This window comes from Haloglomus irregulare (assembly GCF_007421925.1).
GTDB classification, from domain to species: domain Archaea; phylum Halobacteriota; class Halobacteria; order Halobacteriales; family Haloarculaceae; genus Haloglomus; species Haloglomus irregulare.
Map to the genome: position 1 here is coordinate 39,473 of NZ_QMDX01000007.1, position 57,671 is coordinate 97,143.

Here is a 57,671-nt window from a genome sequence, read left to right on the forward strand (position 1 = left end):
GGTGCGACTCGTGGACTGCTCGTAGTCGATCTTGCTGGCGTCGTTGACGGTGACCTGGCCGTTGCTGTCGATGGCGTAGGCACTGTCGCCGTTACCGCTGGTGAACTGGTAGCTGACACCCTCGTCGGTACTGCCACCGACGTTGGCGTTCACGTCGTGGACATTTGTCCCACCGGTGTCGCTCTCGGCGACGCTGGCCGGTCCCGAGTTAGTGAACGACGGCGTCTCGTCGACATCCGTGACGGAAATCGAGACGATCTGGGTGTTGCTCTGGCCGCCCTCGCTGGCTTCGACGGTCAACGAGAAACTGCTGGTGCCCTCGTGGTCGAACTGGCTGTGGTCAGCCACGTCGATTTGGCCTGTGCTGCTGTCGATACTGAACGCGCCAGCGCTGTTACCCGACGTAATCGCGTAGCTGACGCCGCCGTCACTGCTCCCGCCGACGTTGGCGTCGGCGTCGTGAACGGGGTCATCGTTGGCGGCGTCCTCAGCAATGGTGTCGGACGTGCCCGTACTGAACGTCGGGCTCTCGTCGGCGTCGTCGACGTTGATCGTGACGTCCTGTGTGGCGCTCTGGCCGCCCTCGCTGGCCTCGACAGTAAGGGTGCGACTCGTGGACTGCTCGTAGTCGATCTTGCTGGCGTCGTTGACAGTGATCTGGCCGTTACTGTCGATGGCGTAGGCGCTGTCGCTGTTACCGCCGGTGAACTGATAGCTAACGCTCTGGTCGGCACTCCCGCCGACGTTGGCGTTCACGTCGTGGACGTTCGTCCCATCGGTGTCGCTCTCGGCGACGCTGGCCGGTCCCGAGTTAGTAAACGACGGCGTCTCGTCGCTGTCAGTGATGGTGATGGTGAAGTCTTTGGTCGGCGAGGACAGCGAGCCGTCGCTGCCTTCGACTGTGATGGTGTGGCTCGTACTGCTCTCGTGGTCGAGTTTGCTCGCGTCCGCGACGGTGACCTCACCGGTCGGGGAGTCTATTTGGAATCGACCGCTGGCGTCGTCCGTCAACGTGTAGGTCAGCGAGCGATCGTCATCGTCAACGTCTGTCGAACTCGCAGTCACTCCGACGGAGTCGCCCTTGCTGGCACCTTCTGGCACCTCGTTGTTCGCGCCGTCGCTGTCGCTTGGCTGTAAGGGGGCGTCGTTGACGCTCGTAATCGACACGCTCCCGGACTTCGAGAACGTGGTCGTATCGACGCCACCGTTGGAGGTCCCGCCGTCGTCGACGAGTTTCGTGAGCGTAACCGTCCGGTCGCCCGCAGTACTTGGGTCGTCGCCCGTGTGTTCGTACGCGAGGTTGTTGATGATCGTGTCCGCAGTCGACTCACTGACGCTACCATCGATGGTCACCGTGGCGGTACTGCCCGAGACGCTGACACTGGCGCTCAGGGCGTTGTTCGCGGTGATGACAGTCTTGGTGTCGGTTAGGGCGACACTGCTGCCGTCGACGATCAGTTGTTCGGCCGAGCCATCGGCGACGTTGCTCACGGTGAGTTCGAGGCTGTTGACCTGCTGGCTGCCTTCGACGACACCTACGTTCGCCGAGGAGAAGACGCCGACAGAACTCCCGTCTTCGGTGAACGTCGGGTCGCTGGTCGACAACGAGAGCGTCGGCGGATCGTTGACGCCGTCAAGAGCGATGCTGAACGTGTTGCCAGCGGTAGTCCCGCCCTTGCCGTCCTTCAGGTCGAAGTCGAACGTGTCAGTGCTGGCCTCCGAGCCATCGTGGCTGTACAGGAGGTTGCCGGCGTCGATGTCGGCCTGCGTGAACGTACCCGTGCCGATGGCCGATTCGCCGTCGCGTGTACCGTCGTCGGTCCCGCCGGAACCCCCGTCGACGAACAGCGTGCCGTCCGAGGGAGCGGTGGTCACGTCGTAGGTGATCGATCCGGCCGACTGTTCGGGGTCGCTGGCTGCCAGCTCCGCGTTCGTGATCTGGTTTGCAGTCGACCCCTCGTCGACGGTCACACCCGCGTTCGTGTCCAGCGTCGGCGCTTCGTTCGTGTTCAGCTCCAGTGAGGATGTCGAGCCGGTGTTCTGGTTTCCGATGTCGTCGCTGGTGGCGATCGTCACGCTGTAGCTGCCGTCTTCGTTGGCGGTCGCCTTGTCGACGGTCACGGTCGTGTCGTAATTGCCGTCCACATTGTTATCATCGAGTGTCACGTCCGAGGGGGCACCGAACGCCGAGAGGTCCGCCTCGACATTTGCGACGTTGTTCGCCGTCTCGCTCACGAACACCGCGACGCGGATTGTGTCTCCGTCGCCGACGGAACTGCCGGGGGAGTTGTCGTTCTCCAAGACGAAATTCGACAGCGACGGCGGTGTGTTGTCGATGGCGTAGGTCTCGCCGCTGGTGAAACTGCCGTCGGCGCTGCCGCCAGTACCCTCACCACCCAGCGCGACGTTGTTGGTGGTGTCCTCGATGCTGTCGTCGTCGCTGACATCCAGGCGCAGGTCGCCGTCGCCGGTGATCAAGCCCACCGTGACGGTGACGGTGTTGCTGGCGGTCCCGGACCCGACACTCTGGATGGAGCCGCTGGCGGTGTTGGTGGTGTGGAGTGTGAAATCGCTCGTGTCGATGCCGTCGACTTCCGTGGAGAAAGTCACGTCGAAATCGACCGAATCAGCGTTGGTGTTCTGGCTCGTCGGCGAGGCGCGCTCGATAGACGTAACCTCGGGCGCGTCCTGAACGGTGACGGTCGGTGTGGCCGAGACGCTCGTGTCGTCGCCCCACGCGAACTCGGGGGTGTAACTCCCGTGGTTCGGTTCGTCGAAGGTGAAGGTGACTTCGCCGTTGGTGTCGGTGACTTTCGTATCGCTCGTGGCGAACCCGTCGAGGCCGTCGTCGTCGACGACCTCGATGGTGACGCCCTCGCCGGCGTCGGAGCCGCTCTCCTTTGCGGTTACGGTGATGGTGCCCGATTCGTCCTCGGCGACGGTCGGTGACGTGGCCTCGACGCTGTCGACGGTGAGTTCGGTGACTGACTCCCAGGCCAGCGCGGGGTAGCCGCCCGTGACGAGCCACGTCTCGGGGCTCTCGAAGGAGAAGCCATCCATGGTGACCTGCGGCGCGAAGCGTTGCATCTCGACGGTCGTGAGGCCGTTCGCGTCGGGACTGCCGGCCGAGGACGATTGCCCGGTCGTATTCACGTCCCAGTAGGCATCTTCGACCGTCCCGCCGGGATTGAGCCCAACGAGGCCGCCCGCGTCCTGAGTGCCGCTGACGTCGCCGGTGGCGTATGCGTTGGCGACATAGCCGTTGGAATCGCTGCCCCCATTATTAAACCCGACCAGCCCGCCGACCATGTCGCCGTCAACATCACCGGTCGCGTATGATTTGGTGACATTGCCGTAGTTTAGCCCGGCGAGGCCGCCCCCGTAGTCTTCGTCGCCTTTGACATCGCCGGTCGCATACGACTCGGTGACATTGCCTTCGTTCTCCCCGACGAGGCCGCCCACGTTTCTGGTGGCGTTGACATTGCCGGTCGCATACGACTCGCTGACATCCTCAAGGTTCTCTCCGATGAGCCCGCCCACGAACTTAGTGCCGTTGACATCGCCGGTCGCGTACGACTTGGTGACAGCAGCGTTGTTCCTCCCGGCGAGGCCGCCCACGTACTCAGAGCCGTTGATCTCGACGTTCTCGACGCCGACGTTCTCCACTGTCCCACCGGACACGATCCCGAACAGCCCAACGTTTTGCGTGTTTTTTCGGTCGATGTTCAGCCCTGAAATCGTGTGGTCGTCGCCGTCGAACGTCCCGGTGAACTGGTTCCCGGGATCGCCGATGGGGTCGAACCCCTTGTTGCTGTTGGCCGTGTCGCTCGCCACCTCGTCGTAGCCCGCGGTACCCGAATCGAGGTCCGCGGTCAGTTTGAACTCCGCGCCGGTGTTCTGGCTCACGTTGTCGAGGTGGTGCCAGTTCGCTATCTCGTAGGGGGTCGATTCGCTGCCGTCGCCACCGCCGTACAGCGCCGCCTGCACCAGTGTCAGTGTCGACCCCTTTTGGACGTTGTAATCGGAGAGTGTACGGTCGTCGTCCAGCGCTTTACCAGCGAAGATCAGATCCTGCCGGTCTGCCACCAGACCCGTTCTCGCCTCGAGCTGTTCTTTCACCGAGAGAACGGTATCGGAGGCCTCGAAACCCAGGACAATTGTGCCCCCATTGAGAATATTCACAAAGAGCGCTTTCGAAACACTCGGGTCTGGTGTCCGAATCTGTGGGCCGGCGTCGAGTCCCTGCAGTATCGGGTATCCGTCATCGTCAGCGCCGGGGGTACTGGCGGTGACAGTCTCCCACGTCGGAGTAGTGAGTGCCGACATATTCGCCGAATCGAGCGCGTTCGCCCCGACCATATCACGGGTGAAGATGCCAACCGCGTCGCCATCAGATGTCTCCTGGCCCGTCTGCTGGATGTCCCAGTAGCTGTTGGAGACTGTGCCCCCATTGTTCCCGACGAGACCGCCCACGTTTTCCGAACCATCGACCGTACCGGACGCGTAGGACCTGCTCACGCTGCTGTCGTCACGGTTCTGTCCGACGAGCCCGCCTGCACCGTCGTTGTTACCGGTGACATCGGCAGTGGCGTACGACCCGGTTACGGTGCCTCCATTTTGGAGTCCAACGAGACCACCGATATCATAGTCACCTGTGGCGCTCCCGGTCACGTAGGACGTGGTGATGCTGGCCTTGTTTTTCCCGACGAGGCCGCCAACGTCGTACTGCCCGGAGATGTCACCCGTCGCGAACGATCCGGAGATGGTCCCACGATTCTGTCCGACGAGACCGCCGACGGCACCGGTACCAGAGACTTGACCAGACGTGTTCGAGGCGGTAATAGTCCCGGAGCTATTGCCTGCGATACCACCGACAAAATAATCGCCAGTGATACCGGCACTCTCGACACCGACACGCTCGACACGACCAGCCGAACCCACGTCACCGAATAAGCCGACGTAATCCGTACTCCCACGGTCGATGGAGAGGTCCGAAATCGTGTCGTTGTCGCCATCGAACGTGCCGGTGAACGGCGCGCCCGAGTCACCGATGGGGTCAAAGCCGTTGTTGCTGTTGGCCGACGAATCGGCCACCGAACCGTAGCCAGCAGTACCCGAATTGAGGCCGGTGGTCAGGACGAACTCCTTGTCGAGGTTCTGGCGGACGTTGTCGAGGTGGTGCCAGTTCGCTATCTCGTATGGGGTCCCGGCCGTGCCGTCACCGCCAGCATATGCGTTGACGTTCTGGGCTTCCAGTTGGGCCTGGCGGTCGACGGACTGTAGAATCGGGTAGCCGTCCCCGGTGGTGTCGCCCTCGGAGTTCTCGACTGTCCCCCACGTACTGGCAAAGTCGAGCGCGCCCATCTTCGAGGTGGCGGTAGACCCCTGCATCTCCGGGGCTGGGGACGTGTCGCCCGTGGAGCCGTAGCCGTTCAGGTTGCTGGCACCACCAAGGCGAGCCCCGATAGCTCTGTCCTGGTTCGTCGTCCCCTTGTCCCAGTACGAGTCTCTGACATCTCCCTCGTTGGCCCCGGCAATGCCGCCGACGAATGGCCCGCTGGTGGCTTCGATATCACCTGTCGCGTAGGTTCGCTTCACCGTTTTCGGAATATCTGGGCGGACTACTTCAAAACCGACCACGCCACCGACGTCATTCTCTCCGGTCACATCCGCAAGCGAATACGAGTCCTCGACAGTCGCCGCCGAACTACTGGTATAAGAGTTCCGCCCGACCAGCCCACCGACTTTTTTATTACCCGAGACAGTGCCGGAGACGAACGATTCACGCACTACTGCGTTTTTATCACTCTGGCCCACAAGTCCGCCGGTGTTATCGTTTCCAGTGACACTGACGTCGACGAGTCCGACCTTCTCTACGGTACTCCCTTCCGTGAGCCCAAACAGTCCGACGTAGTTAGTACTCCCCCGGTCGATGGTCGGCCCTGAAATCGTGTGACCGTTCCCGTCGAACGTGCCCGTGAACGGCGTGCCCGAGTCACCGATGGGGTCGAAGCCCTTGGCACCGCTTCCGTCGTCGTTCCACTGGTCGGTCCTGCTGGCGTCGATATCCCCCGTGAGTTCGTAGTGGTCCCCGAGTCCCTGATTCTCGATACACTGCAACTGATCGACGTTCCCCACCTCGTAGGGGTCGCTCGATGTGCCCGATCCGCTGTAGCTCACCGTGCTACAGTCCGGGGCGGTGTTGCCCGCTGCGCCCGCGGCGACGCCGACGAACCCGCTGCCCGTGGCCAGCATCGCCAGCCCCACGATGGTGACGAGATACACCGCCAGTAGTCTGCTCGCTGTACGAGTCACACCGACCACCGCCCGAACTGGGGCCGCCTCGTAGTCCGTCTCGGACGCGCTCGACTGATCGCGCGACCCAGCGCCCCAGTCGAAAGTTCCGCGGCGGTTTCCGGCCACAACTCACCATCTGTTCGCTTGTCGCTCGTCCGTGGGTGTTCGCGTCGGCCGTCAGGACACTCCAGGCTCGTGACCACAGAACGACTCCCATAGAGACACGGTACCAAAGACACGTTGCTGGCAACTACGCAGCATATCGGTGTAAAGATGGCTTGCATATATACGCAACAGTGACAACGAGGTAACCAGTACGTGAACACAACCGCACGGGGTCGACTCAGTCGAGTCTCAGGTCGTGTGAAAAGGCGTCCTCGAAGACGGTCCGTTCGGCGTTGCGCAGGTGATGGAGGAACGTCGAGGCCGAGGAGTCCAGCGTCTCGGCCACGTCCTCGGCACTGGCCTGCTGTGGGCGCTCGAAAAAGCCCGACAGCGAGGCCGCCCGGAGTGCGCCTTCCTGTTTCTTCGTTAGCCCGCTGAACGCGCTCGGGTGGTCGTCGTCGACGGGGCGCTCGGTACAGGCGTACATGGTCACCTCGGGCCAGTGGTCCTGTACGGCGTCGACGATGGCACTGAGATCAGTCCGGCGCGGGAACTCCACGGTCAGATTCAGACGGCCGTCACAGACGGTAATCGAGCGCAGTATCTCGCCGTACCCGCCCAGAACTCCCCTGATCGACCCTTTCTCGGCACGAATCGACACGATCGCAGTCGTCTCCGTTTCGGTGACGACGGTCGCCGCTGTGACCGACGGGAGCTCCGCTGCAGTCGCCCGAACTGTCTCGGCGTCCACATCAGCCGTCTTGACGAGGTATGTCGAACCGGGGCCACCCTCTCCGTGCAGTTCCTCAACGACCAGCTCCGGGAACTCGTCATCTTCCTCGTCGCCATCCTCGACAGCCAGTGTCCTCGACAGGGCTGTCAGGACGTGGTCGCCCGTGTACCGGAGCGAGAGTTCCGTTACTGTCTCACCGGCCAGCGCTTCCTGCTGGCGGTGGACCTGCTGTTTGAACGCGAGGGCGGCCGCCACTTCGTCGACCAACTGTCCTGCCACGTCGCTGCCGGTATCCGTCCGGACGACCGTGAGCGCGCCGTAGGACAGTCCTTCGTGGACCAACGGCACCGACCGCACCGAGAACAGTCCACACCGCTCCAGTTGGGCGACGATGTCGTTCTCTCCGTCCATGTCTGTCGTGACTGTCACGGGGTCGTCCGTGGCGAGTGTGCGTCGTGTCGCTGCGTCGATGGCGCTCCCCTCACCGGGGTGCCGGAAGCCCCGGTCCGATCCGTGGTCGGCGATCACAACCGGATGCTGGTCGCCACCTCCTGGTCCTTGCTTCCGGACGACCCAGGCCGACTCGTAGCCGTAGTCGTTGACGAGCAGGTGACAGACACTCGCAGCGATCTCCCGGTTGGTCGATGTCTGCAAAAGGAGTTGGCGGATGGCTTCCTTGCCGTCGCGTTCGGACTGGACCTGCTCTCGGGTCTGCTGTAACTCTCGTTCACGCTGTTTGCGCTCGGAGATATCCCGAGAGTTGATGACGTAGTTGCCGTCGGGCGTGGGGTTTGACGAGCCAACCGATTCGATCCATTTGTAGGACCCATCTGCCTGTAGGTGCCGGTATTCGACCGCCTCAACGTGGTGCGCTTTTTCCGAGACCATTGCGGCGAATGCTTCGACGACGCGTTCTCGATCCTCTGGGTGGAAGTACTCGGCAACCTGCTCACCGACGAGTTCGTCTTGCTCATAGCCATACAACCGTTCGATGGCCGGACTCTCGTACAGTATTCTCCCACGCGAGTCAAGAAGCGTAATCAGATCAGTTGAGTGTAACGGCAACTGATCGAGTGAGAAGGTATCTTTCAGCCCGAGAGATGGGTGTGAACCCGGTCGATTGTTAGCAGTCATAAAATGGACAGTCTCCAGTGTCGGTTAAATGAATCTACTTTGCCACATCCAATATGTGAATTTTGAGCTAATAGCATATATTTGTCAGAGTCTGAGCCCGCCTGTCATTACAGCTTGGCCTACATTTCGCCTAAAGGGGGGTGGGGGGTGAATGTCTCCCTGACGCTTCGCCGGATACCATTTGATAGGGGCAGTTACGTGGAAGCGAGCGCTCTCCTCCACGTCTTTCAGGAGTCTGAAATCGGAGGCGGATGGAAAACCGCTCTCGACGAGACTCCGAACAATCTGGGGTGACAGCCCGTTTACTGCCCAGAATAGGCGTTCCGTTCCGTCAGAGAGCGAGACAGTCGAATCAAGAGCCAGCTCGAAGTCTGCGTCTGTCTCTGTACGGCAGAGTCGAGCAATCTCCGCGGACCTGAACTCCAGTTCCGCGGTGGGATCAAGCACGTCCCTGCGTTCAAGAGCGTACAATGCGTACCCGATGATCTCGCCAAGTTCTGTGAGGATGCGCCGTTTCTCTTGATCGAATGCTTCGGTGCGATCAGCGTACACTCCAAGCACACCGTATACCGTTCCTTGATGACTCAAAGGAACGGAGGCGTATGATTGAATCCCGTGGGTATCGGCAAGGTGTTGCCAATAGTCGTAGGGAAGATCAGCGAGATCATTTTGAACGTGCAATTCACCGGTTCGTACGGCGTGGGCAGCAGGACCCTCGCTGAGCGGAGGTGACTGTTGATCCAAGATTCCATCAAGATAGGTTTCCATATCTCCAGCCATCGTCCACGGTTCGAAATCATCGAATGGTGGCGATAGCTCACCCATCACTGTCGATTGGTACGCATCGAACTCCAAGAGCGTGTCACAGACAGCCTGTGCAACCTCCTCGCGCGTCTCGGCCCGCGCGACGGTCTGCACGATTGCCCGGATTACGGTATTGAGTCGATTGACGCGTTGGAGTTGTTGCTCGCGCTCTTTGGGTTCGGTAATATCGCGCCCTTCCGGGACAATCAGTATTATCTCGCCGTGTTCGTTCGACACAGGGCGGAGTGAAAAATCAATGATTGCGGTGCGGTCGGCACCCTGAACTTCGACCGCGAACCGAACGAACTCACCGTCGGCTGCTCGGTCGATAGCGTCTCTCAGCTGGGCTTGCGTCCCATCGGAGAGCTGCCACCAGTAGGTCTCCCAGAACGGCTTCCCGACGACGTCCTCTCGGGTCAGGCCCCCAAAGGAAAGTGCGGCATCGTTTGCATCAATAAGCGTACCGTCGGGCTCTAGAATGCCGATAAAATGGAACGTCTGGTTGAATATTAGCTCATAGAGGTTCTCTTGGCCGAGGTTTTCCATCGATAACTGGAATGAATCGTGCCCTTCTCGGAGTCGATTATTCGCCGACGGTGACCGAGAGTGAGCAGCATCATATAACTCATCGGATGACTGCTCCGTAGGTCGCCACCACACTCGACCTCTCGCCCCGACTTTCTTTGTCTCAAGAGCACCTTGGTTGACGAGGACATCTAACTTGTTGTAAATAGTGCGCGCTGTACAGTCGAACTCGGCTGCGACCTCCGTCGTCGTCACCGGCGTGCCAGCAGGTGCGAGCGTGTCGACAGCATTCAACACGGTGGCTGGCGAGGGTGACGCAGAACTCATACACCCAAAATGCACGCGAACCAGAAAACGATTCCGTCAACAGAAAACCAGAACAGTACCCTCGAGAGACCCCCGCAATTGATATCCTCCACCCCACTCGCTCACGGATTTGCCGTTCGTGGTTCGAGACGGCGGCCGTCTGGTAGCCACGCTTTAGACACTCGAAGTGCTTGCGGTGACGATCACCGTCGTGAGTGAACCGCCTCGAAAACCGGGGAACACTACAGCACCCCATTTCCGTGGCAAACGTGTATCGTTTCTAGTTCCGTAACCCTATACAAAATGAGCTACGATACGGAACACGTGGGAAACGCGGGTGACACTCCGAAGATGATCATCGGATCCCCACGTTCGCAGAATTACTCGAGAACCCGTCCCTCGCTAGTCTCTATACATCGATTCGGCGCTCAGCGACTGCCACGGCCCCCGAACTTGTTGAGTCAACGACTGACTCGAAGAAGACGGTGTTCGACTATCTCGATAAACTGGAGCAGGCAGGCCTGATCAGCAAGGTTGACGAGGATGGCGGAACCGCCGTATACACCGCTGAAACTGCGTATGATCTCGTCGAAGCGCTCTATTCGATTTTCGATCTTGGTGACGATGAGCCGGGCCCGACGACGTACACCGGATGATTTCGACGAGGACGAAGGCGATCTCCTTGGGGAATTTGCCGACAAGTAGACCGAATGACGAGGCTCAGCTCGTACCGGTGAGCGAGATGACGGAATTCTTGATACCACGGGGAATAGCCCTACGAAATGAATGGTCTCGAACTAACGCTCCGCCTACTGAGCGGTGTTTTGCTTATCCTCGCAAACGGATTCTTCGTCGCGATCGAGTTCGCACTCACTCGCGTGCGACAGTACCCTAAGTCCGAGTTCGACGTCCCGGGACTCGAGCGAGCCTGGGAGATGACACAGGATCTCGAAATCTATCTTACGAGTTGTCAGGTCGGCATCTCTGCGACGAGTATCGCCGTCGGCATCGTCGCGGAACCGGCCCTGGCTTCGTTGATCGATCCAGTGTTCGAGAACACGCTGCTCACGTCGATTGGGGCGGGTGGCATCCTTGCGTTCGTCATCATCAATCTGCTCCACCTGACCCACGGCGAACAGACACCCACGTATCTCGGGGTTGAGCGGACGAAGTTCGTCGCTCGGTACGGCGCGACACCGCTGTACTGGTTTGCCAAGCTGCTCTATCCGGTCATCGTGCTCGGAGACAGCGTCGCCAAATGGACGCTCGGGCTGTTCGGTGTCAAGATGACCGGTGCCTGGCTGGAAACCGAAACCGACCGGGTCGAATCCCGGGCGGACCTCCGCCATCGGCTCGGGACTTTGCTTGACCAAGGGAATCTTTCTGAGGAACGGCAAGAAGAGATCCTGAACGCCTTCACTGTCGGCGAACAGCCCGTCAGCGATATTATGACCGATCGTGAGGACATTATTTTTCTCTCGACAGCCGTCTCTGCGCAGGAAAATTTCGATCGAATCGGAACAAGCCCGCACACGCGATTTCCCTTGATTGGTGACGATCCAGCCGACTATCGAGGGGTTGTCTACGTCCCTGCAGTTGTTGATCAGATCGACGAGCTCCGGCATGGCGAGGTGACGTTCGAGGATGTCGCTGCTCCACCGATGACGCTCCGAGCAGACACGCTCATCAGCGATGCCGTCGATCAGTTTCAGGACGAACATCAAGAACTCGCGCTTGTGTATGATGAGGACGAGGAGAACGTCGTGGGACTGATCACTGCGACAGACGCTCTCGAAGCAGTGATGGGTGAAATCGAAGACCCCCTCGACATCAAACTCAAGGAACAGAAAAGCGCCCCCCAGTGAACTGGCTGTACGAGTCCAAAGCCGACAAAATCTCCACGCGCTCCTATTCAGAGCAATACTTTTCAACTTACTGATTAATAACGTACATTCTCAAACGCTTTATTCGTCCGGCTACAATCACGGATATGAAATTTGATTTCACGCGCTCAGTGGTTCCGCTCGCCGCAATCGTCGCCGTCGCAACAGTCGCGCTCACGTCCGTAATGGCTCCCTCAACGGTCTTCATGATGGTTCTGCCCTCAATAATCGTCTTCTCGGTCGTCGCGTTCTTCTTCGGACTGAAACACGGCGAGTTCCGTGCCAGTCCGTAGCGGTCCGGTTCACTTCGGGATGTCCGCGGGGAAGGTCCACTCCCGCTCTGAGTTACGCTGATTCTGGGCAACTTACTGACCTTCAGAAGTGATATCCAACGCTCCTTCTTCTGCCAGACGGCGTCGGGAACTTTGTGAGGAGAGTAAACAATACCCGTGGTCACGGCGCCGTGTTTTCACCGTCTGCCTCGACAATGTATATAATAGTAGCAACGTATACTCCACTTGGAACGGAATGGCTGTACTGGACGACCTCTCCGGATTCGAGTTTGAGGACGTGGTGGAAGACGTCTTTCGAAACCTCGGCTACGAGAATGTCCGGCAGGCCGAGCGGACGGCCGACGAGGGGCGTGACGTCATCATGGAAGAGGTCGTCGACGGCACCCGTCGTGCAATCATCGTTGAGTGTAAGCACACGGATACAGTCGGACGGCCGGTCGTACAGAAATTACATTCGGCCATCGCGACGTTCGACTTCGAGGGGCCAAAACACGGGATGGTCGTCACAACCGGGCGGTTCACGAACCCCGCTCAGGAGTACGCTACCCGGCTTCAGCAGAACGACGACCCGCACCCCATCGAGTTGCTAGACGGCGAGGACCTCCGTGAGATCGCCGACGAGATCGGCCTCGACCTCTACAACGGTCGAATCGAAATCCTCTGTGACGAGACGCTTCGCCCGTACGACCCGGCGGCCGATGTGGACGCGGCCGTCGCGGAAGCGTTCCGCGACATCGAGAACATCGAGGCTGCCGACCTGCCCGCGCCATACTCGGAGGCGACGTTTCGGCCAGTCTTGGCAGTCACCGCTGACACCAACGCGGTCTTCGAAACGTCGGTCGGCGTCATCCACCGGATCAACGAACGGACGCGGTTCGTCGTTCACGCCGACCGCGGACATCCACAGGTAGCTGACGACGACGTCGCGACGCTGGTCACCGAAAACCTGCACGCGACGATCGACATAGACACCGACCGATTTGGCGAGGTATTCGACGAGATTGAGGAGCGCCGGTTCGGGCAGACCCAGACCGACTACAAGGAGTGGGCCGTCGACCGCCTCCAGGACTTCCACACGACGACGGTGACCTACACCGGCGACAATAACGTCACGTACAACAAGACCTGCGAGCCGAACCGCTCGGACATATCCGTCCAGTCGATCGAGCCGGTCTACCTGCCGGAGGTGCGGCATACGACCGATCTCAAAGAGTACACCCATCCCTACGAGTACTACGCGGCGGGCCCCTCTTGGGTCACCGCGGAGGACGGGATCCATCGCTGCGTCCACTGTGACACGAGCGGTGTCGGCAAGACGTACACCTACTGCCCCAACTGTGGAGCGATCGCCTGCGACAGCCACATCAAGACCGAACGGCTAAAGCAGGAACCGGTCTGTACGGGCTGTGCGGTAACTGAGCGGTTCGCGTTGAAGACGAAGTACTTCTATGACGAAGGCAATCTCGAGGCCTTCCGTGAGGAGTACACCGATATGTCGATCCACGAGAAAGCGATGGAGAACAAACTCTTGGCTGGGGCGAGCGTGGTTGCGGCGCTGCTAGTTGTTATCGGGCTACTCGTCATCGGCGGTGTTATCTAGATTACGGGGATCTCCAGATTGAGGAGCCCAAAATCAGTCGGCGCGTAGGCGTCCTCAACACAGTCACGAAGTTTCTCGGACATCTCTACCCCAACCTCGATACACTGGTCGAAAAGGGGCTGGTCAAAAAGGAGACAAAGACTGCCGGGCAAACGTCAATACAGTCACCAAACGCGGACAGCGAGTACTCGAAGCCCGGCGTGACTGGGAACGCCAGTACGTCGACCTATAATTCGTACCGAGCGATATCACTACAATCACATTCGGGACAGGAGTCCTTGATCTCATCTAAATTGGTCCCGCAAGATCGACACTCGAACAGTACTGTTGTATCAGTTGAGCTCGGAGACAGCCGCTTTAGAACTCGTAACATAGAGAATCATTGTGGGTCAACGACATCCTGGCACTCGGGACATTCAGCCCAGACACCGCCCGCATACTCTATCAGAGTATGAAGAGACAGAATCTCACAACCGCAATGCGGGCAGTCGCCGAGTTGCGGGTCCTGAGTGCTCATATGAGTGTGAAGCGTGTGACTGAGGGACGCAATGCCCTCTGCTTCTATCTAAGGGGACAGGCCCACATATACCTCAGTGAACCAAAGTGAAAGTGGAAGCAGAGTTAGTCTACTTGATCTGAAGCCTGCCGTCTGAGAGATTGTCGTCGTCAAATCAATCTGGTGAGCGTTGCTCGCCCAACCGTTCACGTACGTATATCCGAGAGTATCTTGATATCCTCCCCGTCCTGAAGGCGAAGTTTTAGCCTTGCAACTTCGATAATTGGCGATTGACAGAGCACTAGTTTCGAACGAAGAGTATGAAGCACCGAAGCCGCCAGGTCGAGTCACAGGAACCACTCAAACGCGACCCACAGATTGAATCCGGCCGGTCGCATGCATCTACATAGCGAATGCGGATCGAATTCGACGACGGAACCCTCCTACTCCGTGACGCGCCCGAGAATGTGCCCCATGCGGAGTGGGACGACCGCGTCGACGAGCATCGCACACAGGCATATCGATATCGAGCCCTCCTCGAATGGGTCGGCACATGGACGGATAGCGACGACCAAGCCACGCTCCGCGATGGATTCGGTGCAGCCTGCGAGGATGATGCCCGGGGCTACCCCGACCTCGAACTTACGCCGGCACTTCACATCGAACCGCGTGACTACCAACAGGCCGCCCTCGACGCCTGGATCGACCACGGCCGACGGGGAAGCGTCGTCCTCCCGACGGGCAGCGGGAAGACGTTCCTCGGACTACAGGCCATCGCCGACGCCGGCGTGAGTGCGCTCGTCGTGACGCCGACGATCGATCTGATGAATCAGTGGCACGCCACGCTCACCAACGCCTTCGGCGACCAACTTACAGAGCCGGTCGGCGTCCTCGGTGGCGGCAGCCACGACGTCACCGCGATCACAGTCACCACCTACGACAGCGCCTACCGCTACGTCAACGAGTACGGCGATCGGTTCGGCCTGCTCGTCGTCGACGAGGAACACCACTTGCCAGCCCCTACCTACCGGCAGATCCCCGAGATGATGATCGCGCCGTATCGCCTCGGGTTGACTGCAACGTATGAGCGGCCCGACGGCAAGCACGAACTCCTCGAGGACCTCCTCGGCCCGGTCGTCTACCGTGAGGACGTCGACGAACTCGCTGGCGAATACCTCAGCGAATACAAGACGATCCACATGTCGGTCAAGCTCACGGTTGATGAGCGCCAACAGTACGACGAGGAGTACCAGATCTATCGCGACTACGTCGACAGTCACGAGTTCGACCTCTGGAAGGAGGAGGGTTATGCGGAATTTCTCAAGCGCACGTCCTACGACCCGCAAGGCCGGCGGGCACTTATCGCCAAGCAACGGGCCGAACGAATCGCCCGCACCGCCGAGAAGAAACTCGACACGCTCGACAATCTCATCAAGCGCCATCACGACGACCGCGCGATCATCTTCACCGCCAACAACGACTTCGCCTACGACATCTCCCAGGAGTTCATCGTCCCCTGTATCACCCACCAGACGAAGACCGACGAACGAACCGAGATCCTCGAGCGGTTTCGCACGGGCGACTACTCGATGCTCGTGACGTCCCAAGTCCTCGACGAAGGCATCGACGTCCCGGCGGCAAACGTTGGTATCATCCTTTCCGGGAGCGCCTCGAAACGCCAGTACGCGCAACGGCTCGGCCGCATCCTGCGGCCCACTGACGACCGCCAGCCCGCCCGTCTCTACGAAATCATCACCGAGGATACGATGGAGACGTACGTCTCCCAGCGACGCCGGGAGGGGGTGACAACTAATGCTGACGGCTAACCTCGCGCGCTCACGCACGACCGACGAGATGACTACGCCGCTGTTCATCGATCCCGACGAGGAGCGCTACCGAAAGACTGCTCGGGAACTGATCCACTTGTTCGGGGATCATCTTGGCGAACGGAAAGGAGATCTCGAAGACGCGATTGACGAGCTCACCGTCGCGGATACTGACTACAAGATCGTTCAGGGCCTCGCGAAGCTCCTCAAAGACGAGTGCGAATTCGAGGTCGTGGCCTCCGTCGAACCGCGAGAAATCCGCCGGCGACTCTTCGAGAAAGCCAATGATTGGTATCCGATCGTCCGCCAGCCCACCCTCGGCGAGGATACACAGAAACTGGAGGTGTACAGCGCGGTCGCCGACGACCTCGGACTGTCGCTCGAAGAGTGTTATCGCGGGATGTACGCCGATCTTGAGGACAACAAGCGACTCGTCCGAATCGGGACGCGGACGGCCGACCAGTACGCCAGTGATGATGATGCATCGACGTCGACGACCAACCTGACCGGTAGCAGCGACGCGGAGTACGAACACACGGATCTCACCGTGGACTGGCTGTTAACTCGCTACAACCTCGCCCTCGCCCAAGCCGTCCTCTACGATGCGACGGAAATGCGGATTCGGGTCTGGGACCACTTCGGGACGGTCTTCAGCTATGTGAAGCTGTTCGGATTGATGCACCGGATCTATCCGATCGACGCCGACGGTGAACGCGTCCCGAGTACCGACCAAGCCGCCGGCTACGAGGCCGTGCTGGACGGGCCCGCATCGCTGTTCTCCCAATCGCAGAAGTACGGGATTCGCATGGCGAACTTCCTGCCGGCGTTACCGCTCTGTGACCGGTGGGAGATGACTGCGACGATTCTTGTCGACGAAACCTCCGGTGAGACACGTCAGTTCATGCTCGACCATACCGAGGGCCTCGATTCCCATTACAGCGCTGGCAACCGCTTCGATAGCGACGTCGAGCGGACGCTCGCCAACAAGTGGGAGCGAGCGAATACGGAGTGGGAACTTGTCCGAGAAGACGATGTCTTGGATCTCGGTGCCGAAGTGATGATCCCCGACTTCGCGATCGAACATCCGGACGGACCACGAGCAATCTTCGAAATCGTGGGCTTCTGGACACCCGAGTACCTCAACGAGAAGCTGGCGAAAATTCGAGGGGCCGATCTCGACCACTTGCTTGTCGCAGTGTCGGAGCGGTTAGAGTGCTCAGCGGACGACTTTGAGGAGGCGAGTGACCGCGTTCTCTGGTTCAAATCAGGGATTCACGTCTACGATGTGGTGGAGTTAGCAGAGGCGCACGCCATCGACGGACGCGCCCCTGATCACCAACACTGACGGGGGCCGCTTCGCTCCAGATATTCTTAGGATGACTACCAGTCTTCGCCGGGTGGCGGATACTGCTCGACAGGCTCGCCTTTCTCTTTCACGACTTCCGGCTCTGTATCGCTGGTTCCGCCCTCGTTGATCTCCTTGAGGATGGCATAGAAGCGCCATTCGTCACCGTAGTCGAAGAGATAGCAGATCCGGTCACGTTCGTCCAAGTCCAATTGACGGGCCATCTGACCGACTGTCGTCTCGCCCGCGTCATACTCCTCGCCACCGCGCAACATTCCGTCTGGGGATTGTTCGATCTCTCCAGGGCGCTTGTACTGGACGTCGCTGTCCCAGTAGTCTTGGTCAGTTCCGAAGAACCAGAGGTGGTCTTGGTCCAGTCCGACCGCGCTGTTGAGTACCGACTGGAACTCGTCCAGGGTTCGGTCCGCCCCGACGACGATGTCCCGCCACAGCGACCGGGGGTCGTGCTCGTACTTGACGCGGAAACGGTAGGTCGCCATATTTGTGGAGTTCTTTTGTATCGACGCTGGTGACGTTATCGGTCGAGCCAGTAGTGCCAGTCCGAAACGGCCTGCTCAGTGTCATCACTGGCTTCAAACTGGTAGCAAGGCGGATTCCCCGGGTCACCTGACCCGTGGTGGAATGCCGACAACAAACAACATAAATACTGGTAAGTAACCAGACTACTTCTTTGAAGATAGAGTGGACGACTACCTGCGACGCACAGCCATCACTCGCATCATCGTGAGCGACGAGCAAGCCGACATGCTCGAAGCCACGATTAGCAACTGGCAACACGGAGCCACCCTCGCCGCCCACATCGGCTGGAAAGAACACGAAAACTCCAAATACGGACTCCAAAAACTCGCTTACGACGATGTACGCGAAGAAACTCATCTCGGAAGTCAACACGCAATACTCGCCACTCACCAAGCCGCAAGCGCACTCACAGGCGTCAGAGCACTCAAAGACAACGGTCGCAACGTCTCCTGTCCAGACTTCACCAGTCCAACCATCAAATACGATGCGAACACACTGACGCTCTTCGAAGACAACACCGTCTCACTCACCACTGTTGAAAACCGAGTCCGGTGTGAACTCGTCCTTCCAGACGACGAAGACGGCTACCAGTACCAATTCCTGAACGACGACGAGTGGAGCGTCACGGAAAGCACGCTCACCGCCCGTGACGGCGACTACTTCTTACACCTCGGGTTCCGCAAACCAAATCCGTTCGATGAAGCCGAGTCTCCTGCTGAGGACAGAACAGTTCTCGGAGTAGACCTCGGTATCGAAAACCTCGCCGTTACCAGCACTGCACACTTCGAGTCAGGGACGAAACTGGTTCACGACCACGAACAATTCGAGCAGGTTCGAGGAGGTCTTCAGCAGACCGGAACACAATCGGCTCACCGAACCATCGTCGGTCGGGACAACCGGGAAGAACGGTACTCACGGGACAAACTGCACCGCGTCTCGAACGCGATTATCGAGCAAGCCGTGGAACATGAGTGTAGCCACATCGTGTTCGAGGACTTGTCGTACATTCGTGACCGGATGCCGAACGCGAAGACGTTCCACCAGTGGGCACACCGTAAACTCATCCAGTTCGTGACGTACAAAGCTGAGTCACTTGGTATTCGTATCGAGTTCGTGAACGCGGCGTACACGAGTCAGCGATGTAGTGAATGCGGTCACACGAGTCGTGGGAATCGTCCTGTGCAAGCCCATTTCGAGTGTGAGAGGTGTGAGAAGACGCTTCATGCGGATTATAATGCGGCGAAGAATGTGGGGTGGCGGTTTGTCCGTCGTGGGCTCAACGACTCACGGCGGACGGGCAACAGTCAACTTGCCCTGAAGTCAGGAACGGTGACGCCGATTCGGGGATTCATCCCGGACTCAGTACCGAGTTAGAGGCCGAGAACACTGACAAGCCCCGCGCCACCGTGCGCGGGGTTGTTGACCCGGCTCCAGTTGGCTCAGTGGGACACCGAACTCCCGGTTCATCCACTCAATGGTCACGAACTGCTGGCGGAGCGACGGCTCCGATGACGGTTTGCCGACCACACGAACCGTCTCCCCTTCATCCAGCGGTGACACTTCCTGCTCTTCGATACAGCGTGCCTCGAAGGGAACGTCCATCGTCTCCTCCAGATAGATGTGCCACCCCATCGCCTGCTCGTCTTGGGTGTAGGCATCGACAATGATCTCCATCTTGATGCGCTCTTCTCGCTCCTCGTCTCGCTCAGTCATGGTTCACCACCAGCCCGCGTGTGGAACTCTGAGCCCGATTTGAACTCCGTGAGTTCCTCGATCCGGTCTTCGAGTTCCTCGATCTCCCTGCGCAGTTCCTCAGGTTCGTCACCTTCGGCGGCCGCAAGCTGGTCTTTGAGTCCCTGGAGGCGTGTCTCCTTGCGTTCTTTGTCCACCTCGGCCTTACGGACGTACTCGGACTCCTCGATCTCGTATACGTCGCCCTCCGAGAGTTCGGTCACGTCGAGGGCATCGTCTACCTTATGACGGTCTACACCCATTACACGCTCCGGGTCGACCCCGGCGTCTTCGAGCGTCTCCAGCACCTCGTTCTCGTCTCTCAGCGAGCGGTTGCGCCTGGTTGTGCGCTGGACAGAACCGAACGAGCCACTGATGGGACGGTCGTGATGGAGCCGGTTGAGCAACACGTCAGCAACGTCCTGACGGAGGTCGTTAGCGTTGCGCTGAACGTCCGAGAGCAGGGTGTAAAGGTTCACGAGCGCGTCCGTCTCTATGTCCTCCAGGACCTCGACCTCGTGGCGTTCAAGCGCGTCGATGAGCAACAGTGCATCAGCATACACGTCCAAATCCGGCTCGGTCCGTTCCTCCTCGGGTGTCTCAGCTTCGTCTCCCGAATCGAGGAGCTGGCTGGTAGTCGGGGCCTCCGTCTCACCGATTACCCCCTGATCCTCGTCGATCTCGAAGCGCGGGTGAAGCGACAGGACAGCTGGATACGGATCGGCGTCGGGCGGGAGTCTATCGAGGTCGAAGCCGTCCGGCTCATCGGTGATCCGTCGGTACAGCGTCTCGAACTGGTCGCGCTGAAGCGGGCGTGTCTCGTCGATGTCGCGGTCCAGAAACTCGATGATGACCCGTTGCTCCTGTACGTCGGAGACGTGGAATCGGTCGTGTGACAGCGGCGTGATGAGTGTCGCGCCATCCGGGAGATCGTCGAGTTCATCAAGCAAGGTATGCCAGGAGGCGCTGAACGGCATACGCGGGGTGTCGCAGGCGACACGCAAAGTGTATGGGGTCAGGTCGAACCGGTGCGTGCCGTCAGCGCAGAGTCCAGATTACTATCTCTCGAAATCGCCAAACGTCCCGCAACTAACGATAGGGATACTGGATCAAAAGTGGAACCAGCGAGGGACTCCGCAACCACTTCGAAAATCAACGAAATGGTTATACAAGCAGCGCAGCAACATCCAGTCACGATGTCCCAGCCCGACGCTTCCCTACTCACTCCGGCCGAGGAGACGGCTGGTCTGGATCCAATCAAAGCACTCAGTGCTCTCGACGACACGACCCGCGCGAACATCATCGGGACGATCGTCGGTCATCCCAAGGGTGCGCCCTCGAAGAAGGAACTCGAATACTACAACCCGAGCGTCGCTGCCTCGACGCTCACCGACCACCTCACCCATCTGGAAGAAGTCGGGCTGATCGAAGTCGTGGAACGCGACCGAGAGGGTCTCGAACGGGGCCAGCCGTACCGCTTCTTCCAGCTCACCGACGCCGCCCGCGAGTTGTTCGACCGGAACGACCTCTTCGAGCCTGACGCGTATCAAGCGATGTTCGCCGAAGTCGAGAAAACGGATGAAATCGAGGCCGCCGAAGCCGTTGAGCGGCCGGACGGACGGAGCACAAATTAACCTTGGAGCGTACGTTTTTGCCGGACGGAGAGCTCGACATCCAAGATATTCCGGAAGCGTAACCAGCGCAAGGCCGACAAGAGAGATCGATTTCTATTTCGATTCAGAACAGATAGATCGAACATTAGGCACGCATCATTTCCATACTCCGAGATTGTGGAAGTTGAGATACCCCGGGTATAGCGGGTCTGTAATGCGTGATTTCGGTCGAATCAGCGATCAACTTGTTGTGACACTGCTACTGATCCGGACCGAGGGTAAGATAACCGCCTCTAACGTGCGCTGTGATTGCGTCCGAAACAGCTTTATTTTCGTCGCTAGGGAGCATTTGCTCGGGATCCAACCAGTGGTCGCCAAATAGGTATTCGGAAACGACCTTCGCCTGGTCTGCCCAGTTCTGTACGTCTGCGTCGGGCATTTCTACGAGCCGAATTGCGTAGGGGATGCCGGCAGTAACGAAGGCCTGACAACGTCGAAATTCGTTAGTCGTGAACCTGAATCGACGGTCGTCGTGGACTGCTTTCACCTCAACAGGTAAGAAGGGAAGAGTCCCATCGGAGTTGTAGTCGGGAGCCGATAGAGGTCCGAATGGGTCTATCACGTCGAATCCGGGGCCCTGTTCCTGGGTTACGTTGATTAACTGAATAAACGGGAGATTCCGGAGCTCCGTTTCTGTCGAAGAGAGTTCTGAAAGGTCGAGATACGGGCTTGGATCGAAACCCCGTTCGAACAGTGGACGAAGTTCGTCGTTCCAACGAGACTGGACGTGCCACTTGTACGGAGTTGCCGAATCGAGCTGTGCGTCGTACCGCTCGGAGAATTCGTCGAGCAGCGTTCCTAACCGTGATCGCGGCGTTCCTGCTGTCAACCAGTCCTGAAGGCGATACAGGACTTGACCCATCACGTAGACTTCCGCCTGTTCACCGCGGCCGGTGTACGAGGTGCCACCACCGCCACTGGCACCACCACCAGATGATGCTGCAACGGGAGCTGTGTCTTCGACGAGAGCCGTTCCATCAGTTAAGACTTCGTCAGTTTTCAGGGATGTCACTTGGTTTTTGAAGCCAGCGAAAGCTTCGCGCTGTCTTTGTTTCGTACCCGACGTGGTGGTGTCTGTGGGGAGGTCTCCTTCAACGACAAATTGCTCATTGACATCCTCCTCCGCGTGAACGCGGAGGAATCCCACGGCACCGCGCCGCTGGATTGGGATATTAGGGTTTGCAGTCTACCACTTGTTCCCTCGGTTGGAATCCGCTGGACAAGTCGTGAAGGTAGACTCCGGGCTGTGCCAACCAGCCGGTACTCCTATCCCCACCCAAATTGGGTGCAGACTCAGAGTTACTTTCATCGTTGATGTCGAGACGGATGTTCTCCGCCCCGTTCACGTCAGCGTTGAACGCCGCATCACACGTCTCGCAGACGTATAGACCACGCTCAACACGCTGACTGTCGTCTTTCCTACCGCAAACACAACACGTCTTGCTCGTGTCGCTCTCGGATACTTCCACGACTTCGATGCCCTTGACTTTCGCCTTATATTCGAGGATGTTCGAGAACCGGTCGAATGCCCACCCGTGCAAGTCGAGGTTGCCGTGCTTCCCCCAGTTCTTTGACTCGCCGTTCTCGTCTTCTCGAACACCAGCAAGTTCCCCGAAGTTGATTCGACCCACTTCTTGCTCGACACATCGTTCAACGATGTGTTTGGCTAAGGAGTGGAAGAAGTGGGTTCGACGCTCCGACCACTTCGAGTGCAATCGAGTGGCTTCTTGGCCGTCTGAATCGTCACACTTTGCGATTTCTTTCGGGAAGTAGTACCCGTCCTGTTTCAGACGGTTGCCGGGGTACAAGTCGGCTTCCTCGGTACTGTACGCGACAGCGGCGAAGTTGCGGATACCAAGGTCGATGCCCGCCGTCTCGTCACCGGGAGAGTCGGGCGTCTCCACTTCGTGCTTACACACTAAGTGCAGTTCCCAGCGCCCTTTCGCCTTGTCGTAGACGGCCCTGACTTGTTGCAGGTTCTCGACGGTAACTCCGGGGCGCGTTTCGTATTCAACAAGGATGTATTCCCATGCTCGGGGGTGGTCCTTGTGATTCGCTCCTTTAGAGAGGCGCACTCGCCCGTTGTTGGTATCGTGACGAATGCCTTTCTGCTTCCACGTCACCGTGCTACGCGGGTGTTCTTCGTGGACACAGCGGCCTTCTGAGTCGTAGTAGTTTTTCTTGCGGTAGCCGGGCGGATTTGCACGATCATCAGACTTCCTCGTTTCGTACCACGAGTTGAAGGCTTCAGCGAGTTCCTCCAGAACGCGCTGACTGGACTGACTGTGCAGTCCTTTGTACTTGTTGTGAGTCTTCAACTCGCTCTTCAAGTCCGAATCGTCGGGGATCTCGCCCGTCTCATCCCACACTTGGCGGGAATGATAGTTTGCAACGTTCCAGAGCTTCGACGCACTCCACCCGTGCCGGTCGAGCGAGTCCTCTACCTGCTGGTGGTTGAGGATTTTCGCTCGGTAGGTGCGGTGGATGTGCATCGTGAAACGATTCCATAACGGGTTATGTGGTGTTTTGTCGTTAAAGTTTGGATTCGGGCGTGGAATATCCAGTCGGGCTATCGACGGTGGATTGTGGAGGGGTTGTCGGATTCATCCCGCGCCTAAAGGCGCGGGTATTCTCCTTGCTCTTTATAATCGATCTAACTTCAGTACCCGTCGTCTGCCGCTCAACGTAGTCGATGAACGGGTCGAGAAGATCAGTTTCTAGCTGTTCGGGTGACGCAACGTAGAACCAGCGTCGAGGAAGGGTACGGGCCGTCGTGCCGCCGTCGGCAGTGGGGGACTGACTTCCGTGCCTGCTCGACTGGTTAGCCGACTCTCCACCGAACGTGATGTTGTCTGCGGGATTGACGGCCGGTAACTGACCGTACGCTTGGAGTTCTCGTGCTCGATCTCCGGATGCCGGACTGCTACTCGTCGAAGCGATTCGTACATGACGTGGAGTTCTCCGACCATCGTGTGGGCCGTATCGCGGAGGTCCGTAAGTTGATCCTCTGGACTGGTGTCCGTCAACGTCTGTTGCTGCTGCGGGGGGCGAAGCTGCGTGAGGTAATCCAGAATAGCACCCGTACCGCTTGCTAATTGCGGGAAGATTTCGGCAACATCGTAGACGGCGCGTGGGTGGTCAGCAATGACCCCCTCAGCGACCGAGATATCGAAGGCTGCTTCGATCTCCGCTGGCGAGTCGTAGCCACCGCTCTCGTTGCTTCGCAACAGTGCTTCGCCGGCGTCGGCGAACGTGCCGACTAGCACTCGCGTCGCCCCCGCAATCGGATCCATACGTTCGATTCCGACCGTATCGGTCTCGGTTTCGGTTATCGGGTGCCGAATCCCTGCGAACGCCGCGTATGCCCGAACGAACGCATCCGCTGCTGCCTGCCCGTCACGCATGATTCGTTGCTGGTCTTGTTCGGGAAGTTCATCGAAGGCGTCGACGAACGGATACTGTGGCACAGGGACGAGCGTCGGCTGCGAGAAGCCCGGTTCCGCATCGAGGTCGATCTGTGGGCCAGCGTAGGTGGAACATCGACCACTGTCGACCGCGTACGCTCGCCGTTCCCAGTCGAGCATCGCAGCCCTCGCCGGCGTCAACTCGTGGTACGCAGTTCTGATAGTGCGATGTGGCGCGGGATGAGGACGGTGTCCGATAGTCGCCTCCTGAAATTCACGAGCGGATATGTACGCAGGTCCCTCGATGGTCCGTTCCTTGAAGATGAGGGTCCCATCATCCATAGTCGTGGATCCTCTACCGGGGATCTGCATCCGAATCGTCAGCAATCGCTGTGCTAATCGCTTGAGCCGGTCAGATTCCTCAATCTCTTCGATCCATCGATTCGGTAGGTCGGTCGACCCGAAGCGAGCGCCAGCGACAGCGCCGGCGATCGCACCGACAGTGTCCGTGTCGCCACCGCTGTTCACCGCCTGAACGATCGCTGTTTCGGCGGACTCAGCGGTCAAACCATAGTAAAGCCCAGCCTGGAGCGAGTCGACGACGTATCCAGAGGTCGCAAGCTGGGTTTCGAACACTGCCGAGTCGCGGTCGCCGGTGACAACTTCCTGCACCTGCGTGAGTGCCGTTTGAAGTTCGTCCGGAGCTGAATAGGTATCCTTGAGCGCGGTTCCGAGTGGGTCGCGTTCGTCGTGAATCAGGTTTGCAAGCGTCCGGTTGAGAATCACACAGCCCCACTGGCAGCGCGGGTCGGCATGTGTGATCGCCGACGAAAGCTGACTGACCTGGGTGAGTTCTGCATCGAAGTGCCGAAAGGCGATCGCGTGTGGCGCACACCGCATCACGCTCCCGTTGCCGGCGTTGGACCCCTCAGGCCGCGATTCCCAGACGTCCGCGCCAGCGTCGTTCCACGACGTTCCCTGTCTGATCCGAGACAGCGAATCGCGCGTCATCAGTCCAATATCGAACGGGTCAGAATCGAGCCAGTCGACGAACCGATCCGCCACATCGGCCGGATCGAACCCGCGGCGGTCGACGAGACTCTCCGCGATACAGAGTGCCATCTCAGTGTCGTCAGTGATCGTCCCCGGGGGCTGGCCGTGCGTGCCGTGACCGAGCATCTCCGTTACTTCGCCGTGCTGGGATGCGATCTCCTCGGCGCTCTTGAATTCGACCGGTCGACCTAATGCATCACCACAGGCGAGACCGAGTAAACAGCTCTGTCCATTCGCTGTCTCATCCATGCTCAGTCACTCGAAACGTCAGGCTAGATCCTCAAGCCGGCTGTCGCGAAGCACCGATTTCAGAACGATCTCGGTGTCCTGGACGAGTCGGTGTTCGAGGTAACTCCCCTGACCACGACCACCACCGGTTCTCGTGGATTCGACGACACCGAGGAACGCCTGCTCCTTCAGCAACTCGTACACGCGGTGTTCGCTGAGGATGGTCGCGTCGATCTTCTCCGCGGTCTCCTGGTATCGGCCGTAGATACGGCTCGTCGAGAAACCATCGGAATTCGGATTCTCCTCAGAGAGCAGCGCGAGCGAGTAGAGAATGAACTTCACCTGTGTCGTCGAGCCACGGAGCAACTCCTCGAATCGGTCGATCTGCGCCCACTCCTGAGCGTCGCGGACGTGTTCTTCGGTGACCGTCTCTGCGTTATCCCGTTCAGCGAGCTCGCCGGCGTGTCGGAGAATCTCGATCGCCTTTCTGGCGTCCCCGTGCTCCTGTGCAGCGATGGCTGCGGTCAGCGGAATCACGTCGTCGGAGAGAACATCGTCGTAGAAAGCATCTCGCCGATGCTTCATGATCTGGCGGAGCTGATTCGCGTCGTAGGGCTGGAAAACGAACTCCTCTTCGCGAAGGCTCGACTTGACCCGCTCGTTCAGCCGGTCGCGGTACTCGATCTTGTTGCTCACTGCGATGACGCCGAGGTGACAGTCAGCCTTTCCGGACTCACGTGCTCGAGAGAGCTGCATCAGGATGTCGTCGTCGTCCAGGCGGTCGACCTCGTCGAGGATGATGATAACCGACTCGTACGCCGTGTCGAGAATCTCCCAGAGATAATCGTAGTACTCCCCGCTCCCGATCCCGGCGCGCGGAATATCGAAGTCGGTTGCATCGGTTTCGTTTAGCGATCGGGTAACGGTTCTCGCCACCCTGGTCTGCGTATTGTGCTGGGCGCAATCGACGTAGACCGTTCCCACAGCCACGTCGTTTGAGGTTGCCGCCCGTCGAGCGCGTTCTGTGACATGGCGGGCGACGAGCGATTTCCCGGTGCCCGTCTTCCCGTAGATCATCACGTTATTCGGCGGGTCACCCTGGACGATCGGCCGGAGCTCCGCTGCCACGGCTTTGATCTCGTCATCACGACCGACAATCCGGGCACTCTCGGGGACGTGCCCTACCTTCAGCAGTTCCTTTCGAGCGAAGATGTTGGCCCGATCGGGGGCCTCCTCGTCGAAGTCGAATAACGGATCCTCGGAGGGGTCCTCGAATCGCTCGTTGAAATCAGTGAGTTGTGACGGTTCCTCGGCCATTGATATGAGACACCGCGTAAGCAGGCTACTTAATAATTCGGCCACCTCGACCAGAGTGTAAATCGGCCTGTGACCGTCTTCTGATGCTTTGTCTGACGCGTGTCACCCTTTCGAAATTTGGAGCCACTCCCGAGTGAAAGCGGCTATCACGAGGTGTCTATTCGAACGAATGGACACCCCTTATCAAGAGTGTAAACGCCGGACGTCGGTTGGATTCACCACACCCCTCGTCAAGAGTGTATAGCACTCGGTCGTTCCGGACAGCCCAGTCAAGAGAGACCACACCCCTGCTCCAGAGTGTAACTCCTGTCGAGCGAAGTATCAATTTCCACTACAGCAATAACTGAAAGAAGCGTCTGACGCATGGCAGACACCCCTCGACAAGAGTGAAAACCAGTCGCGATAGGTCGCCTTCCCGATCGAATCGACTGAAAGGTCGGAGCCGGTTCCTCCACCACCCCTGATCAAGAGTGAACTGCGGTGAATTTCACGAGAGACTGAACGAAGACACGTAATAAAGTCACTCGTCGTTACGGTTGATCGACAAACGGGAGGCGCGCAGTGTTTGTCCACTCCCTCTCGAGTTCCCAGCTGTCACGTTGGTCCCACCAGAAATCACGAGAGCGGCCCCGTTGACGGTGGAAATAAGCTCCCGGAACCACGGACTATACATCGAACCGGTGATGTTTCCCGAGACTCCTCACAGAGAATGGACGACTCTCGCGGTACCCACACACCCCTCGTCCAGAGTGTAACGCCACGACGATACACGAGAAAGTGCGGAGAAAGCGCCCGACGACAGACGGAGATGAGACAGAAATCACGGGACGAGAAACCGATCAATCCACGAAACACCTTCCTACAAGGACGTCAGTCGCCTCAACCTACCATTTCACTTAGTGTTATCTAGAAGTTTTATTACCTCCCTCTGCCAACTGTTCGTCAAGTGCATTCAGCACAAGAAAGGACGAAGGCGGCATTCGTCCGGTCGGTCGTGAACCGCTGCTCTTGATGGTTGGTCCTTTCCTCCTGTCTTCTACCGTGTTGACGGCTCTGTCCGTGGTTTGCTTCTCTTTGCCATCTCGTGAACCTCTGTTTCGTGTGGATGTGTCCCCTCCCTCTCGTTCAGTTTTCACTCTGGACGAGGGGTGTGTGTGTGGTCTCTCTTGACCATCCCGAGAGATTACCCATCGACCATCTTGGGTTCTCACTCGTTCATTTTGGATTCACCGGAGCGATGTACTCGTTTTTCCATGAATCGCCCTCACGCCACTGCCAATAGTAGTAACGGTAAGCCTTCTCGCCTGTCTCTTTCGTGGTCTTCACCGTGATGTAGGCTCCGCTAGCCGGAACGTCCTCGTAGTCCGCTGGATCCGTCGAGATCTCGCGATCGTCCAGCTCCTCGAGTTCCTCTTCATCAACCGCTTCCTCGGCTCGCCGTCGCTGCAAGTCCGCCTCCCGCTGCTCCAGTTTCCACTCAGCGAGTGAACTCGCGTACGTCGCCACCGCTTCTAGCCGTTCTGGGGACTGTTTCTCGAGTGGCTCGCGGAGGTACTTCGGGAGATCCGGTGCCGGCGGTTTTCCGGGAACATCCTCCGTCATAGTTACCCCACGTATCTGGAGTAATATCAGCTTGTGGGGTAACTATGACGAAAGTGATCACTCTGGACCTCCTGGGCCGACTCACGGGATGTGCCCCACGCACTCGACGACATCCTCTTCGGTGGTCCACCGATAGAGTCGCCCGTGTTCCTCGAGCATCTCGAAGATCGCCGTCTGCATCCCGCTGTATGGGTTCTCGACGTCGACGCCGGTATCGATATCGTCGGGATCGAGGGCGTCGTACTCGCGCTGACAGACATGTGTTTTCGCGAAGTACTCCTCGAGGGCAGTGAAGTAGCCCTGTTCGACGAGGAAGCCGCCCTGTGCGTGCTCGGCAACACCCACGATGTAGTCGGTGTAATCCGCAAGCAGGCGGAACTTGAGGTAGGTGTTGACCCACTCGCTGCGGATGTCGACCATCAGAAACGCGTAGGCGTCGGGCCGTCGATTCAGCCGGTCTTTGACGAGCTGGAGCCGACGAATCTCCGGCTGGCCGTAACTCCCGAGGACGAAATACGCTCGGTCGGCTGAGAAGATCGGGGATAATTCGGCGACACTCTGTTTCAGCGCCTCGTACTCCTCGGGAGTGAGCGAGGCTTCGTGGAGGTGGGCCTCGGCGCGCTCTGCGAGGTCCTCGACGGTCACTGCTTCCTCGCCCATATGACGTGCCTCTCGGCCGGTGGATTTCAATGCGTCGACCTACACGGTCAGCGTATCGCCTTTGACTGATTCGTATTATGGCGAAACGCTTTAGCCCGTACTCCACAAAGAGGAGTATGATGAGCACCCCCGACGAGGTCACGAGCGATCTCGACACCGTTCGCGAGCGACTCAACGTCGTCACCCAGGAGACGCGATTCTCGCTCGTCCAGGATATCCTCGGGCATCCGTCGGGGCTGCCGACGCTGAAGGAACTGGACTACGTCAATCCGAGCCGGAGTCAAACGACGATCCGCCAGCATCTGCAGCGCCTCGTCGAGGCGGGTATCGTCGAGAAAGTCGAACTCCCTGAGGATCGCCGGCAGAACGACCTACCGTACACGTTCTACGGAATCAGCGAGGAGGGACGTCAATTCCTCGAGGACCACAAGCTGCTGCGCGCCGAGGAGACGCTCCGAGAGATCTACGACCGGGTTGAGAAGACTGCCGAGATCGAGCGCTACGAGACCGCCCCACGTCCTGATCGGTGAGTGATTCGGCTATCCGACGATGACGATACAGAAAGTTACCCCACAGTGTTCAGGAGCTTCTACTTTATGGGGTAACTCTGGGGTGAATATCGCTCACGGACTCCGGCTACCGAAATCTACTGAAACCCGACTGTAGAGTCGTCGTCGAATACGTTCTCCGAGAAAGATTCGTCCTCATCAGAGCGATCGACGCCGGAGGTCGGTCTAGGGCGAATGTCTTCGGTCATAGCATCGAGTTCTTCCGGAGTGGGGAAGTCCTCAACCGAGACTGTTTGAGCATCCCGTCGTGCAGCTCGGCGTTTGGCATCTGTGACCAGTTCCTCGATATCAGCACCGCTGAGACCGGCAGTGTGACTCGCGAGCTGTGCCAGCTGGTCCCCGGTGAGGTCGTGTGGAACCCCCCTCAATTTCGACTGGAAGATCGCGTGACGGCTCTCCTCTTCAGGAAGTCCGATCTCGACGTGCGTCGCGAGTCGGCCAGGGCGAAGAATCGCGGGGTCGGTGTCTTCCGGACGGTTCGTTGCGCCGACGACGATGGCCGTTCGATCGTCGGCGGTGAGATGGACAAGCAGCTCACTGGTGATCTTTCTATCCTCGGCGTGCGCGCCCCCAGCGCCGACATCGCGACCGCCAAACAGGTGTTCGGCCTCGTCGAGGAAGATGACGCAGGGACCGATTGACTCGGCTTCTTCGAAGAGCTGGCGGACCCGCTGAGGACCATCGTTAATCCACTTGCTGGTCACGTCCGCCGGGCCTAGCTCGACGAAGGGGATATCGAGTTCGCCAGCAAGGGCTCGAGCGAACATGGTTTTGCCCGTTCCCGGGGGTCCATAGAAGAGAATTCCTCGCGACGGTTCGATCCCGAACCGATCGTATCGGTCGTCACCGCGTGCCGTTGCCTGGACCGGCTGGAGGACCTCTTCTGCGAGTCGTTCCTTTACTTCGTAATAACCGGCGACGTCGTCGAAGCCGATGTCCGAGCGGGTCCAGTTGTATTCGAATTCCCCCATGGAAGATGCTTTGGCTGGTGTTTTGGTCGGGTAAGAGTCACCACTCTTACTGCCTGAATCGGATGTTCTAGAAGAGTCTCCTTGGTTGAGTGACTCCTCTTGTTCATTTCGTTCTCTATCCTCTCCACGAATTCGTCTGAATTTCTCGTAGTCGACGGAGGGCGTCACGTGACGTCCGGAGGCATAGTGATACCCATTTTCTCCATTAGGATTGTAGTACATCACCGCGACTAACGAGGCTGCAGCACCCAGTCCAATAATTGCTTGAACCCGAGAGTCGCCAGGAACAATAGTCGAAAAGAAATCGAACTGCGAGACTGTGACGAAGGAGGCGGCGAAAGCTACCGTCTCGGCGAAAAGTAACAACACTACGAACAACTCGTAAACGAGCGCGAATGGATAGAGTCCGATGACCCCGATCGATTTGAAGACGGGTATTCCCAACCCCCCTGCGATATAAATCATCAAAATGCCCAGACCGAGTGCTACTACGGCGGTTGGTGGGAGATTAAGTAGAGGAGCGACCACCCACATGTGGACGAACGCCAGCGTGGTCCATGCGAGCATAAACAACAGCCGATAAACACTTTGCTTCTCGTGCTTGCGCTCCATGACTCGGTAGGTCACGTACTCGACGCTCGCGAAGAGACCGAGGAAGATGGCTACTGCGAGTACAGTATCGAGGATACTCATTGGATCACAGAGGTGATTTTGCGAGCCGTGATGGGACGGATATCGCCATCCCCGCGAGGGGATCGCGCCGGGGGGTGGTTGGTCATGTGAGCCGCGGCGTGCGTACACCACTGAGAACGGCATCGACAGATGCGTTCACAGAGGTCTATGTTCCTTTCATGCCGGTACTACGCTATAACTTCTCGCACCAGGGGCACGACCGGTTCGTAGACGGAGGAATGCGGTCAAATCATCTCTAAAGCGTCTCCGATGGTTCTCCCTTGGTATCTTCATCCCACGGCGGATCCGTCGCCTGACCTGGTCCATCCTCTCGTTTGGTCGTCCAGTCGATGTCATCTTCATCAGAGGGGTTGACCAGACTACCTTCGGATCCCGGGCCGATGAGGTGTTTTCCCCCGCGTTTCCCCATATTGTAGGCCGCGTAGGGACTCCGCGTCATCGCCCCGGCAAAGACGATTCCACTAGCCTTTCCGGCCTGGACACCGGTTTTCCCCACCTGCTTGCCTGCCCGTCCCGTTGATATGGCAGCTCTGCCGGGTGTCTTCGCAGCCGTCTGTGCGGCCTTGATTCTCTTCACGCTTCGGGCAGATTTCGACGCATCATCCCTGAGCGACACAGCTCTCTGGCCGAAAGTTTGGGCTCTGTCATTGAGATCGATCGTCATCTCCTGGCCCGCTGCCGTCTTGTACGCTACCTTCCCGTCTGCGTTTGGTATGACTGTAGAGACCTCATCTGCAGGTGCTTCGTCACCTGTTAGGATTCCACGATCGGCAGCCTCGGCAACGTTGAATTCCCCGTTCTGGTACGCATCTGTTAGGAAGTCCCGATTCGCTTCTGCTTCGTCGGCCGCGTCCAGATTTTGGTTGATCGCTTTCCGATGATTATCGATACTCTCTGTCCCAACCGCTCTCCTGGCGCCAGCCACTCCACGGTTCTTTGCTTTTGAGCCAAACTTCCTTGCTGCGGAGCCCGCTCGGCCCGCATGTGTCCGTGCCGTGCTCACCACTGGTGAGCCAGCGACCAGTCCGCCGGCCGAATCTTTTCCTCTGGTGAACAACCCGGGTGCTGAATCGACGCTGTTCTCGACGGCGGACTCCCGCGTTCCGAGTGCCTCTGAAACGCTACTACGCATCGTCCCGCCAACGGTTGAGTTCCCGGTAGCCGCAGAGGGATCTGCCGCAGTACCGCCGGATGTGCCACCACCGGATCCACCCGACGATCCCCCACTCCCGCCTCCACTGGTCCCGCCAGAACTCGACTTCGAAGCACTACTCACGGCCCCCGAGCCTGCGCCGGCGCCGACGGCAACAGCCCCGACACCTGTGGCGGCGATCGCGGCGGCAACCGTCATCGTGAACGCGGCGTCGACGCCGAGCGGCTGACCAGCCCACCCGATGGTCTTCCAGATGACGACGAACAGGACGATCGGAAAAATGAGCGCCAGCGCTGCTGAGACGTAGAAACTGGCGACGTCACCACTCGCAGAGACTCCACCGGTCGCGATCACGTTGAACACGCGCATCACGAGTGCAATGATCGGTCCCACGAGCAGGGCATAGACTCCCATCCGGAGCCACGTCGCCGCGAAATTGCTGATCGACTTCATCGGTCCCCAGTTCGCGTACCATAGTACGGCGAAGAAGGGAGCTCCGACGGCGACCGTAACGACGATGAACTGCCGGAGGACCAGCAGCACCGACGCGATGATCGTCGCGATGAACATCAGTGGCACTGCGACGAGGAGTGCGATGACCTCGACGCCCAACCCGAGTGTCGAGCCCCAGCTCCCGCCGAGGTCGGCATTGAACGTGAGGACGAACGTCGGCGGGGCGAGCGCGTTGGTCACCGCGTTCGACGCCTCGATGAGGAACCCGAACAGCGGCTGGGAGATCGCGATGAAGAAGATTACTGCGACGACGCGGGCAACCATGTTCCACAGCGAGGTCTCGCGGTCCTGACTGAACGGCATCGCGATCAGTCCGCCGGCGATTAGGATGGGCAACAGCGCGATTGAGAGCCGGAAGACATCGTCCCACGCGGTCGTGACTTGGACGCTGGAAATGATCGAGGGCTCGATGGTCAACAATGGCTTCAGCCCGAAATTGAACATGAAGTTGATCGCGCTGACCAGAATCGAGCGGAGGAACTCGAAGATGGCGCGGACGATCGCATCGGGAAGCCACCCTAGGTCCAAGAGGTCAGCCATCGACCCGGCCCTCCGGCGCGTCTGGGGATAACAGACTCTTCGGCCACGATCGGACAATCGCGACGCGCGGCCGTTGCCTCACGGTTCCTCCGTGGCGTGCCCGTTCGTAACCGCGCCTGACCCCGAATCGGGCTCGATGTCCGGGTCGGGCTCAACGACACCGAGGTCGGCAGCATGGACGTCTTCGTGATCGGTCTCCATCGCCATCTGGAGGTCCATATCGCGGTTCATCACGTGCGGGAGGTCGGTCATCTCGAGGTCCTCGTGGAACGTCGGATTCGGGACCGTCCCGTCACCCTCGACGAGATCGATCCCTTCGACGCCGGCGAGCCAGTCCCACGGATCGAGCTTGTCGTCCAGGACGGTATGCTCGAACGGGCCGCTTCGGATTTCGAGGCGGCGTCGACCGTGAACGCTGGTCGCGAGCAGGCACTCCGAGTAGTCCGAGTCCTGTCCGCGGGCTGCGGTCTGGATGAATCGGATTTCATCGGTCGAGAAGCCGTAGTAATCGGCCGTCTCCTCGGAGACCGACTCGGCATAGAACAGGCACTTCACGTCACAGTTCTCGTAGACCTCGCGGCGCTCGTTCGTCCGGACGAACTCGTGGGCGGTCTGGCTCATCAGCGTCAGCCCGGCCTCGTAGTGGCGCGCGTGACGGATGTACAGGTTGATCAGGTCCCGGGCTGCGGGCCGCCCGAGCAGGTAGTGCGCCTCGTCGAACGTGACGTCCACCTTGTAGGGTGATTGCTTTGCCTCGAGGTAGGCCCACGAGAGCATCGCGTGGAGGATGAGCGGCATCTCGCCGGTGTCGGCGAACGAGCTCATGTCCATCACGACCAGCCGCGAGGAAAGGTCGAGGTTCGTCTGCCCGTTCAGATTGTGGTTGATACCGCCCGGTTTGAACGACTCGAACTTCGGCTGGAGATTCCGGGCGAGTTCCTGGTGATGGTCGGTCGGGGTGACGATCGTATCCGAGATCGAGATACCGCCTCCGTGGAGCGGTCCCGATCCGTCACCGAGCTCCGTTTCGTCAGCGTTCGGCAACCCATAGGACTGGAACTGTCCGAGTTCGACCCCGTCGATGACGCCCGCCTCGTGGGCGGCCTCGATACCGCCGGCAGCGATCACGTTGACGCCACGAATGAGATCGTCGAGCGTGGGCGACTCCCGCGCGTAGGTGTCGAACTCCCCGAGGATGATCCCCTTCGAGATGTAGGCGTAGTGTGCTGCTTGGATGAGAATTCCCTCCTCACCGGCGGACATCCCATCACGCTGGTCGAAGTGGGTGTGCAGCATCTCGATGACCGACCGAATCGTCAGTGCGTACGTGTCGTCGCCGTTCTCCTGTTCGGCGTCCGCCGGCGGCGAGATATCCATCGGATTGACGGTGTAGTTCCCGCCGAAGCGGATCACCTCGCCACCGAGCGACTGTGCGAACCGTGGATAGTCGTCGCCAGCCGGATCGAACAGGATGCACTGGACGTTCGGGTCCGCGAGTAGTCGCCGGTAGATCTCCAGCTTCCGGAAGTAGCTTTTGCCCGACCCCGTCTTCCCCGAGATCGCCATCGAGTGGCCCGATAGCGCGTAGCGGTCGAGAATCACCGGGCGCTTCGTATCGTCGAATCCAAACAGGACACCCTCGGGGTCGTAGATGGACGGTTCGACGAGGTTGAAAAACGTCCCCAGCGCTTCGAGCTGAATCGGGTGCGTGTTGTCAATGGTGTCGCTCGCGAGCGGGGCGACCGATCCAATAGCGTCGAGTTGCTGGTGTTTGACCGGGCTGAGGTCGACGTCCTGTTCGGCGAGGATGGCCTCCACCCGGTCGAGCATTTCGTCGAGGTCCTCCCGCGTGTCGGCGACCAGTTCGAGATAGATCGCAACGTCGTAGAGTTTGGTCGTCCCGCGGATGGTGTTCCGTAGGAGCCGTTCGAGGTCCTGTCGTTCGAGTTCGTCCTGGTAGGTGTCGGTCCGCCCGCGCTTCTGTTTGACCGACAGCGAGGTCACGGCCTGCGTATATCGCTTCTGGAGCTGTCGGCGGACATCCTTCGCGGCCCGCGGTTTGACGTGAAGCGAAAGTCGGAGGTCGACGTCGGCGAGCGTCAGCGGCACCAGCCAGCCGAGGCCGACCTTCCGCGGGAACGAGGTGACGGTGAGGATCTGCGAGATGCGGTCATCGCGCACCTGGAACTTCGGGTAGTCCTGGACGACTCGGGGAGCGATGAGCCGCTTGTCGAGTTCGCCACGCTCTTTCAGCGTCTCCATCGGGGTGGCGAGGTCGACGTCCTCGGCCTGCAGCTGGTAGGCCGCCCACTCGATGTTCTCGGTGGTGGTCTCGCGGTCGAGCAGCGCGAGGTAGTCGAGTGCGTGGCGCGTTTCGTCGCCCGTGAGGTCGTCGATTGGACGACGCTCAACCGACTCGTCTGCCGTCTCGTTACTGAATGCCTGGGTGAGTCGTTTGATCATCTGCTAATCTCTCTGTGTGCGGTCGGAGTAGTCGGCCGCCGGTACAACTCCAGAGTGAGGGGTTCAGACATCGGTTCCCTCCGGCGGTCCCGTTCCACAGTGGTCCTCGTCGACGGCCGTGGCAGCGGCGTTACCAACATCGCCGTCGATCTCATCGAGAGCGCTGCGACGGGCCCGGAGCGCGAGCGCGACGCCCACGACGAGCAGGAACAGCCCGGCGGCGTACACCTCGACGACGAGGGCCGTGGTTCCGGTCGGTGTGCTGGTCCACTGCGCTGGATACGCCCGCTCGAACAGGCCGACAGCGACGGCTGTCACACCGACGCCGGCGAGGCCGATTGCCGTCGATCGGCGGCCCGAGGGAAGCAGAACGACCAGACTCAGCAGGAACGTCGGCAGGCTCCCGGCTGCGAGCCCGAAGGACGCCTCTCGGACGAGCAAGTACGGAATCTCTCCGACCTGGCCGCTTCCGAGAAACGCACCGAGGGACGCGATCGCGAACAGCATCGCCATCGCGAATAGCGTCACCCCGGCATACACCGACAACGGCGAGTGGTAGTGCTTTCCGCGTCCGATTGGTCCGATGGTCCGGGCGTACCACGCCAGGAGCCGGGAGTTGTCGACCTGGTCGATGTAGTCCTCTTGGACGCGGCCGCCGTAGGGTAGGTCACCCGTCGACTCGGGACGTGGCTCTGGTTCAGAATCCGGATCGGTGAGCGTCGCCTCCCGATCGGCTTCTTCGAAGGCCGTCGCGAGGTCGAGCGGCTGGCCAGTCGCCGGGTCGGTTAGCGTCGTTTCGTCCGGCCTCGTGAAGACGCCGTGTTCGAACGCGATCGGCGCCTCTTGGCCTCGGTAGACCTGATAGAGGATATCGAGCACGTCGGCGCGGTCGTCGAGGATGGTCGTCTCGACCTGCGTGCGGGGCAACTGCGAGGCGACCCGTTGGACACGAGCCCACACCTCGTCGAGGTACGGCGCTTCGTCGTCGACGGCCGTCGAACGATTTCCGAAGGGAAGTGCGTCGGCGATGACGTCGAATCGGCCGGCTTCCTCATCTTCCTCCTTCCTGACCGCGACGGCGACGAAGAATCGCCGGTCGCGAACGTTTGCAAGCGCGATCGTCCGGTCCAGCCATTCGGCGTGAGCAATCCGGCCGTACTCGAGAAGCGGTGAGTCGGTCACCCGGTCGCTCGCCGCCCCGACCGGTGTCCCGCCATCGGTGGCCGGTTCGTCCGTGTCGTCCCGAGCGTCGACGGTCGATGTCGGCTCTCCAGTCGGTGCGCCTGGCGCGTCTACCCCGACGAACTTCTCGATGTACTGGTCGCCGTTGAACCGAGTCGTCAGCGTCAGGAACTGCGTCGGGAACTGCAGGCCGCGAAGGAACGTCATGTACGAGACGTACAGGCTGTTCCGCCGTTCTTCCGAGAGCGTGAGCCACTCCCGAGGCTCGATTTCGATCAACATCGTGTACGCCGTCGGCGTCTCGATGACCCCACCGTCACGAACGTTCTCGAAGCCGAGCAACTCGAGCGTCGAACCGCCACCCCCTCCCCCGCTTGTAGGAGTCACGGTCTGTCCTCCACGGTCGACCCGTCGATATCCGGCCGGGTGCGTTCGAACCCACCCGGGTAGGCGAGGTCGACGCCCTCGGGGTCTACTGCCCGGTCGGCGGTTCTTATTGGTGGCGTCGTAATCCACTCGTCCTGCGTGACGCCGGCACCGAGATCACCGTCCTTGGGGTCCGGGTGCCGCCAAACGTAGACGTTCGAACCGGTCTTGTACTGGAAGACGGCGTGCGCGTACCGCAGGGGACGCTGGCCGGGTGGCGTCTTCAGGAAGATCAGCCCACCAATGCCGATCCCGAGGGCGAACAGCGGGAAGGTGAACAGCAGTGGAAAGCCGATGGTGTAGAGGACGGCACATGGGGCGAGCGGGATGGCAAGTGACTCGGCGAGGCGCTTTACCGAGAAGCCGAGAAATTTCGACTCCAGCAGGTTGCTCGCGACCGGGACGGGGTCGGGCATCTACTCGCCCTCCTCGAGGCAGTCCTCGTCCGACGGGAGGACGCCACCGGCTTCCAGCTGCTCGGCCCCCTTGATCAGCATTCCTCGCCAGTTCACACCGTGGCGCTCGCGAACGGCTTCGAGCCGCTCGAACTGCCGGTCGTCCTTGATGACGATGCGGGTAGAGGTCATCGCTCGACCCTCTCTCCGCCGAGCTCGACAGCGCCGCCCTCCCCGGGGTTCGACTCGGCCTCGGCTGTCCGGAGCGTTCCATTCGCGTCGAACAGGCGGGGGTCGAGCCGGCGGTCGGTGGTGGCCGTGTCCGGCCCGGATGATTCGTGCGGCTCGCTATCGGCGGGCGGTTCGACGGATCGATCACCGCGGTCGGCGACGTCCGGCTCGGACGGTCGGCGTTCGCGAGCCTGGTTATCCGGTGCGAGCGCGAACCTGAGTTCTCGCCCCTCGAGGCGCTTGGCGCCCTGGATCAGCATCCCGCGCCACTGGACACCGTATTTGTCCCGGATCGCCCGGAGTCGACGGTACTCCGCCTCGTTTCTGAATTGAATCTCGATTTCAGGCATTCCACTCACCGGATTCAGCTGGCACACTCGTCGAGAACGACGGTCGGACGGGACAGATCGAAATCGGGCGTCACCGAGAGAACGGTCCCGAACGGCGCCACCAGTACGATATCCGTTCGAAGAATGGACTGTGGTTGCTTGACCTCCTCTACGCCACTCACGACGTGGAATCCCACCATGGGATGGCGGCTTCGAGCGAAGCCTTCGAGATTCCAACTCGCACTCGGAGAGACCCGGCGACACACCGGGGGAACTCTGATTTCCTCCCTCGTAGGGCTGTGGCCCGGCCAATGAGGCCCCATTGCCAGTAACGTCATCGCCGCGCGGACAACGCCGTGTCGCCCGCCGTCCATTGTCTGTTTCGGACCGGCTCTCACCGCTGGCGTAGCAACTGTGCCCCCGCAGGTCACGCTCATAGCCATTTCGGCGGGGCAACCGGGCAGGTTAGCCACCGAAGACTGTGGTTGAGTCGTCCGCTCGATTTCCGCCTGAAAGACGGACGTATGCGCTTGTAACTCCATCACACTCCAGTAGTCGGTGGGAGGAGCATTTGTTTATTTCAAGAATGCGTAATGCGTAACCGTGCGCACAGCGCATTGTTGCGGCTGACGCAACTGTCCCTATGTTCTGCAGCCCCTGATGACGACGCGGATGAACCGCGTTCCACCGGGTGTCGCCGGACCAGGTATCGTATTAATGCTGGTTATCTTACCGGTATGCGCGCGCGACACGCGAAAGCGCAGCACGGGGGGAGGGGATTCAGCCGCCAATATCGCGGTGATTTTCGAGCGAAGTTGGCCAGTGTAAAATCATAACTCTGGAGAGAGTAGTGACGTCGATCAACCCCATCCTCAGCGCAGACTCATCTCACAGACACACCACCGTTGCGAGTGAACAGCTCCGACTCACACACCACTATTGCGAGTGAACCACCTGAATCGCACACACCACGCTTGCAAGTGAACATCGTGAAAATCAGCCGACAGCTAGCGCTTCACTTGTAGCGGTGGTGTGTCTAGACGACGCCGTTCATCGCGGCGATCTCCCGGATCGTCTCGATTTCGCCATCGAGCCGGAGCACATCCGCCATCGCCTCGATCGCACTCGAAAAGGGAACATCCAACTCGTAACTGTAGTAGTTCCCACGGGAGCCGCTGCGGTTTTCGTGGGCCGATAAGATCCCGAGCATCCGCAGATCCGAGAGGTGATTATGCACCGACCGCTGGGCCAACGAGTCCGTTCCCGAGGAATCACACAGCGTCATATATTCCTCGTAGATCTCACGCGTCCGACAGGAGGTCTCCTCTTTGGCCGCTTTCGAGATCACTGCCAACAGCGCGAGGCGCCCGTGCGTCGTGAGTTCGCGCATCCCCTCTTCGACACGTTCCTGCTCGAGGCGTGACCGCGCCGCTTCGACGTGCTCGGACTCGATGCGATCGACAGCTTTGTTCTCGGCGATCTCCCCAGCGAGCCGAAGCAGATCCAGTGCCTGACGCGCACTCCCGCTGTCGCGAGCCGCAAGCGCCGCACAGAAATTCAACACGCCCTGGCCGACTGCATCCTCAGCGATAGCGACCTCAGCCCGTGACTCGAGGATGTTCTCGAGTTCCGGTGCATTGTAGGGAGGGAACTGCAATTCACGTTCACAGAGCGTGTCCTGAACCCGTGGATCCAGCTGCTCGCGGAATTTGAAGTCGTTGCTGATCCCGATCACGCCGACCTTCGTGTCCTCGAGGTTCCCGTTGGCGCGGGCCCGTGGGAGTTCATACAGTAATTCATCGCGACCACCGATCGAATCGACCTCGTCGAGGACCATGAGGATCGTGCCACCGATCGCCTCCAGTTCCTGGTAGAGTTTCTTGAAGACGGTCCGTTGTGGATAGCCGGTCGAACTGATCTCGCCACCCGCTGGGCGGAGCTTGTTCACGAGTTCGACCGCGACCTGGTATGAGGAGTTGAGTGTCTTGCAATTTAACGAGATCACTGAGAGTTCGACGTCATCATAGTCGGCGACGTCGCTCTGGAGTTGCTCCAACAGGAAATCGGTCACAGCGGTTTTCCCGACGCCAGTGTTCCCGTACAGGAAGATGTTGTTCGGCTCCCATCCGTCGACGACGGGCTGGAGAGCGTCCATATACTCCTCGATCTCCTCGTCGCGCTCCTCAATCTGGTCGGGTTGGTAGGACTCACCTAGGGCGTCCTTGTTGCGGAAGATGTTCTGCTTCCGCTCGAACCGACGCATATCAGCGCGTTCTCACGTCTCCTATATAAAACCACTACTGCATCTGTTTCAAGTGAACACAGACACACACCACTGTTACAAGTGAAGCACTAGACTAGAGGTATCTAGTGAGAACAACAGTCTACGCTTTCATCTAAAGCGCTGATATATTCATCGAGTAGAGGAATCGCTTGAATCGTAGGTTAACGGCTCTCTCGGTGCTATACTCTGGGTTTATACTAGATTCGGGATGGACGAGACAGCTGTCCGCCAGCGACGTACCCCCCTCCTGTTTCACGCTTCACTTGCAGCGGTGGTGTGTCTCTGTCTGCGTCGGCAGTGACTGGCTCCGACCAAGTTGCAGGACAGATCACGACGACTGCCTCGGGCGCGAGACTCACGTCCCTTTTCGCCGGCGGCTGTCCTCTCGTCCTCTTCGACTCCGTGGGTAGGTCATCCGTGCTCGTAGTAGCTAACCAACGGATTGATCTATTAGCAAGTTTTTGTTGGTTAGTGATGGCTGATCCAGATCTGCCTCCCGTGCCGACAGACAGTGAACTCCATCGTTGGACAAGCGAGGGCGTCGGTCAGGTGCGTCCCGACCGTGACGTCGTCGTGTTTCGATCCCCCGAGGAGGAGTATGTGCTGTCTGTCGAACGTGACGGCCCGATTAGTGGCTACTTGATCGAGCTCTACGCGACCGCTGACAAACGGCGGCTCGCCCGGACGGTCGTCGACGATCGTGCGCTCGCACTAGAACTCGCTGTGCAGTTGGCAGCGGCAGTTGACGAGCTTCAGGCATTGCCCGAGTCACCTGATCGACGAGCTGTGGCTGCCTCTCGCGATACGTCTCGGTCCCGCATCGAAACACCGGATGAATGGGACGATGATGACGACTGGGATGATGCCCTCAAGGACGCCTACGAGAAAGCTGAGATTCCGCGATCGAAGGGCACCCTCACGACCAAGACGATCGACGGCCGCGACTACTATTATCTCCAGTGGCGGGAAGGCGAGAAAGTCAAGAGCCAGTATGTCGGCCCCGTCTCGCCGGCGTGACGATCCTTGGGGGACAGATCATCCGAGACATCAGTTGAATGGATTCTCTAGCGTAGTCAGACGGGTGAGTTCAGGCACGCTGTCGAATCCATCGTCGAAGCTGTAGAGATAATCTGCCTCGTGACGCTGCATCGCTGCAATGATGACAGCATCAGTTAACGAGAGTGATCCGAGGGAGCGTTCCGTCGATCGACTCGTCTCTCACCAGCTGTTCAAGCGCATCGACCGCGGTGTGTTGATCGGCATAGAGTGCGTGTTCGAGCGAGGGATTGACCGAGAAGATGTCCTCCGATGCGCGGGCGTGGAAACGGTCGGCGACCGAATGGTCTGGATGTCCGATTCCCCATCCGTACGCGTGGACTTCCTCGTGTGCGACATCATCGCTGTCGTCGGCATTGACCGCGACGGTATCAAGATATTCGAGCGCCGCAACCGGAATTGCCCCGACATCTTCGATCAGCCGCGTCCGGATTATATATCGCCCGACGGCCTTCGCTATCGCGGGCGTTACGAGCGGAAGCTTGTCCTCGACGGTTGGATCATACGCATCGATTACATCTTCGAGGAGTGCCCATCCGTCTGCTCTCGCTGCCTCGTCGAGTTTGCCACTGATGCGCTCATAGTACGGTCAAAACACGTCCCGGTATGTGTCACCACTGCTGTCTTCCTTGAGCGCGGCCGAGAGTGCCGATTCGAACTCCACGACAGCGTAGTGAATTGCGTCCACGTCGCCGTCTGCAAAACGGTCGAGCAAATTGTCGAGTTCGGCGACTGACGCGTTTCGCTCCTCGGTTGGCGATGAATCGGTGGAGGTGGACCTATCGGCGCTAGAAGCAGTAGAAAATGTGTCTGACTGGACGTCGCCACAGTCGTGGAGGCGAAGACGTGTGAGTGTCTCAAACGACGCACCGCACTCGTCGCACTCGTGAGCCATAGTGACTCTATAGTGACCTCTAGAAAATGGAGTTACTTCTCCAGTCACGTGGTTTATCGGGTATAGGATCGCGGTTATCCCCGCGCACCGTTGCGTCGGACGCAACCCTGCGGATACCGCATTCTAAGCGAACTTTTGAGCCGTTCGGCCGTCGCTCCAGACAGCAGTATCATGTCACCGTTTCCCCTGCTCCTCACCATCCGCGCGTTCGCTGCTCGACTCGTCGCGACCACCCAGGATCTACTCCTCCCTGTCGCAGGACCACTCACCGTTCCGATTGGAAGGTGGATTCCGCCCAGCGGGTCTGGCTTCACGCCGAGCACTGTGTACGGACCGATCGGGCGGCCGGATTCGGCAATCGTGAGCTCCGCGCACGAGTTCCAGCACGTGTTGTCCGCGTTCGTCCTCGCCGCGGTTGATTTCGGATCGATGCTAGACTTTCCGGCGTGGACGGAGACTGTGTTCTCCATGGCCGGCCTCGTCCTGCTGGTTCTCGGGTTGATGGCGTGGCTGGGGAGTCACAGCGGGTATCGCCGGACATGGGGCCGACGGATGGCGTTCTCCGGGGGTGGCCTGTTCGTCGTCGGGACCGCCTTCGGGACGTTCGTCGACCTCCTGCAGTATGTCCTCGGATAGACACGGTGATCGAATGCGTGACTCCCCTCCGTCGGTGACACCTTCGCTGTGGCCGCGTCTTCGCGACCGGATTCGTGACGTCGTCACGATCCGGGGCCGGTTGATCACCCTCCCGGTGGCCGTGGTCGGGATGGTGCTCATCATCGTCTCGAGCGCCGTCATCGGGGCCGCCGCGGGGGCGCTCGTCATCCCCGATCCCGAGCCGGGTGTCGAGAAACATTACGACGACACCTTCCGCGTGCTCGCGAGCAACGATCCCGATCCGGGACGCGGTTCACAGACGGTCGGCGTCTACGAGTACGCCGACAACGGGAGCATTACGGCCGTCAACAGGACGGTCGTCACCCAGCCGGTCCAGCTGTGGGACTCGAACATCCAGTCGCGGGACGCCCTTGTCATCGCGAACGAGTCCGATATGTACCAGAGTGGCCTGCATGGCTTCGTCCAGGTTCCCTATCGCGATCGCTGGACGCGACTGGAGGACTGGTGGAACACCGAGTTCCGGATTCTCCCGCTTTACTCGGCCGATCCCTCGCGAGCGACGAGTACTGACGGTCGCTATACGGTCGAGGTTCGCCACCCGAACGGCTGGTGGAATCCGGTGTACAACGCCGAGGTCAAGCGCGTCGACGGCAACCTCACCGTCACCAACCCGGATGAGGCGCTCGTCCTCTCGTCGTACTACAGCACGGTCATCGACCGGAAGATCCAGATCGTTGAGGGCCTCCTGCAGCACTCCGCGATGGCGTCCAGTCCGGGAGCCGCTCGAAGTACGTCCTCGGTCCCGACGCGCAACGGGAGCGACGTGTTCCCGACGACGGACGGTGCGAGTGTCGGCCTCCAGTGGCGCTCCGGCTCACACCAGCTGGTCAGAGATGCCTACGTGGGGAACGTCGACGTCATCCCCGGCGTGTGGCACGACGGCCGGTACGTCACTCCGAGCTGGCAGCTCTACACCTACGTTCCGTGGGACTACCGAATCGATGTGCCGTCGGACTACAGCGAAAGCGGATCCTGTACTATCGGGAACAATACCTACTCGCTCACCCGCTGGGCTGACTACCGGCTGCTCGATTCGGATGCAGAGGTGGTGAACGTCACCGCCGGGAACATCAGTCTCGACCGTGCTCGCCCGGGCATGTGGACAACGGTCAATCTCACCAGCTCGGCCCCGCGTCGGCTCCCGCCGGGTGAATACGACCTCACGGCGACGCTCCGTATTCAAACCGAACTGGAGACACACTACGGCGTGTCGAGTGCCCGCTGTTCGGAGTGGGACTCGATCCGGACCACCAATCGGACGGTCGAACTCGAGTATTCTGTTCCTATCGAGACGGTCAACAGCGACGATCTCTCCGTGGATGTCCACGTGTACGATCGGCCCGGTCGAGATGTGGTCTCGGTCAACTGGACCGGCGAGCAAGGATTGGCCGCCGGCGCCGCAGCATGGGAAGACGTCGAGGTGCAGATCGGCGAGAAGACGATGTACGTGACCGCTCCGTGGCGGTTCTATTCGGTTTCGCGGAACACACACGTCGAAGAGCGGACCAGCGGTAGCACCACCGCAATCGAGGCGTCACACTCCTATCGAGGGACGTATCCGATGATGCTCCACTACCGAATGAGCCCGGCGAACGTGAGCGTCATCGCCGACCAGCCTGCCGATCAGCACATCTGGTGGAACCGAACGTATGTGGTCCGGAATCGGTCGGTTCCGGCGACGCCGCTCCCGGGGTCGATCGTTGCGACGCAGAACACGAAACCGACGTATCTCTACGATCAGTTCGCCGGCGTCCTGAAGAGCACCGACCAGGTGACTGGCGAGTCCGTCACGGCAGAGGCGAGTGACGTGTGGGGACTCCCTGTCGATACGTCGGTGCGTGTGACCCGCTATCGGGCCTCGGAGCTCACGGTCACAGTCAACCAGTCCGCAGGGACAGCCGAGGTGTTCCTCACGAGCGCGACGGGCCTCCCGCTTCCCGGGCGTACCATCACATTCGACGGAGCGGCTGTTGACAGCGTCACGACCAGCGCGGATGGGCGGGCGACCGTTGACGTGACGGGGACGCTCGTCCGGGCGCACTTCGCCGGTGACCACTGGCGCGATTCGCGCCCGGCCTACTATCTCGACGCTCACGGATATGGCGTGTCACAGACGGCGTTCGTCGGTGGGGCGACCGGGGTACTCGGTTACCTCAGTGCCGCGATCTCGAACGCCGTCATCTTCGTGGAGTGGCTGGTCTTCGGGATCTTCGCGTTGCTGTGGATGCGATTCATGCGGGAGCGGCCGGCGGGCCGACGGTAGTGCGACTCTCAGAGTATCTCCGGGACGTAAAACCAACACAAGGCGAGCACTTGACCGACGATTCCACCGACTAGGAACCCTGCATTCCATCCCCTGGAGTCAGCCCTGAACAGTCCGAATCGAAGTGGAAGCGGGGAAACCGGCCGAAAGGGCCGGACTGCGTGCACACCGCGACCGACGGTCAGGGCGTCCGCCAGCAGGTGTGAGATAATTCCGAGGAACACCGTCGTTCCGGCGAGCAACGCAATGGGCCACGCAGGGAGATCGACCGGCGCCGCCAGCAGGCCGACGTAGAGCCCCGCGCAGGCGAGTGCGCCGACACCTAGTGCGAACCAGACGGTGTGCGTCGGCCCGCGGTGGGGGAGCCAATCGTGATCGTGGTCGAGATCGGGCAGGCGACAGACCGCCACTGCGACCACCGACATTGCGAAGCCGACGATCCCGAACAGCCCCGTCAACGGGAGCATCAACAGGAGCGCGATTCCCCAGTGTCCATCCTTGTACATAGTACGGTTGGTGCCAGTCTTGATCGAGGCACCCCTTACTCCCAGATTGGGTGAATCCAATATAGTCGTTCTCGGTGCCTGAAAGGTTGTTCCCACGAAAATCCCACATCGGTCGTAGCTCTGTGGCGATTAGCCCGATTGGGATTAGTGCGAGTCTTCAGACTTTTTAAATGTGGCCGGTTGCAGATGTGTTATATTCGCTGTGACCGCGGACAAAGGATGAATCTCTCCTGCGAGCACTTATTGGAGACAATGAGCCACATCGGTCTTCAGCGAGCTCCACATATGGCTATCCAATGAGTGAATCAGGACTGGGGTTGTATATCAAAGCAATCGACGCAATATATAATGAAGATGTACGAGACGAAGACCGTGAGAAGGCGGTTATTGTCGAACCCGGTGCCGCAACAACATTAGCCACGGACCAGGTCATCCCAACAGCAAAGGTTACCGCTGAAGAGGTAAACAGATTCGAAGCTCTGAGATTCATTTACCGCAACTGGGAACGGAATTCAGGGGACGTGTTCGACCCGTACCTGATCATGTTATTGATTGAGTCTAACGAGCTACTTGAGCTCTGGACTGCAAAGAGCTATCATTCGTGCGTGATACGAGCGAGCTCCTTTTTCGAGGATTATTTTACCGACGTTACTGAAATCAGCGAGAGGGCGTCCTTTTCTGACGCAATCAACGCGGCCGCATCTAGAGATATGATAACCCAAGATGAAAAACTGCTCTACCACTTCGTAAGAGAGGTACGCAACGACTGCGCCCACAACAACTGGCTTCAAATCGAGTATCCAACGGCGGTTCTGGTATATGCATGCACAACGTCGAATTTCCTTCTCGGCGAATTGATGGACCGAAAACTGAGAGAATTCGATCCGAGTTTGAGCACACCTGTAGAGGCAGAACCACATCACTTTCTCAGGAAAGTTAGAGAAGAATTCCAATGGACCTACACCGAAAATAGTGGGAATATCTCTTGGGAGGCACCGGATACGTGGGAGCATCCAGAGGAAGACAAATATTCATCCTATGAGCAAGCTTGGGACTCAGTTCTTAATGACGATTCCAACCAATAGAGGATTGTGAACGAGGTCAATGGGGTAGGGAACAACACTCTGCTGACCGCGTGATCGAGCCAGTGGAGTGCCCCGGAAGGCAGCCTATTGACGATACAGTGTGATGAAAAGCCTCGTTACTACTATGAGACATACGCGCGCTGTATTATCGCGCAGTGTTTCTGACAACGAGCAGAGACTACACAGATTGAACTGTATGGATTCTACTGCTAATCCCTCTATCTCGTATTCATCGGCCTGTCTCACGCCGCAACTGTGCGCATTGCGCACTCTGTGAGAGTACTTGCGTTCAGTCCACTTTCTTCGGTTAGATGCCGTCGGTTGCCGACCTCATCGACCCCGCGTTCAGACTGTTCACGGTCGCTGAGCTGACGGCCCGGTACCTCTCACTCATTCTGCTGGTTGTCGGCCTCATCGGCTATTTCACCGCCAGGGCGAACTCCCGCACGGCGGTTCGGTATCGTGGGATGATCACCGGCTCGGCTGCAGCGTTGGTCGCGATCATCGGCCTCTCCGCGTTCTACGATCTCGTCGCGTTCGTGATGGGTGGCTCCGGATTTCTCCCGCCTGGCTGGCCCTACGGATCGGCCGGCAGCGCTGGATTGCTTCCGATCGCTCAGGCTGCCTCGGGAATGCTGTCGTACCTCGGTCTCGCGTGCTTTTCACTGGGTGCCGCGCTTTGGGCGGCGGGGACGCCTCGAAGACGGACATGGACCCGTGGCTATCATGGGATCACGTGGGGGCTTGCGATGATCGGCGTTTCGATGGGAGGGCTCCTGTTCACAGTCGTCGCTGGGGTTTTTGGGATTTGACCGGCCCAGCTCGTCACTAAAATGTCGGAGCTAGATTCAATTTGATCTGATCACCAGCAGAGGGAATCTCGTGGTCGGATATCGGTTAGATCCGACCCCGCTCGGCGGGTCTGTACTCGGCGTTGAGCTCCTCGACGGTTGCGAACTCGACTTGATCGAGGAGTTCGTTCACGGCCTCATCGTATGATTTCCGGTCGAGCAGATTCCGATTGCTGAACGCGCGGAGGCGGTCGCGCGTGTTCTCTTTCACGGGGATGGAGTATCGGCTCATCGCGGATCCTCCCCGGGGCTGTTCACCCTGCCAGATGGGTCTGGTTGTGTCATGGCGGTCACTCTCTGGGCTACAAATCGGGGCCGCAACTACTACTCACCTCTATGCGAGAGGCTAACAAGCATAACTGTTTCCCTCGATCCCACATTCCCCGCATCTATCCCCGAGATCCGCGCACCTGTGCGTCCGACGCAACCGTGCGCGAGGCGTAAGATTGCGAAATGCGCATTCTTGAAACAAACATTACGGCACCCGTCGAACGCCCGGTGTGCAATGACGAGCACAAAGACCCACTCCGACCTCGACATGTACCGCCGCCGGCTCCGTCGGCTCCGCCGTGTCCTCGATTTCGAGACCGTCTTCATCACCGCCTTCCTGTCGCTGGTGGTGTTCGTCGGACCTGCCGCCGCCCAGGCGAGCGGCCCCACGGGCGGGAGCGGTGGCGCGGTGACCGGCTGGGAAACGATTCTCACCAACCTGTACGACGTCGTCTACACGACGCTCCAGTACGCCGGGCTGACCGTGCTGGTGCTCGGACTCATCGTCTGGCTCACCGCCCGCCGGAACTCCCAGCGCTCCGAGACCGGCATGAAACTCACGATGGGTGGTGGCGCGATGGTGGTCGCGTACTTCGGGCTCGGAGCAATCGTCTCCCTGCTCGAGTTCATCGCCGGGTGATCGATCCCGCGCGGCCCCCTCATCGCTTACCGCTGAACCGCTCACCGATCGCCATTCGACACCCCGTCATCGATGTGTTATTCGCACCCGAGAGCCGCCCGGTCGCCCGCTGTCGACGTCAGCAGTGAGTACCGGGTCCCCCGGCGCGAACCACGCTTCGGTAGGGGCCCGTCATTCCAGAGTATGTACACGATTCACACCCAGCAGTCGCATCGCCCGCCCAGTCGTCGCTCAGCTCCCCACGAGTGCTGGTCGGCACGCTCTTCGTTCACGGGAGATCGGGAGAGATGACCGATCGCCCGACCAGCAACCGCCAGGGCGGTGGTGATTCAACCCGCAATCCTCGGTTTCCGAGCATCGACGAGACAGACATCCAGCGAGCGCTTGCGACCCGATTCGGTGACGGTTCCTCCAGCGAGACAGGCTCGACAGCGGACTCGCCCGAATCGGACACACAGGAGGACCTCGGAGGGATCAACTCCGATGACCCGCCCTCTCCCGAGGAGCTGTCTGAAGTAGGCGGCAGTAGCACTCCCGAAAGCGAATCGGACGGTGACGGTCCTCGGCCGTACATCAAAATCACGCCGGCCCGCGAGCAGGTCACTCCCGACCACGTCATCAAGGGGCTCTACGGGCTCTACCGAGCGGGAAGCGGCCGCACACTCCCGTTCCACGTTGAGCGACGCCTCTCGTTCGTGAGTACACACCACTCCTTCGAGTTCCTGATTCACAAACCCGAAGCCACACAGCGATTCGATTTCTATCTCGGCGTCCGTCCCTACGAAGTCGAGGCGGTCGAACACCTCGCAGCGAACGTCCGGGCGATGTATCCCGAACGCTTCCGCTTCGAAATCGTCCCCTTCGCGACCAGCGCGGTGTTCGTCGACGACGCCGAACCGGACCGGGCCACCCTCGTCGATCTCGAGTCGTTCGAGGGACTAGATGAGCTCGCGAATCTGGAGGGATTCGACCCTGGACTCTTGGACGGTGCGAGCGATTCAGATGCGCCAGTCCCCGGTCCCGATGACGGCGATGATCCGACCCCTCCGGCGATGGTTCGCTGGAGCGGCGTCGAGACGAAGAACAACGACTGGATGACGTTGCTCTCGCAGTTCAGCGAAGTGTCCGTCGACATCGAGGAGGCGTTCCGTTCGCCTCTGAGCGTCTTGCTCGAACAGGCCACCGAGACGGACGAGCCGTTCCTGTTTCAGGCGGTATTCACTCCCCGGCGCGACTGGACAAAAGAAGCCGAGACCCACAAGCGAAATCTGAAGATGGGCACGACGGGGATGTGGAGCGCGTTCAAGCAGGAAGCGGGAGCGATGCTGTTTGGCACCTCCGAAGAGGAACGTCGACAGCGCCACCGGCCCGATACCCCTGAGCAGATCGGCGGGACTCTCTCGGGTGGCGGTGACGGCCCATCGACCCGGCACAGCCGGATGGGACAGATCGACCTCAAACAGCCTACTGTCACGTTCGACCTCTCGCTGCGGGCCGGCGGTGAGTCCAGCGTGATCAACGGTGTAACGGGCGCATTCACTGCCCTCAGCGGCCCATACTACGGCGTCGAGGGAGCGGCCGTCGATGCGGTGACCCGTGAGTTCGAGGACCTCTGTGAGGCACGCCTCGGGCGGACGGGTATCCGCGAGCGCTTCGAGAGTGCCAATCCCATCATTGTCACCAGTCCCGACGAACTCGCCAACTTCGTGACTGTCCCGAACACGGGGGCCCTTCCGAAGGCCAGTCGTGGCGCGTCCGGCGGGTCTCCCGACGCCCGGTCACCGCTCACCGCGACGGACGAGGAACTGCTCGCGAAGTTCGATACCGGGATGTGTATCGGGGAGGCTGAGACCGCCACGCCGGACCGGCCGAACATTCCGATCAGTCTGACTGCCGAGCAGCTCACCCACCACGTTCTCCGAGCGTCGACGACGGGGAGCGGGAAGACGACCGCAATGGTCAACGACGGGTTGAGTGCCTACGAGGAGCTCGACGGGCCGATCTTCATTTTCGACAAGAAGGGCGGCAGCATGGCGACGGAGTACAAGCGAGCGCATTTCCGACGATTCGGCGATCTCGACGACGTGATCCATCTCCCGGTACCGGGCCCGAACGGCGAGCTTCCAGCCTTCCCGTTCTTCGACATCCGACCGCAGGTGGCGGCCGGGATGAGCCGCGAGGCGGCAGTCCAGGAGAAGGTCGACCGCTACAACGAACTTCTCGAATACGTCCTCGGCGAGGAACAGCACAACCAGGCGTTCGTCGCCCAAGAGATCCTCTCGAACCTCATCGTCGCCCTCTTCGACCCGGTGTATGGGGACGATGCCTTTGCGATCAGCGACCTGCTCAAGGCGGCCACACGGATGCAAACCAAACAGGTCACTCCAACCGTGAGCGATTCCGAACTTCACGCCACGCTCAAGCGGCACTTCAGCGGGGACGAACGTCGCTTTGCCACCTCTATCGATGCGGTACTGAACCGGATCACCAAGCTCAAAGAGCGGGACTTCATCTGGCGGATGCTCAACTTCGTCCCCGAGTGGGACAACGACACTCGCCAGTACGCCGACGAGCAGATGCTGCTCGACCTGGATCGGCTACTGGATTCGTCGAAGGTCATCCTCGTCGACACGGGTGAGTTCCGTCCGGCCTCGAGCAACGTATTCACCGTGTTGATGCTGGACTACCTCTGGTCGTGGGTTCGACTTCGCGAGCGCTGGAATCGGGGTGTTCCCGCCCCCGACGAGGGATACTGCGTGAATCTGATCATCGACGAGGCGGCCCCGATCATGCAGGCGAGCCTGGTTCGCGATGAGATGATCCCCGACGCTCGCGAGTTCGCACTCGCGTTCGAGCTGATCGTCCACTTCCCCGAACAGGTGAAACGCGACGCGCTGGACACGCGAGCGTACAAGGAGATTCTCCGGAACATCAACACCAAGCTGATCGGGAAGCTCGCTATCGACGACGAGCTCGCGTCGACGCTGTTTCACGAGGAACTTGACGCCATCGAACTGTCGAACCGGATCGCCTCTCTCCCCCGGGGTGAGTGGCTGGCTCAACTCCCGGATACGGGGTTCATGACTGACACACCGGAGCTAGTGACGCTCAAGCCGCTCCCGATTCCGTCGGGACACAGCGACGGCGAGGACCCGGTCGACGCCGGGACATACAGCCCCGACGCGGGGATGACCTACCAGGAGGCGGATGAACTCCAGTGGTCGCGCACCCGGTTCAGCTACTGTCTCGTGCCGGGCGTGAACAGCCCGCCGGACGCTGCACAGCGAGCCGCGCGATACGGAACGGGACCGTTGAACAGTGAGGCGATCCGTTCGGAATCTCCGTCGGATTCGTCGACGATCCCGCCGACGACTAATTCCTCTCATTCAGATCGTGAGAGGTCCCCGAATACGACCGAGCGGGATTCAGTGGCTGGTTCGACGATACCCGGGGACGACTCTGCGGACAGCCGTGATGACTCCTCCAACGAGGACCGAGCGGATGGTCAGGTCGGTGGTGCCTCGAACGAGTTCGGGACCGTTCTTGGAACGGGGAGCGCCCCACGCGGTCCATCGCCGGCTCCGTCCGATTCGACTGCCGGGATTTCCGATGACTCCGCTGTAGGTCCCCCATCAGACGATGGCCGTGCTGCTGCGGATGCGTCCTCGGAGAGTCCCCCGGCCAATGGAGAATCATACTCGCTGACTCCAGCAGAGCAACAGTTTCTCCGAGACGTCATCGCAGGGATCAACGGGGAACTGGAGGGATACGACCTCACCCAGTCGATGACGACGATTCGGAACGGTGTCGACGGCGAGATTGACGAGGACCGACTCGTCGAGATGGGCTACCTCGAACTTCAGTCGGTCAACACGCGGAAGTACTACTATGTCACTCCGGCAGGGCAGGACACGGTCGATCGGACGATCTATTCGGGCCGCAACGACGGTGACCCGTTCGAGAAGACCGTCCACAAGGTGTACGTCGAGTACACTGCCCGCCACCTCCGAAATCAGGGCTTGCTGGTCGAGACGTACTACGAGCCGATGGCCGGCGGGATGATCTTCGACGTCGCTGCGTTCCTCCCAGGCGACGATGACGGGCGGACGCTGGCGGTTATCGCCGAGGTGGTGACGAACATCCGTCCCGACCTGATGATCAAACACTACGACGACCTCGCGAGCTTCGACGGCGTCCGGAAGATGTGGGTGGTGCCTCACACCGACGTTGCGCACGAAATTATCAGAGTTCTGGTCGATGCTGGACGGCTTCAGACGGTGCCACATCGAGATATCGAAAACTATGCACGTCTCTCCGAGCAGGCATTCGAGAATCCCCGGGAGTGGCGGTTCGTCGGGGGGCGGAATCTCGTCCGAATGGTTGACCGGACGGACAGGGAGGTCGACCGGTGACGATCTGGGTTAGTTGTTGGGCGCACGGTGCGCTCGATAGCTGCTCTCGGCCGCGCTCCATCCGTGCTGGGCCAGTCGACTCGATACCTATACTAGTAGTTTGGGGGAGGAGAACTCGCACGTCCGCACCGGGGGCGCACGGGCTTGCGATTTCGAGCGCACGGATACGCACCCACCGCCTGGCCCGGCGCACAGCGATGCACGGCGATTTATCGACGCCTCGAATCGGGCGTGACCGGCACAGGTTCACCCACCAGAGACGAGCATCATGAGTAGCGATATCAACGTCAATCTGATTCCTGAGAGGTTGGCAGACCTCGAGCAGTGGATCTGCTGGCAGGAGACAGAACGTGACGGGAAGACGACTAAAGTTCCTATCAAGCCCTACCACACCAACGGCACGCCGAACGCCAGCGCGACCGAGGCCGGCCACTGGCGGGATCTGGAGAGCGCACTCGCGTTTCACGAGAGCGACCGCGTCTGGACCGACGGGATCGGCTTCGTGTTCGCGCCTGCGACACCCATCGTCGGTGTGGATCTGGATGACTGTCGGGATTCCACGACGGGCGAACTCGCATCGTGGGCACAGGACATTGTCGACCGGCTGGATTCCTACACCGAGGTGTCGCCCTCGGGGCAGGGCGTTCACGTCATAATCGAGGGCGAACTCCCGCCAGGTCGGAATCGGCGCGGTGACGTCGAGATGTACGATGAGGCTCGCTTTTTCACCGTCACGACCGACCACATCGAGGGGACGCCAACGTCTCTCGAGCGACGCCAGGATGCGCTGCTCGGTGTCCACTACGAGTACGTCCAGTCACCCCCCGACGCCGAGACGGCGCCGGTCGACCTCGAGGCGGCTGCCGAGGGTGCCGATCGTCCCGACTCGTCAGCGGACGAGCGCGGAGACCCGGCCGGCGAGCCGGCAACCGGGGAGACAACCGACAAGACAGGGGCCTCGGGGACAGCCACGGCACTCGGATCGGACTCGGGGCTGTACGCCCGCTACGGACTGGACTACCCTGATATCGAGGACCCGGGTCTTGAGGCCGCCCTGCATGGACTGAGTCCATCGGCGCTTCCCTCACCGCTGCCGACCTCGATGGACGACATCGCGGGCCCAGGCGTCGGTCTCGACGACGAGACAGTACTGGAGCGTGCGATGGACTCGAAGAGCGGTGATGTCATCGAGGCGCTCTACGACGGCCGCTCGGAGCTCTGGAGCGGGCGGGACAGCCGATATCCCTCGCAGTCGGAGGCCGATATGGGCCTGTGCTTCTACCTGGCGTTCTGGACCGGCGGTGATCCCGACCGGATGGACCGTCTGTTCCGCGACTCGGGACTCATGCGGGGGAAGTGGGACAAGGTTCACTTCGCTAATGGGGCGACCTACGGCGCGGTCTGTCTCGCCCGGACACTCCTGACCGTCGACGACTACTACACGCCACCGGCACCGTCCACCTCGTCCGGATCCGACGACAGACATCGGTCACCGGACGAGTCCAGCACCTCTCCCTCCTCTGGGCCGGATCAGCCCAGCGAGTCGCCACCGATCGACGCCGGGGCGGTCGAGGACGCCCGCCGGCTGGCCGCACAGGTACAGCGCCAGCAGCGTGAACTCGATGCAAAACGCGAGCGTATCGCGGACCTCGAAGCCCGGCTTCGACAGTATCGCGCCGTCCTCGGAATCGACCAGCCCGACAACAGTGTTCGCCCGAGAGATGACGGAATAGTCGATACTGCCGCAGGAAACGGGTGGCAGGACGACTCCTCGTTCTGGAACGAGCGCCCTATCGGACACGACGTTGAGGAATCCTCTAACACATCCTCGAACGGTCAGGGGGACGACGACCACGAGCCGACTCCCCCCGACAACGACGAGGACACCTGTGAGGTCGATGCGGACTCATCCGAACCGGAGACGGAGTCATCTACCGGGTTGTCTCGTCGGCTCCGTCGTTGGTTTTCCTGATGTCCCGGGTTGTACCGAGACCGCAGCCGTGGCCGTTCCAGCCCTTCCGTCTGTATTTATCCTCCCGAAGGGGGTGAGGAGATCGCGAGAGCGGGCGACGAGTCGGTCGTGCTGACGACGATCGGCTTCGGCAGCGAGCCGCGCTCGTGAATCCTCGGAGTTCCGCAATGTCCAGTGCAACCACTCCCGACCTGCAGGACCGTGTACAGATCATCACCGACGCGTTCGTCGCTTTCGACGAGAGCCGAGCTGAACCCGCGTTCGCCCTCGATACCGAGGACGTGGCCGCCCAGTTGGAGCGACTGTGTGCGTACCGCGTGCCGGCGGACGAGGCCGTCCGGACCCTCGTCCGCAAGGCGTGTGCCGACGCCGACCTCGAGCGAGCCGACCTCTCGGATGACATCGCCCGGCTGGCCGGCTACGGTGGGCGCTCTCGTGGGTTCTCTCGGACGATGCTCACCGACGTCGACGAGGCCGACCAGTGGATCGACGTCGTCGCCGAGGTCGTCGAACTCTGGGAACCCCGGAGCGAGAAGATTGCCCAGGTCGGGCTGCTCGGCGACGAGTCCGGCCGACTCAAGTTCGTGAAGTGGACGAGTGCCGACCTCCCCGAACTGGAGGAGGGCGAGGCCTACCGCTTCGAGAGCGTTGTGACCGACGAATACCAGGGTCGGTTCTCGGTGAGCTGTAACTCCGCGACGGCGATCAGCCCCTCCGACGACGTCGTGGCGGCAAGCGACGGGAGCGTCGCGGTGGTCGGAAGCATCGTCGATATCCAGGAGGGTTCGGGACTGATCAAGCGATGTGGGGCCGACGACTGCACGCGCGTCCTCCGCAACGGCCGGTGTGCGGAGCACGGCCAGCGCGACGGTGAGTTCGACCTCCGCATCAAAGCGATCCTCGACGACGGTGAGCGCTCGCTGAGCGCCCTGTTCGACGCCGCTGCTACCGAGGCGGTGACCGGCATCTCGCTGAGCGATGCGACCGACATGGCGATGGACGCGCTCTCGACGGACGTGGTCGCCGAGGAGATCAGTGCGCAACTGCTCGGCCGGCGGTACCGGCTGACCGGGAGCGTCGTGGGCACGTACTTTCTCGTGAACGACGCCGAAGAGACGACCGACGCTCCGGACGGGTTCGACGCCGACGCGGTCGAACCGGCACTCACGGCCCGGCAGCCAGCTCGGCGGCTGTTCGCGGAGGAACTCAACGGGACGACGGAGACGTTCCAGGAGTCCGACGAGGAGCGGGCACCCGTCTACGGCCTGACCCCGACCGGGGTGGGCGTCAACCGTGTGTTCGTCGTCGGGACGCTCGCAGAGACCGCCGATGTCGGCTCCGACGCCGAGTACTGGCAGGGCAAGGTGTTCGCTGCCGACTCGCCCGTGTACGTGTACGCCGGACAGTACCAGCCCGAGGCGATGGGGGTGCTGCGAGCAGCGGAGCCGCCGGCGTACGTCGCGGTCGTCGGGAAGCTGCGGACCTACGAGCGGGGCGATCGGACGAACGTGGCCATCGAACCGGAGTCGATCACCGAGGTCGACGAGGCGACCCGAGATGCGTGGGTCGCCGAGACGGCCCGTCAGACCCGCAAGCGCCTCGAGGCATTCGAGATCGGCAACGCCCCGTTCCGCGAGGAGGCAACGGAGGCCTACGGCGAGGACGTGAGCGCAATCGAAGTGGTGGTTTCGGCTGTCGTCCCGGACGACGCCGCTTGAGCGGTTCTCGTCTCCACCTCA

Annotated in this window: 42 protein-coding genes and 2 pseudogenes; 20 read left to right on the forward strand and 24 right to left on the reverse strand. The window is 60.2% G+C overall.

The genetic code is table 11. The features are described from left to right. The 3 genes from DP107_RS11820 to DP107_RS11830 all read right to left on the reverse strand — a co-directional run. Window positions 1–6,315 (reverse strand): GLUG motif-containing protein (locus DP107_RS11820; RefSeq protein ID WP_185977285.1); only part of this gene is annotated, 6,315 nt, incomplete at its 3' end. A 325-nt stretch (window positions 6,316–6,640) separates the two neighbouring features. After that, window positions 6,641–8,269 (reverse strand): PAS domain S-box protein, encoded by a 1,629-nt coding sequence (locus DP107_RS11825; protein ID WP_144262366.1) that lies wholly within the window; start codon window positions 8,267–8,269, stop codon window positions 6,641–6,643. An 84-nt stretch (window positions 8,270–8,353) separates the two neighbouring features. Then, window positions 8,354–9,925: a GAF domain-containing protein gene (locus DP107_RS11830; protein ID WP_144262367.1), complete on the reverse strand. Its 1,572-nt coding sequence runs from the start codon at window positions 9,923–9,925 to the stop codon at window positions 8,354–8,356. A gap of 464 nt (window positions 9,926–10,389) precedes the next feature. Between DP107_RS11830 and DP107_RS20805 the strand changes: the two genes are divergently transcribed. From DP107_RS20805 to DP107_RS11855, 5 genes and pseudogenes are all read left to right on the forward strand, one after another. Next, entirely contained in the window at window positions 10,390–10,560 is a 171-nt protein-coding gene (locus DP107_RS20805) for a hypothetical protein (protein WP_238330869.1), read from the forward strand. Window positions 10,561–10,686: 126 nt separating this feature from the next. Further along, window positions 10,687–11,769: a CNNM domain-containing protein gene (locus tag DP107_RS11840; RefSeq protein WP_144262368.1), complete on the forward strand. Its 1,083-nt coding sequence runs from the start codon at window positions 10,687–10,689 to the stop codon at window positions 11,767–11,769. Window positions 11,770–11,894: 125 nt separating this feature from the next. Then, entirely contained in the window at window positions 11,895–12,080 is a 186-nt protein-coding gene (locus DP107_RS11845) for a DUF7333 family protein (protein ID WP_144262369.1), read from the forward strand. A gap of 235 nt (window positions 12,081–12,315) precedes the next feature. Further along, window positions 12,316–13,680 (forward strand): restriction endonuclease, encoded by a 1,365-nt coding sequence (locus DP107_RS11850; RefSeq protein ID WP_144262370.1) that lies wholly within the window; start codon window positions 12,316–12,318, stop codon window positions 13,678–13,680. 77 nt (window positions 13,681–13,757) lie between these two features. Further along, window positions 13,758–13,912 (forward strand): annotated as a pseudogene (locus DP107_RS11855) (PadR family transcriptional regulator); the annotation flags it as partial. Between the two features lie 147 nt (window positions 13,913–14,059). Here DP107_RS11855 and DP107_RS21685 read toward each other — a convergent pair. Next, window positions 14,060–14,197, reverse strand: a complete 138-nt coding sequence (locus DP107_RS21685) for a DUF7837 family putative zinc-binding protein (RefSeq protein ID WP_449405195.1) — start codon at window positions 14,195–14,197, stop codon at window positions 14,060–14,062. A gap of 392 nt (window positions 14,198–14,589) precedes the next feature. On the opposite strand from DP107_RS21685, the gene DP107_RS11860 reads away from it, so the two are divergent. Beyond that, window positions 14,590–16,002, forward strand: a complete 1,413-nt coding sequence (locus DP107_RS11860; RefSeq protein ID WP_144262371.1) for a DEAD/DEAH box helicase — start codon at window positions 14,590–14,592, stop codon at window positions 16,000–16,002. Beyond that, window positions 15,989–17,347 carry a DUF790 family protein gene (locus DP107_RS11865; RefSeq protein ID WP_144262372.1) on the forward strand — a complete coding sequence of 453 codons (1,359 nt, stop codon included), beginning with the start codon at window positions 15,989–15,991 and terminating at the stop codon, window positions 17,345–17,347. Before DP107_RS11860 ends, DP107_RS11865 begins: the two co-directional genes overlap by 14 nt. Window positions 17,348–17,382: 35 nt before the next feature. Here the strand turns inward: DP107_RS11865 and DP107_RS11870 are convergent, their stop codons facing one another. Beyond that, a complete protein-coding gene (locus DP107_RS11870) occupies window positions 17,383–17,847 on the reverse strand; it encodes an IS1096 element passenger TnpR family protein (RefSeq protein WP_144262373.1) in 465 nt (154 codons plus the stop codon). Window positions 17,848–18,049: 202 nt separating this feature from the next. Here DP107_RS11870 and DP107_RS11875 point away from each other — a divergent pair, with 202 nt between their 5' ends. Beyond that, window positions 18,050–19,261, forward strand: a complete 1,212-nt coding sequence (locus tag DP107_RS11875) for an RNA-guided endonuclease InsQ/TnpB family protein (protein ID WP_144262374.1) — start codon at window positions 18,050–18,052, stop codon at window positions 19,259–19,261. Here the strand turns inward: DP107_RS11875 and DP107_RS11880 are convergent. Further along, entirely contained in the window at window positions 19,247–19,600 is a 354-nt protein-coding gene (locus DP107_RS11880) for a calcium-binding protein (RefSeq protein ID WP_144262375.1), read from the reverse strand. The genes DP107_RS11875 and DP107_RS11880 overlap by 15 nt on opposite strands. Further along, entirely contained in the window at window positions 19,597–20,595 is a 999-nt protein-coding gene (locus DP107_RS11885) for a PD-(D/E)XK nuclease family protein (RefSeq protein ID WP_144262376.1), read from the reverse strand. Before DP107_RS11885 ends, DP107_RS11880 begins: the two co-directional genes overlap by 4 nt. 219 nt (window positions 20,596–20,814) lie before the next feature. On the opposite strand from DP107_RS11885, the gene DP107_RS11890 reads away from it, so the two are divergent. Continuing rightward, window positions 20,815–21,252, forward strand: a complete 438-nt coding sequence (locus DP107_RS11890; RefSeq protein WP_144262377.1) for a helix-turn-helix domain-containing protein — start codon at window positions 20,815–20,817, stop codon at window positions 21,250–21,252. 238 nt (window positions 21,253–21,490) lie between these two features. Here DP107_RS11890 and DP107_RS11895 read toward each other — a convergent pair whose 3' ends face one another. The 6 genes from DP107_RS11895 to DP107_RS11920 all read right to left on the reverse strand — a co-directional run bounded on the left by DP107_RS11895 (window position 21,491) and on the right by DP107_RS11920 (window position 29,555). Further along, window positions 21,491–22,438, reverse strand: coding sequence for a hypothetical protein (locus tag DP107_RS11895; protein WP_144262378.1), 948 nt, complete (start codon window positions 22,436–22,438; stop codon window positions 21,491–21,493). Between the two features lie 25 nt (window positions 22,439–22,463). Continuing rightward, window positions 22,464–23,783: an RNA-guided endonuclease InsQ/TnpB family protein gene (locus DP107_RS11900; protein ID WP_144262379.1), complete on the reverse strand. Its 1,320-nt coding sequence runs from the start codon at window positions 23,781–23,783 to the stop codon at window positions 22,464–22,466. Window positions 23,784–24,008: 225 nt separating this feature from the next. Then, complete coding sequence (locus tag DP107_RS21255; RefSeq protein ID WP_144262380.1) at window positions 24,009–25,997, reverse strand: ADP-ribosylglycohydrolase family protein; 1,989 nt, start codon at window positions 25,995–25,997, stop codon at window positions 24,009–24,011. A gap of 18 nt (window positions 25,998–26,015) precedes the next feature. Continuing rightward, a complete protein-coding gene (locus DP107_RS11910) occupies window positions 26,016–27,293 on the reverse strand; it encodes a Cdc6/Cdc18 family protein (RefSeq protein WP_144262381.1) in 1,278 nt (425 codons plus the stop codon). A 1,215-nt stretch (window positions 27,294–28,508) separates the two neighbouring features. After that, complete coding sequence (locus DP107_RS11915; RefSeq protein ID WP_144262382.1) at window positions 28,509–28,895, reverse strand: hypothetical protein; 387 nt, start codon at window positions 28,893–28,895, stop codon at window positions 28,509–28,511. Window positions 28,896–28,976: 81 nt separating this feature from the next. After that, a complete protein-coding gene (locus DP107_RS11920; protein WP_144262383.1) occupies window positions 28,977–29,555 on the reverse strand; it encodes a hypothetical protein in 579 nt (192 codons plus the stop codon). A gap of 119 nt (window positions 29,556–29,674) precedes the next feature. On the opposite strand from DP107_RS11920, the gene DP107_RS11925 reads away from it, so the two are divergent. Next, window positions 29,675–30,085, forward strand: coding sequence for a helix-turn-helix domain-containing protein (locus DP107_RS11925; RefSeq protein WP_144262384.1), 411 nt, complete (start codon window positions 29,675–29,677; stop codon window positions 30,083–30,085). 116 nt (window positions 30,086–30,201) lie between these two features. On the opposite strand, the gene DP107_RS11930 is transcribed toward DP107_RS11925, so the two are convergent. The 9 genes from DP107_RS11930 to DP107_RS11960 all read right to left on the reverse strand — a co-directional run bounded on the left by DP107_RS11930 (window position 30,202) and on the right by DP107_RS11960 (window position 41,283). Further along, the gene (locus DP107_RS11930; RefSeq protein ID WP_185977287.1) at window positions 30,202–31,788 is read right to left on the reverse strand and encodes an ATP-binding protein; all 1,587 of its coding nucleotides are present in this window, start codon (window positions 31,786–31,788) and stop codon (window positions 30,202–30,204) included. A 235-nt stretch (window positions 31,789–32,023) separates the two neighbouring features. After that, window positions 32,024–33,994, reverse strand: a complete 1,971-nt coding sequence (locus tag DP107_RS11935) for a spermidine synthase family protein (protein ID WP_144262386.1) — start codon at window positions 33,992–33,994, stop codon at window positions 32,024–32,026. Between the two features lie 78 nt (window positions 33,995–34,072). Beyond that, complete coding sequence (locus DP107_RS11940; protein WP_144262387.1) at window positions 34,073–36,457, reverse strand: VirB4 family type IV secretion system protein; 2,385 nt, start codon at window positions 36,455–36,457, stop codon at window positions 34,073–34,075. A gap of 63 nt (window positions 36,458–36,520) precedes the next feature. Then, the gene (locus tag DP107_RS11945; RefSeq protein ID WP_144262388.1) at window positions 36,521–38,026 is read right to left on the reverse strand and encodes a DUF7139 domain-containing protein; all 1,506 of its coding nucleotides are present in this window, start codon (window positions 38,024–38,026) and stop codon (window positions 36,521–36,523) included. Continuing rightward, window positions 38,023–38,481, reverse strand: a complete 459-nt coding sequence (locus tag DP107_RS11950) for a hypothetical protein (RefSeq protein WP_144262389.1) — start codon at window positions 38,479–38,481, stop codon at window positions 38,023–38,025. The genes DP107_RS11945 and DP107_RS11950 overlap by 4 nt, the downstream gene beginning before the upstream one ends. Beyond that, window positions 38,482–38,652: a hypothetical protein gene (locus DP107_RS20090; protein ID WP_185977288.1), complete on the reverse strand. Its 171-nt coding sequence runs from the start codon at window positions 38,650–38,652 to the stop codon at window positions 38,482–38,484. It abuts the gene before it with no gap. Continuing rightward, a complete protein-coding gene (locus DP107_RS11955; RefSeq protein ID WP_144262390.1) occupies window positions 38,649–39,050 on the reverse strand; it encodes a hypothetical protein in 402 nt (133 codons plus the stop codon). The genes DP107_RS20090 and DP107_RS11955 overlap by 4 nt, the downstream gene beginning before the upstream one ends. A 5-nt stretch (window positions 39,051–39,055) precedes the next feature. Continuing rightward, on the reverse strand, window positions 39,056–39,220 hold the full coding sequence (locus DP107_RS20815) for a hypothetical protein (protein ID WP_238330871.1): 165 nt from the start codon (window positions 39,218–39,220) through the stop codon (window positions 39,056–39,058). 836 nt (window positions 39,221–40,056) lie between these two features. Further along, complete coding sequence (locus tag DP107_RS11960; protein WP_144262391.1) at window positions 40,057–41,283, reverse strand: orc1/cdc6 family replication initiation protein; 1,227 nt, start codon at window positions 41,281–41,283, stop codon at window positions 40,057–40,059. A gap of 495 nt (window positions 41,284–41,778) precedes the next feature. On the opposite strand from DP107_RS11960, the gene DP107_RS11965 reads away from it, so the two are divergent. From DP107_RS11965 to DP107_RS11985, 4 genes are all read left to right on the forward strand, one after another. Then, window positions 41,779–42,321 carry a hypothetical protein gene (locus tag DP107_RS11965; RefSeq protein WP_144262392.1) on the forward strand — a complete coding sequence of 181 codons (543 nt, stop codon included), beginning with the start codon at window positions 41,779–41,781 and terminating at the stop codon, window positions 42,319–42,321. A 139-nt stretch (window positions 42,322–42,460) separates the two neighbouring features. Continuing rightward, window positions 42,461–43,096 (forward strand): hypothetical protein, encoded by a 636-nt coding sequence (locus DP107_RS20095; protein ID WP_185977289.1) that lies wholly within the window; start codon window positions 42,461–42,463, stop codon window positions 43,094–43,096. A gap of 330 nt (window positions 43,097–43,426) precedes the next feature. Continuing rightward, window positions 43,427–43,891: a hypothetical protein gene (locus DP107_RS11980; protein ID WP_144262393.1), complete on the forward strand. Its 465-nt coding sequence runs from the start codon at window positions 43,427–43,429 to the stop codon at window positions 43,889–43,891. Window positions 43,892–43,991: 100 nt separating this feature from the next. Beyond that, entirely contained in the window at window positions 43,992–46,196 is a 2,205-nt protein-coding gene (locus tag DP107_RS11985) for an Ig-like domain-containing protein (RefSeq protein WP_238330873.1), read from the forward strand. Between the two features lie 8 nt (window positions 46,197–46,204). On the opposite strand, the gene DP107_RS11990 is transcribed toward DP107_RS11985, so the two are convergent. Beyond that, a complete protein-coding gene (locus DP107_RS11990; RefSeq protein ID WP_144262395.1) occupies window positions 46,205–46,702 on the reverse strand; it encodes a metal-dependent hydrolase in 498 nt (165 codons plus the stop codon). A gap of 296 nt (window positions 46,703–46,998) precedes the next feature. On the opposite strand from DP107_RS11990, the gene DP107_RS11995 reads away from it, so the two are divergent. Next, window positions 46,999–47,787: a hypothetical protein gene (locus DP107_RS11995; RefSeq protein ID WP_144262396.1), complete on the forward strand. Its 789-nt coding sequence runs from the start codon at window positions 46,999–47,001 to the stop codon at window positions 47,785–47,787. 311 nt (window positions 47,788–48,098) lie between these two features. Next, complete coding sequence (locus tag DP107_RS12000) at window positions 48,099–48,599, forward strand: hypothetical protein (RefSeq protein WP_144262397.1); 501 nt, start codon at window positions 48,099–48,101, stop codon at window positions 48,597–48,599. 85 nt (window positions 48,600–48,684) lie between these two features. On the opposite strand, the gene DP107_RS12005 is transcribed toward DP107_RS12000, so the two are convergent. Beyond that, entirely contained in the window at window positions 48,685–48,870 is a 186-nt protein-coding gene (locus DP107_RS12005) for a hypothetical protein (RefSeq protein WP_144262398.1), read from the reverse strand. A 273-nt stretch (window positions 48,871–49,143) separates the two neighbouring features. Here DP107_RS12005 and DP107_RS12010 point away from each other — a divergent pair, with 273 nt between their 5' ends. From DP107_RS12010 to DP107_RS21445, 4 genes and pseudogenes are all read left to right on the forward strand, one after another. Next, on the forward strand, window positions 49,144–49,548 hold the full coding sequence (locus DP107_RS12010; protein ID WP_144262399.1) for a hypothetical protein: 405 nt from the start codon (window positions 49,144–49,146) through the stop codon (window positions 49,546–49,548). A gap of 287 nt (window positions 49,549–49,835) precedes the next feature. Beyond that, on the forward strand, window positions 49,836–53,960 hold the full coding sequence (locus DP107_RS12015; RefSeq protein WP_144262400.1) for a hypothetical protein: 4,125 nt from the start codon (window positions 49,836–49,838) through the stop codon (window positions 53,958–53,960). 268 nt (window positions 53,961–54,228) lie between these two features. Beyond that, a complete protein-coding gene (locus tag DP107_RS12020; protein ID WP_185977290.1) occupies window positions 54,229–55,932 on the forward strand; it encodes a phage NrS-1 polymerase family protein in 1,704 nt (567 codons plus the stop codon). Window positions 55,933–56,099: 167 nt separating this feature from the next. Beyond that, window positions 56,100–57,047: pseudogene (locus DP107_RS21445) on the forward strand (hypothetical protein); the annotation flags it as partial. Window positions 57,048–57,671: the final 624 nt, after the last annotated feature.

Bases quoted from the DNA above. Each gene is read 5' to 3' on its own strand.
- DP107_RS11825 (WP_144262366.1), bottom strand. From the start codon at position 8,269: ATGACTGCTAACAATCGACCGGGTTCACACCCATCTCTCGGGCTGAAA.
- DP107_RS11830 (WP_144262367.1), bottom strand. From the start codon at position 9,925: ATGAGTTCTGCGTCACCCTCGCCAGCCACCGTGTTGAATGCTGTCGAC.
- DP107_RS11840 (WP_144262368.1), top strand. From the start codon at position 10,687: ATGAATGGTCTCGAACTAACGCTCCGCCTACTGAGCGGTGTTTTGCTT.
- DP107_RS11845 (WP_144262369.1), top strand. From the start codon at position 11,895: ATGAAATTTGATTTCACGCGCTCAGTGGTTCCGCTCGCCGCAATCGTC.
- DP107_RS11850 (WP_144262370.1), top strand. From the start codon at position 12,316: ATGGCTGTACTGGACGACCTCTCCGGATTCGAGTTTGAGGACGTGGTG.
- DP107_RS21685 (WP_449405195.1), bottom strand. From the start codon at position 14,197: ATGAGCACTCAGGACCCGCAACTCGGCGACTGCCCGCATTGCGGTTGT.
- DP107_RS11860 (WP_144262371.1), top strand. From the start codon at position 14,590: ATGCGGATCGAATTCGACGACGGAACCCTCCTACTCCGTGACGCGCCC.
- DP107_RS11865 (WP_144262372.1), top strand. From the start codon at position 15,989: ATGCTGACGGCTAACCTCGCGCGCTCACGCACGACCGACGAGATGACT.
- DP107_RS11870 (WP_144262373.1), bottom strand. From the start codon at position 17,847: ATGGCGACCTACCGTTTCCGCGTCAAGTACGAGCACGACCCCCGGTCG.
- DP107_RS11880 (WP_144262375.1), bottom strand. From the start codon at position 19,600: ATGACTGAGCGAGACGAGGAGCGAGAAGAGCGCATCAAGATGGAGATC.
- DP107_RS11885 (WP_144262376.1), bottom strand. From the start codon at position 20,595: ATGCCGTTCAGCGCCTCCTGGCATACCTTGCTTGATGAACTCGACGAT.
- DP107_RS11890 (WP_144262377.1), top strand. From the start codon at position 20,815: ATGTCCCAGCCCGACGCTTCCCTACTCACTCCGGCCGAGGAGACGGCT.
- DP107_RS11900 (WP_144262379.1), bottom strand. From the start codon at position 23,783: ATGCACATCCACCGCACCTACCGAGCGAAAATCCTCAACCACCAGCAG.
- DP107_RS21255 (WP_144262380.1), bottom strand. From the start codon at position 25,997: ATGGATGAGACAGCGAATGGACAGAGCTGTTTACTCGGTCTCGCCTGT.
- DP107_RS11910 (WP_144262381.1), bottom strand. From the start codon at position 27,293: ATGGCCGAGGAACCGTCACAACTCACTGATTTCAACGAGCGATTCGAG.
- DP107_RS11915 (WP_144262382.1), bottom strand. From the start codon at position 28,895: ATGACGGAGGATGTTCCCGGAAAACCGCCGGCACCGGATCTCCCGAAG.
- DP107_RS11920 (WP_144262383.1), bottom strand. From the start codon at position 29,555: ATGGGCGAGGAAGCAGTGACCGTCGAGGACCTCGCAGAGCGCGCCGAG.
- DP107_RS11925 (WP_144262384.1), top strand. From the start codon at position 29,675: ATGAGCACCCCCGACGAGGTCACGAGCGATCTCGACACCGTTCGCGAG.
- DP107_RS11930 (WP_185977287.1), bottom strand. From the start codon at position 31,788: ATGAGTATCCTCGATACTGTACTCGCAGTAGCCATCTTCCTCGGTCTC.
- DP107_RS11935 (WP_144262386.1), bottom strand. From the start codon at position 33,994: ATGGCTGACCTCTTGGACCTAGGGTGGCTTCCCGATGCGATCGTCCGC.
- DP107_RS11940 (WP_144262387.1), bottom strand. From the start codon at position 36,457: ATGATCAAACGACTCACCCAGGCATTCAGTAACGAGACGGCAGACGAG.
- DP107_RS11950 (WP_144262389.1), bottom strand. From the start codon at position 38,481: ATGCCCGACCCCGTCCCGGTCGCGAGCAACCTGCTGGAGTCGAAATTT.
- DP107_RS20090 (WP_185977288.1), bottom strand. From the start codon at position 38,652: ATGACCTCTACCCGCATCGTCATCAAGGACGACCGGCAGTTCGAGCGG.
- DP107_RS20815 (WP_238330871.1), bottom strand. From the start codon at position 39,220: ATGGTGGGATTCCACGTCGTGAGTGGCGTAGAGGAGGTCAAGCAACCA.
- DP107_RS11960 (WP_144262391.1), bottom strand. From the start codon at position 41,283: ATGCGTCGGTTCGAGCGGAAGCAGAACATCTTCCGCAACAAGGACGCC.
- DP107_RS11965 (WP_144262392.1), top strand. From the start codon at position 41,779: ATGGCTGATCCAGATCTGCCTCCCGTGCCGACAGACAGTGAACTCCAT.
- DP107_RS20095 (WP_185977289.1), top strand. From the start codon at position 42,461: ATGATGACAGCATCAGTTAACGAGAGTGATCCGAGGGAGCGTTCCGTC.
- DP107_RS11980 (WP_144262393.1), top strand. From the start codon at position 43,427: ATGTCACCGTTTCCCCTGCTCCTCACCATCCGCGCGTTCGCTGCTCGA.
- DP107_RS11990 (WP_144262395.1), bottom strand. From the start codon at position 46,702: ATGTACAAGGATGGACACTGGGGAATCGCGCTCCTGTTGATGCTCCCG.
- DP107_RS11995 (WP_144262396.1), top strand. From the start codon at position 46,999: ATGAGTGAATCAGGACTGGGGTTGTATATCAAAGCAATCGACGCAATA.
- DP107_RS12000 (WP_144262397.1), top strand. From the start codon at position 48,099: ATGCCGTCGGTTGCCGACCTCATCGACCCCGCGTTCAGACTGTTCACG.
- DP107_RS12005 (WP_144262398.1), bottom strand. From the start codon at position 48,870: ATGAGCCGATACTCCATCCCCGTGAAAGAGAACACGCGCGACCGCCTC.
- DP107_RS12010 (WP_144262399.1), top strand. From the start codon at position 49,144: ATGACGAGCACAAAGACCCACTCCGACCTCGACATGTACCGCCGCCGG.
- DP107_RS12015 (WP_144262400.1), top strand. From the start codon at position 49,836: ATGACCGATCGCCCGACCAGCAACCGCCAGGGCGGTGGTGATTCAACC.
- DP107_RS12020 (WP_185977290.1), top strand. From the start codon at position 54,229: ATGAGTAGCGATATCAACGTCAATCTGATTCCTGAGAGGTTGGCAGAC.